The organism is Azospirillum sp. TSO5 (assembly GCF_003116065.1).
In the GTDB taxonomy this organism is placed as follows: Bacteria; Pseudomonadota; Alphaproteobacteria; order Azospirillales; family Azospirillaceae; genus Azospirillum.
Map to the genome: position 1 here is coordinate 1 of NZ_LGQY01000146.1, position 57,671 is coordinate 57,671.

General features: G+C 68.8%; 45 protein-coding genes (1 of these 45 running past the window's edge). 18 read left to right on the top strand and 27 right to left on the bottom strand.

The annotated features are described in order from the left end of the window. The first annotated feature begins 172 nt into the window (after nucleotides 1-172). A complete protein-coding gene (locus tag TSO5_RS29675; protein ID WP_109154978.1) occupies nucleotides 173-541 on the top strand; it encodes a response regulator in 369 nt (122 codons plus the stop codon). Here the strand turns inward: TSO5_RS29675 and TSO5_RS29680 are convergent. Further along, on the bottom strand, nucleotides 507-974 hold the full coding sequence (locus TSO5_RS29680) for a PAS domain-containing protein (RefSeq protein ID WP_109154979.1): 468 nt from the start codon (nucleotides 972-974) through the stop codon (nucleotides 507-509). The two genes, TSO5_RS29675 and TSO5_RS29680, sit on opposite strands and share 35 nt — an antisense overlap. A 322-nt stretch (nucleotides 975-1,296) precedes the next feature. Between TSO5_RS29680 and kdgT the strand changes: the two genes are divergently transcribed. Next, on the top strand, nucleotides 1,297-2,316 hold the full coding sequence (gene kdgT / locus TSO5_RS29685; RefSeq protein ID WP_109155029.1) for a 2-keto-3-deoxygluconate transporter: 1,020 nt from the start codon (nucleotides 1,297-1,299) through the stop codon (nucleotides 2,314-2,316). A gap of 65 nt (nucleotides 2,317-2,381) precedes the next feature. Here kdgT and TSO5_RS29690 read toward each other — a convergent pair whose 3' ends face one another. The 8 genes from TSO5_RS29690 to TSO5_RS29725 all read right to left on the bottom strand — a co-directional run bounded on the left by TSO5_RS29690 (nucleotide 2,382) and on the right by TSO5_RS29725 (nucleotide 9,349). Next, nucleotides 2,382-2,909, bottom strand: coding sequence for a copper chaperone PCu(A)C (locus TSO5_RS29690; RefSeq protein WP_109154980.1), 528 nt, complete (start codon nucleotides 2,907-2,909; stop codon nucleotides 2,382-2,384). Between the two features lie 181 nt (nucleotides 2,910-3,090). Next, nucleotides 3,091-3,480, bottom strand: coding sequence for a DUF2946 family protein (locus TSO5_RS29695; RefSeq protein ID WP_247871035.1), 390 nt, complete (start codon nucleotides 3,478-3,480; stop codon nucleotides 3,091-3,093). Nucleotides 3,481-3,643: 163 nt separating this feature from the next. Next, nucleotides 3,644-4,321, bottom strand: a complete 678-nt coding sequence (locus TSO5_RS29700) for an ABC transporter ATP-binding protein (RefSeq protein ID WP_247871031.1) — start codon at nucleotides 4,319-4,321, stop codon at nucleotides 3,644-3,646. Nucleotides 4,322-4,355: 34 nt separating this feature from the next. Then, nucleotides 4,356-5,108: an ABC transporter permease gene (locus TSO5_RS29705; RefSeq protein WP_247871032.1), complete on the bottom strand. Its 753-nt coding sequence runs from the start codon at nucleotides 5,106-5,108 to the stop codon at nucleotides 4,356-4,358. A gap of 18 nt (nucleotides 5,109-5,126) precedes the next feature. After that, nucleotides 5,127-6,134 carry an ABC transporter substrate-binding protein gene (locus TSO5_RS29710; protein WP_109154983.1) on the bottom strand — a complete coding sequence of 336 codons (1,008 nt, stop codon included), beginning with the start codon at nucleotides 6,132-6,134 and terminating at the stop codon, nucleotides 5,127-5,129. Nucleotides 6,135-6,243: 109 nt separating this feature from the next. Next, the gene (locus TSO5_RS29715; protein ID WP_109154984.1) at nucleotides 6,244-6,948 is read right to left on the bottom strand and encodes an ABC transporter ATP-binding protein; all 705 of its coding nucleotides are present in this window, start codon (nucleotides 6,946-6,948) and stop codon (nucleotides 6,244-6,246) included. Between the two features lie 42 nt (nucleotides 6,949-6,990). After that, nucleotides 6,991-7,728: a sulfite exporter TauE/SafE family protein gene (locus TSO5_RS29720; RefSeq protein ID WP_109154985.1), complete on the bottom strand. Its 738-nt coding sequence runs from the start codon at nucleotides 7,726-7,728 to the stop codon at nucleotides 6,991-6,993. Nucleotides 7,729-7,732: 4 nt separating this feature from the next. Then, nucleotides 7,733-9,349 carry an acyl-CoA synthetase gene (locus TSO5_RS29725; protein WP_109154986.1) on the bottom strand — a complete coding sequence of 539 codons (1,617 nt, stop codon included), beginning with the start codon at nucleotides 9,347-9,349 and terminating at the stop codon, nucleotides 7,733-7,735. A gap of 180 nt (nucleotides 9,350-9,529) precedes the next feature. Here TSO5_RS29725 and TSO5_RS29730 point away from each other — a divergent pair, with 180 nt between their 5' ends. Then, nucleotides 9,530-10,039: an RT0821/Lpp0805 family surface protein gene (locus TSO5_RS29730; RefSeq protein ID WP_109154987.1), complete on the top strand. Its 510-nt coding sequence runs from the start codon at nucleotides 9,530-9,532 to the stop codon at nucleotides 10,037-10,039. 12 nt (nucleotides 10,040-10,051) lie between these two features. Here TSO5_RS29730 and pseG read toward each other — a convergent pair whose 3' ends face one another. The 6 genes from pseG to TSO5_RS29760 all read right to left on the bottom strand — a co-directional run bounded on the left by pseG (nucleotide 10,052) and on the right by TSO5_RS29760 (nucleotide 22,329). After that, on the bottom strand, nucleotides 10,052-11,134 hold the full coding sequence (gene pseG / locus TSO5_RS29735) for a UDP-2,4-diacetamido-2,4,6-trideoxy-beta-L-altropyranose hydrolase (protein WP_109154988.1): 1,083 nt from the start codon (nucleotides 11,132-11,134) through the stop codon (nucleotides 10,052-10,054). A gap of 172 nt (nucleotides 11,135-11,306) precedes the next feature. Then, nucleotides 11,307-12,032 (bottom strand): nucleotidyltransferase family protein, encoded by a 726-nt coding sequence (locus TSO5_RS29740; RefSeq protein ID WP_109154989.1) that lies wholly within the window; start codon nucleotides 12,030-12,032, stop codon nucleotides 11,307-11,309. 205 nt (nucleotides 12,033-12,237) lie between these two features. Next, on the bottom strand, nucleotides 12,238-16,263 hold the full coding sequence (locus TSO5_RS29745; RefSeq protein ID WP_109154990.1) for a tetratricopeptide repeat protein: 4,026 nt from the start codon (nucleotides 16,261-16,263) through the stop codon (nucleotides 12,238-12,240). Next, entirely contained in the window at nucleotides 16,260-18,263 is a 2,004-nt protein-coding gene (locus TSO5_RS29750; RefSeq protein ID WP_109154991.1) for a tetratricopeptide repeat protein, read from the bottom strand. The genes TSO5_RS29745 and TSO5_RS29750 overlap by 4 nt, the downstream gene beginning before the upstream one ends. Nucleotides 18,264-18,463: 200 nt before the next feature. Continuing rightward, a complete protein-coding gene (locus TSO5_RS29755; protein WP_109154992.1) occupies nucleotides 18,464-20,773 on the bottom strand; it encodes an NADP-dependent malic enzyme in 2,310 nt (769 codons plus the stop codon). Between the two features lie 239 nt (nucleotides 20,774-21,012). Next, nucleotides 21,013-22,329: a dicarboxylate/amino acid:cation symporter gene (locus tag TSO5_RS29760; protein ID WP_109154993.1), complete on the bottom strand. Its 1,317-nt coding sequence runs from the start codon at nucleotides 22,327-22,329 to the stop codon at nucleotides 21,013-21,015. A gap of 271 nt (nucleotides 22,330-22,600) precedes the next feature. Between TSO5_RS29760 and TSO5_RS33745 the strand changes: the two genes are divergently transcribed. The 5 genes from TSO5_RS33745 to treY all read left to right on the top strand — a co-directional run bounded on the left by TSO5_RS33745 (nucleotide 22,601) and on the right by treY (nucleotide 34,896). Continuing rightward, nucleotides 22,601-24,436, top strand: coding sequence for an ATP-binding protein (locus TSO5_RS33745; RefSeq protein ID WP_282183544.1), 1,836 nt, complete (start codon nucleotides 22,601-22,603; stop codon nucleotides 24,434-24,436). Beyond that, the gene (locus tag TSO5_RS29770; protein ID WP_109154994.1) at nucleotides 24,433-25,788 is read left to right on the top strand and encodes a sigma-54 dependent transcriptional regulator; all 1,356 of its coding nucleotides are present in this window, start codon (nucleotides 24,433-24,435) and stop codon (nucleotides 25,786-25,788) included. Before TSO5_RS33745 ends, TSO5_RS29770 begins: the two co-directional genes overlap by 4 nt. A gap of 252 nt (nucleotides 25,789-26,040) precedes the next feature. Next, nucleotides 26,041-26,349: a hypothetical protein gene (locus tag TSO5_RS29775; RefSeq protein ID WP_085083633.1), complete on the top strand. Its 309-nt coding sequence runs from the start codon at nucleotides 26,041-26,043 to the stop codon at nucleotides 26,347-26,349. Nucleotides 26,350-26,469: 120 nt separating this feature from the next. Continuing rightward, nucleotides 26,470-32,076, top strand: coding sequence for a malto-oligosyltrehalose trehalohydrolase (gene treZ / locus TSO5_RS29780; RefSeq protein WP_109154995.1), 5,607 nt, complete (start codon nucleotides 26,470-26,472; stop codon nucleotides 32,074-32,076). A 39-nt stretch (nucleotides 32,077-32,115) separates the two neighbouring features. Then, nucleotides 32,116-34,896, top strand: a complete 2,781-nt coding sequence (gene treY, locus TSO5_RS29785; RefSeq protein WP_109154996.1) for a malto-oligosyltrehalose synthase — start codon at nucleotides 32,116-32,118, stop codon at nucleotides 34,894-34,896. 68 nt (nucleotides 34,897-34,964) lie between these two features. On the opposite strand, the gene TSO5_RS33750 is transcribed toward treY, so the two are convergent. Together TSO5_RS33750 and TSO5_RS29795 are read right to left on the bottom strand one after the other, a co-directional pair. Beyond that, entirely contained in the window at nucleotides 34,965-35,390 is a 426-nt protein-coding gene (locus tag TSO5_RS33750) for a hypothetical protein (RefSeq protein WP_109154997.1), read from the bottom strand. A gap of 291 nt (nucleotides 35,391-35,681) precedes the next feature. Then, nucleotides 35,682-36,143 carry a response regulator gene (locus TSO5_RS29795; RefSeq protein WP_109154998.1) on the bottom strand — a complete coding sequence of 154 codons (462 nt, stop codon included), beginning with the start codon at nucleotides 36,141-36,143 and terminating at the stop codon, nucleotides 35,682-35,684. A gap of 228 nt (nucleotides 36,144-36,371) precedes the next feature. Here TSO5_RS29795 and TSO5_RS29800 point away from each other — a divergent pair, with 228 nt between their 5' ends. Next, complete coding sequence (locus tag TSO5_RS29800) at nucleotides 36,372-36,590, top strand: hypothetical protein (RefSeq protein WP_109154999.1); 219 nt, start codon at nucleotides 36,372-36,374, stop codon at nucleotides 36,588-36,590. Nucleotides 36,591-36,598: 8 nt separating this feature from the next. Here TSO5_RS29800 and TSO5_RS29805 read toward each other — a convergent pair whose 3' ends face one another. From TSO5_RS29805 to TSO5_RS29845, 9 genes are all read right to left on the bottom strand, one after another. Next, nucleotides 36,599-37,381 (bottom strand): enoyl-CoA hydratase family protein, encoded by a 783-nt coding sequence (locus TSO5_RS29805; RefSeq protein WP_109155000.1) that lies wholly within the window; start codon nucleotides 37,379-37,381, stop codon nucleotides 36,599-36,601. Beyond that, nucleotides 37,378-37,824: a PaaI family thioesterase gene (locus TSO5_RS29810; RefSeq protein WP_247871033.1), complete on the bottom strand. Its 447-nt coding sequence runs from the start codon at nucleotides 37,822-37,824 to the stop codon at nucleotides 37,378-37,380. The genes TSO5_RS29805 and TSO5_RS29810 overlap by 4 nt, the downstream gene beginning before the upstream one ends. Before the next feature lie 11 nt (nucleotides 37,825-37,835). Further along, nucleotides 37,836-38,558 (bottom strand): ABC transporter ATP-binding protein, encoded by a 723-nt coding sequence (locus TSO5_RS29815; protein ID WP_109155001.1) that lies wholly within the window; start codon nucleotides 38,556-38,558, stop codon nucleotides 37,836-37,838. Further along, entirely contained in the window at nucleotides 38,555-39,280 is a 726-nt protein-coding gene (locus TSO5_RS29820) for an ABC transporter ATP-binding protein (protein ID WP_085083614.1), read from the bottom strand. Before TSO5_RS29820 ends, TSO5_RS29815 begins: the two co-directional genes overlap by 4 nt. Beyond that, a complete protein-coding gene (locus TSO5_RS29825) occupies nucleotides 39,267-40,238 on the bottom strand; it encodes a branched-chain amino acid ABC transporter permease (protein WP_109155002.1) in 972 nt (323 codons plus the stop codon). The genes TSO5_RS29820 and TSO5_RS29825 overlap by 14 nt, the downstream gene beginning before the upstream one ends. Then, entirely contained in the window at nucleotides 40,235-41,113 is an 879-nt protein-coding gene (locus tag TSO5_RS29830) for a branched-chain amino acid ABC transporter permease (protein ID WP_109155003.1), read from the bottom strand. Before TSO5_RS29830 ends, TSO5_RS29825 begins: the two co-directional genes overlap by 4 nt. 187 nt (nucleotides 41,114-41,300) lie before the next feature. After that, nucleotides 41,301-42,479 carry an ABC transporter substrate-binding protein gene (locus tag TSO5_RS29835; protein ID WP_109155004.1) on the bottom strand — a complete coding sequence of 393 codons (1,179 nt, stop codon included), beginning with the start codon at nucleotides 42,477-42,479 and terminating at the stop codon, nucleotides 41,301-41,303. A gap of 49 nt (nucleotides 42,480-42,528) precedes the next feature. Next, the gene (locus tag TSO5_RS29840) at nucleotides 42,529-44,097 is read right to left on the bottom strand and encodes an AMP-binding protein (RefSeq protein WP_109155005.1); all 1,569 of its coding nucleotides are present in this window, start codon (nucleotides 44,095-44,097) and stop codon (nucleotides 42,529-42,531) included. Then, nucleotides 44,094-45,245 carry an acyl-CoA dehydrogenase family protein gene (locus TSO5_RS29845; protein ID WP_109155006.1) on the bottom strand — a complete coding sequence of 384 codons (1,152 nt, stop codon included), beginning with the start codon at nucleotides 45,243-45,245 and terminating at the stop codon, nucleotides 44,094-44,096. The genes TSO5_RS29840 and TSO5_RS29845 overlap by 4 nt, the downstream gene beginning before the upstream one ends. A gap of 272 nt (nucleotides 45,246-45,517) precedes the next feature. Between TSO5_RS29845 and TSO5_RS29850 the strand changes: the two genes are divergently transcribed. The 8 genes from TSO5_RS29850 to TSO5_RS29885 all read left to right on the top strand — a co-directional run bounded on the left by TSO5_RS29850 (nucleotide 45,518) and on the right by TSO5_RS29885 (nucleotide 56,145). After that, complete coding sequence (locus TSO5_RS29850; RefSeq protein ID WP_109155007.1) at nucleotides 45,518-46,225, top strand: glutathione binding-like protein; 708 nt, start codon at nucleotides 45,518-45,520, stop codon at nucleotides 46,223-46,225. Nucleotides 46,226-46,404: 179 nt separating this feature from the next. Next, nucleotides 46,405-47,646 carry a GNAT family N-acetyltransferase gene (locus TSO5_RS29855; RefSeq protein ID WP_109155008.1) on the top strand — a complete coding sequence of 414 codons (1,242 nt, stop codon included), beginning with the start codon at nucleotides 46,405-46,407 and terminating at the stop codon, nucleotides 47,644-47,646. An 18-nt stretch (nucleotides 47,647-47,664) separates the two neighbouring features. Further along, entirely contained in the window at nucleotides 47,665-48,867 is a 1,203-nt protein-coding gene (locus TSO5_RS29860) for an ATP-grasp domain-containing protein (protein WP_109155009.1), read from the top strand. Continuing rightward, nucleotides 48,864-49,697 (top strand): metallophosphoesterase family protein, encoded by an 834-nt coding sequence (locus TSO5_RS29865; RefSeq protein WP_109155010.1) that lies wholly within the window; start codon nucleotides 48,864-48,866, stop codon nucleotides 49,695-49,697. The genes TSO5_RS29860 and TSO5_RS29865 overlap by 4 nt, the downstream gene beginning before the upstream one ends. An 81-nt stretch (nucleotides 49,698-49,778) precedes the next feature. Further along, the gene (locus TSO5_RS29870; protein WP_109155011.1) at nucleotides 49,779-51,413 is read left to right on the top strand and encodes a 5'-nucleotidase C-terminal domain-containing protein; all 1,635 of its coding nucleotides are present in this window, start codon (nucleotides 49,779-49,781) and stop codon (nucleotides 51,411-51,413) included. After that, complete coding sequence (locus TSO5_RS29875) at nucleotides 51,413-53,902, top strand: ATP-binding protein (RefSeq protein WP_109155012.1); 2,490 nt, start codon at nucleotides 51,413-51,415, stop codon at nucleotides 53,900-53,902. The genes TSO5_RS29870 and TSO5_RS29875 overlap by 1 nt, the downstream gene beginning before the upstream one ends. 190 nt (nucleotides 53,903-54,092) lie before the next feature. Next, on the top strand, nucleotides 54,093-55,703 hold the full coding sequence (locus TSO5_RS29880; RefSeq protein ID WP_109155013.1) for a tyrosinase family protein: 1,611 nt from the start codon (nucleotides 54,093-54,095) through the stop codon (nucleotides 55,701-55,703). Between the two features lie 115 nt (nucleotides 55,704-55,818). Beyond that, nucleotides 55,819-56,145: a hypothetical protein gene (locus TSO5_RS29885; protein WP_146203860.1), complete on the top strand. Its 327-nt coding sequence runs from the start codon at nucleotides 55,819-55,821 to the stop codon at nucleotides 56,143-56,145. Nucleotides 56,146-56,153: 8 nt separating this feature from the next. Here the strand turns inward: TSO5_RS29885 and TSO5_RS29890 are convergent, their stop codons facing one another. Continuing rightward, nucleotides 56,154-56,492 (bottom strand): DUF1491 family protein, encoded by a 339-nt coding sequence (locus TSO5_RS29890; RefSeq protein ID WP_109155015.1) that lies wholly within the window; start codon nucleotides 56,490-56,492, stop codon nucleotides 56,154-56,156. Nucleotides 56,493-56,574: 82 nt separating this feature from the next. On the opposite strand from TSO5_RS29890, the gene TSO5_RS29895 reads away from it, so the two are divergent. Then, nucleotides 56,575-57,671 carry the 5' portion of a tetratricopeptide repeat protein gene (locus TSO5_RS29895; RefSeq protein WP_109155016.1) on the top strand. The gene runs 391 nt beyond the window's last position, so 1,097 of the gene's 1,488 nt are visible here — the first part of the coding sequence; its start codon is at nucleotides 56,575-56,577; the stop codon falls past the right edge of the window.

Consider the following 57,671-nt stretch of genomic DNA (forward strand, 5'->3'; position numbering starts at 1 on the left):
GGGGGGAGGGGGGGGGGCCGCCGGTGGTGCCGCCGACCCGTCGCGGATTCGGCTCCCGCCTGATCGAGCGCGGTCTGGCGCATGAGTTGGAAGGCGATGTTGCCCTTGCCTTCGACCCCGCCGGCGTGCGATGCCGGCTGGTAATCCCATTGTCGTCGCGAGTGAGCCCGCAGTGACCGACGCGAACCTGTCGAACCTGACCGTCCTGATCGTCGAAGACGAACCGTTGATCGCCATGAGCCTGGAGGATGCCCTGCTCGACCAGGGCGTCACCTGTATCGGTCCGGCCGGTTCGGTTTCGGCGGCCTTGGAAATAATCGAGGCGGGCGGCTTCGACATCGCGCTGCTGGACGTTAACCTGCGTGGCGAGCGGGTCGACGCGGTGGCCGACCGTCTGGCCGCCGCCGGCATCCCCTTCATCTTCACCACCGGCCATGGGGCGGAGGGGCTGCCGGATGCCCACCGTGAGCGGCCGGTGATCGGAAAGCCGTTCCGCGACCTCGACATCACCGACGCACTGGCCCGCCACCGCCCGCGCTGAGCGTCGAACCGCACGGGCCGGCCGCCGGAAGGGTTGGCCTGAGCGGTTCCAATACGACGAGCCAGTGGGTCTGGCACGTATCCGCATCGACATAGCGGATGCCCGTTACCGCGAAGCGGTGATAGCTGCCGTCATGCCGCCGGTAGCTCAATTGCAGGTCATAAGCGGCCTCGTCATAGACCGCCTTCAGCCAGGCGTCGGCCGCGGCCATCTGTTCGTCCGGATGGACTGCCGACACCCAGCCGCATCCCAGCATCTGGTTTGCCGATGGTCCGAAATACCGTCGCGTCGTTTCGCTGAGCGCCAGATTGCTGCCATCGGGGCCGCACAGCACCAGCAGCGCCTCTCCGGACACCCCCATCCGCGAAAGCTGATCCCGGAGAGGCTGATTCCGCGTGATGCTGCGGCTGATCGGATCAAGTGACTCTGGCATGGGCTCGCCCGTGGTGCACTCTCCTGCCCTCAATGGCCGAAAGCGTCGATATCGGAGCATTTTATGTCGAAGGTGAAGGAAATCGAGTCCTAATCCTCCGCGGCCCCGCCCCTGTCTTTGCATCTCCGTCTTCATTTCCCTTCGGCGCGACAACGTGTCGCGTCGGACAATCCGCCGCTTTGACAATAATCGGGCAACTTGTATACTAGTATGCACAAGGCGGCACATGGCTGCCGTCCTGACAAAATTGATGGCCGCTGAATTATGCCCGATGGCGAAGGGCCGCGGCGGCGACGGGATGAAATTCAAAGGAGTGTCTTCCATGAACATCAAGTCCCGGATCGACCGCATCCCCGGCGGGATGATGATCGTCCCCCTGTTCCTCGGCGCCTGCCTGAACACGTTGGCTCCCAACACGGGCAAATTCTTTGGGTCCTTCACCAACGGGCTGATCACCGGCACGCTGCCGATCCTGTCGGTGTGGTTCTTCTGCATTGGCGCCAGCATCAGCCTGAAGGCAACGCCGCTGGTCCTGCGCAAGAGCGGCGTGCTGGTGTCGGTCAAGATCCTCACCGCCGCCATGGCGGGCATCATCGCCTCGTGGTTCATCCCGGCGGAAGGCATCACGTCCGGCTTCTTCTCCGGCCTGTCTGTTCTGGCGATCATCGCGGTGATGAACGACACCAACGGCGGCATGTACATGGCGCTGATGCAGCAGTACGGCACCAAGGAGGAGGCCGGTGCCTTCTGCCTGATGTGCCTGGAATCGGGACCCTTCATGACCATGGTGACGCTGGGCATCGCCGGGCTGGCGGCCTTCCCCTGGCAGACGATGGTCGGCGCCCTGCTGCCCTTCCTGATCGGCTTCGCGCTGGGCAATCTGGACAAGGACCTGCGGGCCTTCTTCACCCAGGGTGTCTCGGTGATGGTGCCGTTCTTCGCCTTCGCGCTGGGCAACAACCTGAACTTCTCGACGATCCTCAACACCGGACTGCTGGGCATCGTGCTGGGCCTGACTGTGATCGTCGTCACCGGTATCATGCTGGTGCTGGCCGACATCCTGCTGGCGAAGGGCAACGGTACGGCCGGCATCGGTGCCGCCTCCACCGCCGGTGCGGCTGTGACGGTGCCGCCGATCATCGCTTCGATCGAGCCGACCTTCGCGCCGGTCGCCCCGTCGGCCACGGCACTGATCGCCACCAGCGTTGTGGTCACCGCCCTGCTGACGCCGCCGCTGACGGCATGGTGGGCGCGTCGTTTCGGCGTGCTGTCGCACCGCTATCAGGCCGCGGAAGCCGCCAAGCTCTCCCCCCAGCCGGTGGGCGTCGCTCCGGCCGAGTGACCGGGACGAGCGTATTTCTCTGAAAGGAGGCCGCCGGCGGTTCCCCTGCCGGCGGCCTTCCGTATTTACTGCTTCTTGGCCGGTTCGGCGTTGTGGCCGTGGCCGGCGCCGCCCATGGCGCCCATATGCCCTTCGGCCTGGGGCGCGCTCTGTCCGGCCGCCTCGACTGAGATCTCGACGTCGACGGTGCCGGCCTTTTCGAAGTGCAGGGTCATGGGGAAGCGGGCGCCCTTCTCCAGCGGCTTCTTGAGCCCCAGCAGCATGATGTGCAGGCCGCCGGGCGCCAGCTTCACCTCCTCGCCCGGCGCCACCGGAATGGCCGGAACTTCCCGCATCTTCATCACGCCGTTCTCGTTCAGATGGGTGTGCAACTCCGCCTTGTCGGCGGCCGGGGTGGAGGCGGATACCAGACGGTCCTCCGTGCTGCCGGTGTTGGTCAGCGACAGATAAGCGCCGCCGTTCGGGGCCGACGGCGCAGTGGCGCGCGCCCAGGGATGGCCGATCTCGATCGGGCCGGCCTTGTAGCTGTGGGCCAGGGCGGGGACGGCACCGAACAGGGCCAGGGCGGCGGCGATGCCGAGAATGCGCTTCATGGACTCTTCTCCTGGAATGCGGATGTGAACAGCAGGGGAGCCGCCGCGGCGCGCTATGCCGCGGGGCGTGAATTGGAAGGTTGCGCGTTGGAATGCGTGGATAGACCGCCAAGCGCACCGATCCGGACGGAGAGCGGGCGTGGCGATGCGCGCGGCGGCTATGGCTGAGCGGCCGCGAGAATCAGACGAGCGACGGCGGAGCGCGGGCCTGAAGGGTCGACAGGAACCAGCCGGCGGCGATCCGTTCCCCTGGCAGCAGGCGGGAGTCGCTGGCCATGGCAAGGGCCGGGCCGACGGTCAATGGCGGCGGCGGCAAGGCCAATCCGGCCACCAGCGGGCAGAGCGGGCAATGGCCGGTGCCTGACGGCGCGTGATCCGGCGATTTTTCAGGGTCGCCGTCGTCGGAAGCGAGCCCGAACTCACCGATTCCATAAACGGCGGCATCGACCTGGATGGTGGTCAGGCCGCCGGAGGAACAGATCGGCAGCGAGGCGGTCTCTCCGGCCCGGGCAGTTCCCGGAACCATCGGCATCCAGCCCCAGGCGATGACCTGCAGCAACAGCGCGGCCATCCCGGCCACCAGGCCGAGCCTCCGCACCCGCCGCACTGTCGATCGACCGAAGGACATTCGGTTCCGCCGCCTTTGCAATCGCCGGACGTACCCGGCAGCGGAGCAGGATACCGCAGCATTCGTAAACGGACGAGCGGCAAATGAACGCACAAATCGAGAAGGGTCAGGCCAGAAGGCGAAAGGCCGGTTCCGGCCGGGACAGCAGGTCGTGGCGCAGCGCCTCGATGGTGGCGTCGTCGCGGGCGGCGCGGGGGACGGTCACCGGCACCTCCGCCACCACCCGGCCGGGCGACGGCGCCAGCAGAAGCAGCCGGTCGGCCAGCGCCAGGGCTTCGCGCAGATTGTGGGTGACCAGCAGGACGGTGGCCGGCCGCCGGTCCAGCAACTGCGACAGCAGGGTACGCAGCCGGAGCGCCGTCGGCTCGTCCAGCGAGACGAAGGGTTCGTCCATCAGCAGCAGGTCCGGCTCCACCAGGAAGGCGCGGGCCAGCGCCACCCGCCGCGCCATGCCAAGCGACAGCTGGGTCGGAAAACGGTCGGCGAAGGGCGACAGCTCCAGCGCATCGAGCATGGCGTCGACCGCCGGACCGCGGCGCTGCGGACGCGGCAGGACCAGCGCCAGATTCTGCCGCACGGTGCGCCAAGGCAGCAGGCGCGGCTCCTGGAAGACATAGCCGAGCCGGGCCGGCCCGCCGTCCGGCCGCGCCCCGACCTCCACCACGCCGTCGAAGGCGCGGTCTAGCCCGGCGACGATGCCGAGCGCGGTCGTCTTGCCGCAGCCGCTGGGGCCGACCAGCGCCACGACCTCCCCCGCCGCGGCGGACAGGGTCAGGCCGCGCACCGCCTCCACCGCGCCGAAACGCTTGGAGCGGATCTCAAGCTTCAGCGGGCATCCGCCGCCAGCGCTGGCAGTGGCGCTCGACCGGTTGCAGGACGCCGTATTCCAAAAGCTGGACCACGGCCACGAACGCGATGGTGTAAGCCAGGATTCCTGCGACATCGAAGGTCTGAAATAGGAGGTTGATCTGGAATCCGACACCGTCGCTGCGGCCCAGCAGTTCGACCACGAGCACGATCTTCCAGATCAGCGCCAGGCCGGACCGCGCAGCCGCGGCGATGGTGGGGGTGAGTTGCGGCAGCAGCACATGGCGAAGCCGGTCCGCGGGCGACAGGCGGTAAACGCGGGACATGTCGATCAGCCCCTCGTCGATGGCGCGGGCACCGGCCCGCACCAGAACCACCGTGTTGGGAATCTTGTTGACGGCGACGGCGCCGATGGCCGCCGCCTCGGTCAAGCCGAACCAGACATAGGCCAGCACGATGACCACCAGCGCCGGCAGGTTCAGGAAGAAGACCAGCCAGGGGCCGAACAGCCGGTCGATGAAGGGCGACCGCCCCATCGGCAGGCCCAGCCCGACCCCGATCGACATGGCGAGTGCGAAGGCCGCCAGCACGCGCAGCAGCGTGACGCCCATGTGATGGAACAGCGCCCCGCTCTCCGCCTCGCGCAGCAAGGCCTCGGCCACCACGACCGGCCCCGGCAGCAGGCGCCCGCCGACCGTCAGCGCCGCCGCCTGCCAAACGGCCAGCAGCAGCAGGATCGACGCAACAGGCATCAGGGCGGGCATCAGGGCGCGCCGCACCGGTCAGGCCCCGCCGGTCCAGAAGGTGCCGGGGGCGATGGTGGGCGCGTCGCCGACCAGCTCCCGCCCGCCCAGCCGCGCCAGCAGCGCGTAGAGCTTCGCGGCCCCTGCCCGCTCCTCCTCGGTCCAGCGGCGCGGGATGCCGTCGCGGTAGCGGTCGCGCAGGGTGCGGAAGGTGGCGTCATCCTCCGCCTGCATCAGCGGGGCGAGCCGGTCCCACGCGGCGTCGGATTGGGCCAGCAGGGTCTTCGCCTTGTTCGTCGCCGCCTGGAATCCGGCGATGGCGGCCGGGTTGGCGCGCGCCCACTCCTCGCGGAAGACATAGCCGATGGAGGGCACCGTCGCCGGCTGGCCCAGCGCCTCCAGCATGTCGGACACCGTCATCGTCACGCGCATGCCCTTCGCCTCCAGCCGGGCGGCGAAGGGCCAGAAGGTCAACACGGCGTCCAGGTCGCCGCTGGCGATCTTGCTGTTCAGCAGGGGCGGCGCCGCGAAGAAGGGTTGCGCATCGCGGTCGAGCGACAGCCCATAACGGTCGGTGGCCAGAGCCTTCAGCAGGAGCCAACTCTTGTCGAGCGGGCTGCCGGCGACCCCGATGCGCTTGCCGCGCAGGTCGCCGATTTCGGCGATGGCGGACTTGGCCGGAACCACCAGCGCGCCGACGGCGGTCGAGTAGGGGATGAAGGATAGCGCCTCCCCCTTGCTGCGCATCCGCGACACCCACAGCCAGTCGGAAACGATGACCTCGACTCCGCCCGCCTGGAGCGCCACCTGGGTGGCGGGGTTGCCGGCCAGCTCCACCAGCTGCAGGTCGATGCCGGCTTGGCGGTCGAAGCCGTTGGCGCGAACGGTGTCCAGTTCCCAGCTGACCGTGCCGAACTTCAGCACCCCGGCGCGGACGACCGGCCGAGTGGGGGTAGGATCGGCGGCAGCCGCGTGCCGGAGCGTCGCCGACGCCAGCAGCGCGGCGGCCGCCAGCAATGTCGTCCGTCTGGTGCAGCCTGCCGCCATGGTCCCCGTCCGGTAATTCTTGGACTGCCAGCTTAGGGGGACTGTAGATGGTTCGTATATTCAACGATAGGAGGATAAGGGAGGTATCGCCGGTGGAGGCGTGTCGGATTCACAGCCCGAGATAGGCCTGCTTCACCGCCGGGTCGGCCAGCAGCGCCTCCCCCGTACCCGACAGCACCACCCGGCCGTTCTCCAGCACGTAAGCCGTCTGGGCGATGCGCAGGGAGGCGGCGACATTCTGTTCGACCAGGATGATCGTCATGCCCTCCGCCGCCAGTGTCCGGATGATGCGGAACAGCTCCTGCACCAGGGCGGGCGACAGGCCGAGCGAGGGCTCGTCGAACATGATGAGGTCCGGCTTGCCCATCAGGCAACGGCCGATGGCCAGCATCTGCTGCTCGCCGCCGGACAGGGTGCCGGCCGCCTGGTCCAGCCGTTCACGCAGGCGGGGGAACAGGTCCAGCACCCGGTCGTAGGTCTGGCGCGCGTTGGACCGGGCGCGTGGGATGACGGCGCCCATTTCCAGATTCTCCCGCACGCTCAGCGTCGGGAAGATCTGCCGTCCCTCCGCCACCTGCCCGATGCCGAGGTCGCAGACGACATGGCTGGGCAGTCCGGCGATCTCGCGTTCCTTGAAGCGGATGCTGCCGCGCGCCGGTTTCAGGATGCCGGAGATGGCGCGGATCAGCGAGGTTTTGCCGGCCCCGTTGGCGCCGACGATGGCGGTGGTCTGCCCCGCCGCCACCTGCAGCGTGACACCGTCGAGCGCCTGGGCGTCGCCATAGTACAGGTCGAGATCGGATACGGTCAGCATGGCGGCAGGTCCAAAAGGCGGGGAGCGCCCTCTATAGCGCGATCATTTCAGGAAGAACACCGCACTCATCACCAGACCGACGGCGATGATGCCGGTGCGCAGGATCGGTTTGGGGATCTTCCGTCCCAGCCGGGCGCCGACATAGCCGCCGGCGACCGCCGCCACCACCATCAGCAGCGCCTTCGGCCATTCCACCGCCCCGCCCGCGGCGTAGGCCACCACGGCGATGGCGGTCAGCACGGCGGAGAACAGGTTCTTCAGCCCGTTCATGGCGTTGAGGTCGGTCATGCCGAACAGGCTCAACTGCGCCAGCAGGAGGATGCCGAGCCCGCCGTTGAAATAGCCGCCATAGACCGAGACGGCGAACAGCGTGCCCAGCATCGCCCCGTTGCCGTGCAGACCCAGGTTGCGCAGCCGCTGCGCCAGCATGTTGCCGAAGGCGAACAGCCCGGTCGCCAGCAGCAGGAGCCAGGGCACGATCCCGCGGAACACCGAATCCGGCGTCACCAGCAGCAGCCCGGCCCCGACCAGCCCGCCGACCAGACTGACCGCCGACAGCAGCGGCAGGCTGAGCGTGCCGACCGGCGTCAGGTCCTGACGGTAGCCGTAGACGCCGCTGGCATAGCCGGGCAGCAGCGCGACCGTGCCGGTGGCATTGGCGGCGACCGGCGGCACCCCGGCGTAGATCAGTGCCGGCAGGGTCAGGAAACTTCCCCCGCCGGCAACGGCATTCATTGCTCCGGCCAGAAAGGCTGCGGCCAATAAAATCAATTCGATCATGATATTACGAGCGGTTCCTCAACTCCCGGCGAATGATCTTGCCGGTGGTGGTCATGGGAAGGCTTTCCATGAATTCGATCGAACGCGGATATTCGTGGGCGGCCAGCCGGGTCTTCACATGCTCCTGGATCGAGGCCACCAGCGCGTCGTCCGGCGTCACCCCCTCGTGCAACACGACGAACGCCTTGACGATCTCCGTGCGCAGCGGGTCGGGCACGCCGACCACCGCCGCCATGCGGACGGCGGGATGGCCGATCAGGCAATCCTCGATCTCGCCGGGGCCGATGCGGTAACCGGCAGACGTGATGACGTCGTCGTCCCGCCCGACGAAGCGGATGTAACCGTCCTCGTCCAACTCCCCCTGGTCGCCGGTGACCAGCCAATCCCCAATGAACTTCGCCGCGGTGGCGTCGGGGTTGTTCCAATAGCCGAGGAACATCACCGGATCCGGCCGATGCACCGCGATCAGGCCGAGTTGCCCCGGCGGCAGCCGGTTGCCTTGCCCGTCGATCACCGCCACGTCATGGCCGGGAACCGGACGTCCCATGATGCCGGGCTTCGGCGCCATCAGCGTCGCGGCCGACGACACGATCATGTTGCATTCAGTCTGGCCGTAGAACTCGTTGATCGTCACGCCGAAGGTCTCGCGCCCCCAATCGAGCAGCCCGGCACCCAGCGTCTCGCCGCCGCTGGCGACGGAGCGCATGTCGATGCGATGGCGCGCCCGCGGGTTCTTCACCGCCCGCATCATCTTCAGCGCCGTCGGCGGCAGGAAGGCGTTGCGGACCTGGAATTCGGCCAGCAGGGCGAAGGCGGCCTCCGCATCGAACTTCTCGAAGCGGTGGGAGACCACCGTCACCCCGTGGTGCCAGGCCGGCAGCAGCACGTCGAGCAGCCCGCCGATCCACGCCCAGTCGGCCGGCGTCCAGATGCGGTCGCCCGGCTGCGGGAACAGGTCGTGCGACATCTCCACGCCCGGCAGATGGCCCAGCAGCACCCGGTGCGCATGCAGCGCGCCCTTGGGCTGGCCGGTGGTGCCGGAGGTGTAGATGATCAGCGCCGGATCGTCCGGGCCGGTGTCGGCCGGGATGAAGCTGTCGGACGCCGCGTCGCACAGCCCATGCCAGTCCAGGCAGCCGGGACCGGACCCGTCGACGCGGAAGACGGCGCGCAGTTCCGGCAGCCGGTCGCGGATCTGGGCGATTTTGGCGGCCCCGGCGGCGTCGGTGACCACGGCACGGGCGCCGCAGTTGGCCAGCCGGTATTCCAGCGCTTCCACCCCGAACAGCGAGAACAGCGGCACGGCGATGCCGCCCAGCTTGTAGACCGCGACATGGCTGATCGCGGTTTCCGGCGCCTGGGGCAGCAGAATCCCAACCCGGTCGCCGCGCGTGACACCTTGCGCCGCCAGCGCATTGGCGAAGCGGTTGGACAGGGCGCGAATGTCGGAGAAGCGGTATTCCTCGGTCCCGCCGTCGCGCCGCTTGTGGATCAGGGCGATGCGGCCGGGGTCCGTTTCCGCCCAGCGGTCGCAGACGTCGACGCCGATGTTGTAGCGGTCGGGCACGCGCCAGGCGAAGGCGCGGGACACCCCTTCATAGCTGTCCGCGTTGGGCAGCATGTTCGTTCCCTCCCAAGGGCTTGTTGTCGATTCCTTCGTGGAACCGTTGGCACGATCATAGGGGCAAGCGAGGCACCGCGTCACGCATCGGGAATAAGATGCGGGTCAGCCATGTTGATGGCGTCAGGAACGAACGGTTTCGTGCCGATCCAAACAGGACCCAACAGGACGAGAGCCACCATGAAAGCCAGCCCCTTCCTCGCCGCCGCGCTGTCCGCCAGCCTGCTCGCGGCCCCGCTTGCCGGCTGCGCACAGCCCGGCTACGGCGATTCCTATGGCGGCGTCAGCGCCAACAAGCAAACGGCCGGCACCGTTCTCGGCGGCGTGGTCGGTGGCTTGGCCGGCTCGCGCTTCGGCGGTGGCAGCGGCAAGCTGGTGGCGGTGGGTGTCGGCACGCTGCTGGGTGCGGCGCTGGGCAATGCCGCCGGCGCCTCGCTCGACCGTGCCGACCAGAACTATGCCCAGCAGGCGGCGGTCAACGCCTACAGCGCCCCGACCGGCAGCACCGTGCGCTGGAACAATCCGGACACCGGCAATTACGGCAGCTACACGCCTGTGCGCGAAGGCACCGGGCCGCAGGGCCAGCTCTGCCGCGAATATCAGACCACCATCGTGGTCCAGGGCCGCACCCAGCAGGGCTTCGGCACCGCCTGCCAGCAGCCGGACGGCACGTGGCGCGTGGTCAGCTGACCGGAACTGCCATCAGGCAAGCGCCGTCCGCCGCCGGGCGGCGCTGCCGGATTTGGGCGGCGGGCCGGTGAGGGCGCTGGCGATGCGCACCGCCCCGTCGCCGTCAAGCGGCAGTGCCGTCGCGGCATCCTGCATCCGCTGCCGCTGCCCGGCGTCGGCCCACAGGGCGAGTGCCCGTCCGGCGATCACCGCCGCCGCCTTGGCGGGATCGCAGCCACGGGCGTCCACGGCCGTGCACCAGCCCAGTTCGGCGGCGTCGCCGCTCGCCATCGCCTGATTGTCGGCGGTGACCACCAGCAGGGTCGGCACCGCGAGCGCGGCAAGTTCCCCCATGGTGCCTCCGCCGGCCGAAACCGCCAGACCGCTGTCGGCCATCAGCGCGCCCATGCGCGGGCAATCGATCTCCACGGAAACGCCATCGGTGGCGAGCGCCGCCAGCTCGTTTGCTCGTGGGTTGCTGCCGCCGACGACGGCGACGATCCGGCAGCCGTCGGGCCGCTCCGTCGCCAGTGCCTGCAGAACCGGTCCGGTCAGGCCGAGCGGGTCGGAGCCGCCGAAGGTCACCAGCAGCACCGGCCGATCGGTGATGGTCCGCCGCGGCGCCTGAGCCGCCAGCCGCACCTCCCGCCGCAACGGGGCGTAGCCGGGGCCGAGCAGCAGGACGGCGCCGGGCGCCATCGCTTCATAGGGAAGGGCCGCCGCCTGCGGTGCGGCGTTGACGACGAGGTCGGCGTGCAGCGGCATGCCGTCGCCCAGATCGTCCCAGGCCAGCACCCGTGCACCGGCGGCCTGCAGCCCGACGCGGTAGGCCTCGCCGAAGCGGTAGCCGTCGAGCATCACCGCCGTGCCATGCTCCCGCCGCAGGAGCGAGCGGGTGGCGGCCAGATCCGCCGCCTGTCCCACCGGACCGGCGATGGAAACATGGCGGAAGCCGTCCGCCGACAGCCGGCGGTCGATGGCGGGGGTGGATTCGACTGCGGCGAACAGCGCCTCGTGACCCTGGTCGCGCAAGGCTTCGGCCACGGCGAGGCAGCGCATGACATGGCCGGTGCCGATGGTCGGCGACGCGTCGGCGCGGATGAGGATAACGGCCATGGCACTGGTCCGGAGAAATCGGCGTGGCGGCCCGGCCCCGGCGCAAGCACCCACTGCGCATGGTGTCGAGTCGGTGCGCATCTTGGCCCGGCACATTGCGCGAGTCCAGTGGCAGACGGTCGCGTGCGCGGAGGTAAATTGCGGCCGCCGGGGCTCCCGACCGGCCTCCCTGTCAGGTCTCGCGGCCGGCGATGACGCTGGCGGCGGTGGCCAGGCTTTCCGGCGTGCCGATGTCGAGGAAGCGGGCCTTGGCGACATGGGCGTTCAGCGTGCCCGACGGCAGCTTTTCCAGCACGTCGCGTTCCAGCGATACCGCGCCCGCCGCGATGAAGCGGTCGAGGAAGGCGGAGGAGAACAGGTAGACGCCGGCATTGATGGTGCCCGCCCCCGGCACCTTGTCCACGAAACGGCGGACGCGGCTGTCCGGTCCGATCTCCACCCGCACGAAGCGGGAGGCATCCTCCACCGTCACGCACAGGACCGATGCCTCCGCCCCCGACAGCCGGTGCGAGGCGATGAAGGCGCGCAGATCGGCGTCGAGAAAGGTGTCGCCGTTCACCACCAGGATGGTGCTGCTGCGTAGTTCCTTGCGGACATAGCCGAGCGCCCCCGCGGTGCCGAGCGGGCGCGGTTCGATCTGGCAGACCACGTCGATGGTGCCGGCGGAATCGCCGCGGGCGAGCCATGCGGTCACCCGGTCGGCCAGATGGCCCAGGCACAGCACCACCCGGCGCGATCCGTAGGTCGACAGGTAATCCAGGAGATGGCCGAGGAAGGCACGGCCCGCGATCGGGGCCAGGACCTTCGGCGTGTCACCCAGAACGCCCCGGATGCGTGTGCCCAGCCCGCCGGCAAGCACCGCGACGTCTATGTTGGCAAGAGCGTCCTCAGACCGCACCGACCGTCCTTTCCCTTAAACCGCGCCCCGAAACCCTGTCCTGAACCCATCTGTCGCCGTCCGGCAGGAAGCAGCTTACGACGGCGCGGGCGCCGGGTCATCCACCCTGCGTGGCGCCCGGCGGCCATAGTCGATAAAGGGGGCGCTCCGGAATCGCAATGCGGAATTGCGTGGGCCTCCCTCCTCCGATGGTCATGGGCGATGGTCATGGGCCCCCTTCGGCGAGACGCCGCAGGCGTTGCGCGACCGCCGCCAGGGTCACGCCGTGGTCGCCGGCATGGCCGGTCAGCGCCATTGATGGGAACCAGGGCCGCACCGCAGTCCCCAGGGCCGACCAGTCGCCGGCCCCCGCGATCCGCCAGACCGGGATCCCGAGAGCCGCGGCCAACTCTCCCACCGCAGTCGGGGCGGAGATCACGAGGTCGAGGCCGGACATGAGCGCCGCCACCCTCTCCAGATCCCGGCGCTGATCCAGATCGGGCCAATGGTGCAGCACGGTGCCGAAGCGGTGCAGGGCGTCCTCCCGCTCCGCCTCGTGCCCGTCATATTGCAGGCTGACGAAGGTCACGCCCGGCACGGCGAGGATCGGTCCCCACTGGTCGATCCGGCTGTATGCGCCGGCCCGGTCGGCCGTCATGCGGCTGCTTCGCCAGCAGATGCCGACCCGCAAGCCGGGACCGAGGGCCGCCAGCCTGTTGCGCCATTCCGCCGCCAGCCGTGGATCGGCGGTGAAGAGTGGACCGGTCGAGGGGAAATGCCGCAGGGCAGGCCGCAGCTGTGCTGCGATGTTGCCCATCGGCGCATGGCAATCGGCATCGCGCGGATTCATCGTGGGCGCCCGCACCTCCGCACCCGGCAGGGCGCGGGCGAACAGGCCGGTCAGGCGCGGGTCGCATTCGACGATCAATCCGCCGGATTGGCGGAGCAGGTCGGGCAGCGCCGTGCCGAACATGATCTCGTCGCCCAGTCCCTGTTCGCCCCATACCAGCATGCGGCGACCGGCCAGTGGCTCGCCCCTCCATTCCGGGATGGGGAAACGGCGGGGTACGGCATCGCCGGTGGCGAAGCGATGGGCGTAGTCGTTCCAGCCGCCGGTCAGGTCGCCCTCGGCCAAGCGCAGCAGGGCGCGGTTCATCCGGGCGTCCGCCCTGCCCGGCGTCAGCCGCAGGCACCGTTCGGTCCAGTCGCGGGCGAGCCGACGCTCTCCCCGCAACAGCAGCCCGTGGCCATGGTTGACCAGCACCTCCGGCAGGTCGGGAGCGAGCGCCGATGCGCGTTGGTGGGCGATTAGAGCGTCGTTCCAGCGACCAAGGCCGGCCATGGCCATGCCCAGGTTCGACCAGCCCTTGGCCGAAGTGGGCGTGACGCGCAGGGACCGGCTAGACTGGCGAGCGGCCTCGGCGAAGCGCCCCTGCCCCTTTGATGCCGCGGCGGCCGTGATCAGCACCCCGGCAAGGCTCGGCGCCAGGACTGCCGCACGGATGCAAGCGTTTTCCGCCTCGGTAAAGCGTCGGGCGGCGAGCAGGGCGGCGGCGAGGTTGCCCCAGCTTTCCGCCTGCAACGGGCGCAGACGCACGGCATGGCGGTGCAGCGTCGCTGCCTCTGCCGCGGACGCACCGGTCTGGAGCGCCACGCCGAGGTTGCTTAGCGCTTCGGGAAAGGCCGGGTTCAGCGCCACCGCCCTCCGATGCCATTGGATGGCGGCGTCGACGCGGCCAAGCCGGAGCAGGGTGAGACCACCGTTGGTCCAGGTGGCCGGGTGGGCCGGAGCCGCAGCCACGGCCTCGCGGTGGAGGGCTTCGGCTTTGGAATATTGGCCCTGCCTGTGGAGAGCGACCGCCTGCGTCGCCACCGCCTCTCCCACCGCGGGTACCCTCTCCCCCCCGGGGAGAGGGCTGGGTGAGGGGGTCGCATGGCGTGACGTGGCCGATAATCGAGAGAGGGAACGCAATGCGCCAGCCATATCGGCCATCGTCGCCGACAGCGGTTCGCCCGGCCGGGGCTGGAAGAGGCGCATCGACGGATACCAGGGGCGGACCCCGGCCCCCAGCTGCGTCCAGTCGCGGGTGCCGAAGCGCCAGACCGGGGTGCCGAGCGCGCCGGCCAGCTCGCCCACCGACATGGCCGGCGAAATGACGAGGTCCAGCCCGGCGATCAGGGCAGCGACGCCGTCGAAATCGTCCTTGCGGTCGAGGTCGTCCCAGCGGTGCAACTGGATGCCGAAGCGCTGTTCGGCCTGCCGGATCTCCTCTTCCACCTCGCCATATTGCAGCACCACCCACTGGATGCCGGGCAGTGCGAACAGCGGTGCCCAGGCGTCCAGCGGCAGATAGGCGATGCTGCGCTCCGCCGTCATTATCTGGCTGCGCCAGCCGATGCCGATGCGCAATCCGGGGCCGAGCACCGCCAGACGTTCGCGCCAATGCTCCACCAACCCGGCATCGGGCACCAGCCAGGAGAGGCGCGGCGGGAATTCGCCCAGCCGGCGGCGCAGGACGCGGGGCAAGGAGCCCATCGGCACGTGGCGGTCATAGTCCGGGATCGCCATCGCCTCCCGCCCCTGCGCGTCCAGCGCCTCCGCCCGCACCCGAAGGTCCGGAAAGGAGCGGGCGAACAGCGGCACCAGCCGGCGGTCGACCTCCAGGATGGTGGAAACGGCGCGTCCGGCCAGTTCCGGGCAAAGGGCGGAGAACAGGATGGTGTCGCCCACCCCCTGCTCGCCCCAGATCATCAGGCGGCGGCCGGTCAGGTCCTCCCCACGCCAAGGCTGGGCGCGCGGTTGACGCCCCTGCCCGACCTGCCCCGAGCCGAAGCGCCAGGCGTAACCGGGCCAGCCGCGGTCGAGATCGCCGGCCTCCAGCCGCAGCAGGCCCTTGTTGAAGTGCGACAATGACAGGTCGGGTCGCAGCGTCAGCGCCCGGTCATAGCAGCGCTCCGCCCCCGCACCGTCGCCCAACCGCTGGCGGGCCAGCCCCAGGTTGCTCCAGGCCTCGCCATAGGCGGGGTCCAGCGCCAGGGCGCTGCGATAGCAGTCGGCGGCGCCGGCATGGTCGTGCCGGCCTTGGCGCAGGTGGCCCAGATTGTTGCGGGCAGGCGCCTCCAGCGGGGCAAGCCGGATGGCGCGACGTTGCGACCGCTCGGCTTCGGCGAAACGCTCGGCGCCGCGCAGGGCGTTGCCCAGGTTGGTGTGGGTTTCCGGCAGGGTGGGATCGAGCGTCAATGCAACATGCCATGCCGTCCAGGCATCGGACGTACGGCCGGCGGCGTGGCGGGCATTGCCGAGATTGTTCCAGGCGCCGGCGAAGTCGGGCCGGTGGCGGATCGCCTCCCGGTGCAGGGCCTCCGCCTCGGCATGGCGGCCCTGGGCGTTGCGGATGCTGCCGAGATTGTCCAGCGCATCGGCATGGTCGGGCTGGATGGCGATGGCCGCATCGAAGCAGGTGGCCGCATCATCCAGTTGACCAAGCGCCTTAAGACAGAGCCCTAGACCGTTGAGAGAAAACGCATCACGCGGTTCGAGGCGCAAGGCGTCGGCGTAACGCTCCGCCGCATCCTCTATGCGCCCGGCGGCATGGAGCGCGGCGGCGAGAGCGGACAGGGCCGTGGGGTCGGAAGTTCCACCGCCTAGCGTCGCCGCCATTTGCAATGCGTCGGCAGCCTCCCTTTTGCGGCCGAGTTGCTGAAGGCTGACCGCCCGGTTGGTCCAGGGGCGCGGATCGCCGGGAAGCAGTTCCGCCGCGCGGGCATGTGCCGCCAATGCTTCTTCCGCCCGCCCGATCCCCTGTAGGGCGGCGCCGAGGTTCAGGTGGGCGTCGGCCAAATTGGGAGACAGCCGGGTGGCTTCGGCATAATGGGCGGCGGCCTCCTCCAACCGATCGAGCGCGGCCAGCACCAGCCCCAGATTGAAATGGGCGCCGACATGGGTGGGGGTGCGGTGGAGTGCGCGACGTTGCGCCGCTTCGGCTTCCTCCAGCCGGCCAAGCCGCTGCAGAACGATGCCCTGGTTGGCGTGGTAATCCGCCACCTCCGGCGCAAGTTCGACTGCTTTACTAATTAGGTCAATGGCTTGAACGTTGTCGTTGCGCTGGTGGTTCAGAACGCCCAGCAGATGCAGGGCATCGGCGTGACGCGGTTGGGCATCCAAGACGCGTCGGTACAGGGGTTCGGCGGCGTCCAGAGCGCCGGCCTGATGATGGCGAAGCGCCTCGGCGAACCAATCTGAAACGCTCACAGATCACCTGCGGAAAGTCTGCTAAGCATCTGTACTGCCTTGGGAATGGTGCCGCCGATGCCGGCTGCCCCATCGGGATGAATGCAGCGCATGGTCGGGAACCAGGGACGCACCGCTGTGCCGAGCTGCGTCCAGTCGCGTCGTCCCAACCGCCAGACCGGCACGCCCAGCGCTGCCGCCATTTCCCCGGCGGAGGACGCGACGGTGATCGCCAGATCGAGGTTCGCCATCAGGGCGGCGGTGCCTTCCAGATCAGCGATCTGGTCAAGGTCGGGCCAGCGGTGGATGCGCAGGCCGAAGCGCTCCTCGACGGCAGCGATCTCTTCCTCGCGTCCGTCATATTGAAGGCTGACGGTATGAATGCCGGGCAGGCGCAACAGGGAGGTCCACTCCTCCAGGTCGGTATAGGACTGGCGCCGTTCGGTGGTGATGCGCCGGCTGGTCCAGGCGATGCCGACCGTCAGGCCGGGGCCGAGCGCATCCAACCGCGACCGCCATGCCGCCACCCGCTCCAGATCCGGCTTCAGCCAGCCGGCGGGCGGAGGTGGGACCGGTACGGTCCGCCACAGCAGGCGCGGCAGCGAGCCGAAGGGGAGATGGCAGTTGGCATCGGTCGGCCGCCGCGTCGGCGCGCGCACCGTGGTGCCGGGAAAGGAGCGCTGGAACAGCGAGACCAGCCGCGGTTCGCACTCGACGATGGCGTCGGGGAAACGCGACAGGGCTTCCGGTAGAAGGGAGCCGAACATGAACTCGTCGCCCAACCCTTGTTCCGCCCACAGCAGCAGGCGGCGCCCGGCAAGCTCGTCCCCCTCCCATTCCGGGATGTTGAAGGGACGTCTCGGCCGCAGGCGTCCGGAGTCGAAGCGGACGGCGTAATCCTCCCACCCCTCGGCCAACCGGCCCTGCCGCAGGCGCAGGATAGCGCGGTTAAAGCGGGCGAGCGACTGCGCCGGGTCGGCGTCCAGGGCGTTGGTGAATTCGCGCTCCGCGCCGGCATCGTCGCTCAGATCCTGAAGGGCGAGCGCCAGATTCGTATGGGCGGCGGCATAGCCGGGGCGCAGGTCCAACGCGCGGCGTTGCAACTCGACGGAGTCCACGGCCAGTCCCTGCAGGCGACGGACGGTGCCCAGATTGGTCATCGCCTCCGCCATCTTCGGGTCGAGCCGTAGGGCGCGGGCGAAGGCATCGGCGGCGGGCTCGATGCGGTCGGCACCTTGCTGGGCGAGGCCGTAGGCGTTCCAGCCCTCGGCATCCGCCGGCTCCAGCGTCAGGTAAAGGCGGTAGGCCGGTTCCGCGTCATCGCAGCGGCGTTGCCGCGATCCGGCCAATGCCAGGGCTGCCGCGGCATGGTCCGGCCGGCGGGCCAGCACGGCCTGCAACGCCGCCTCCCCTTCGTCGGCTTTCCCAAGGTCGAGCAGGGCAAAGCCCAAAGCGGCACGCGCTTCCGTCAGGGAGGGGTTGGCGGCGAGCGCGTGGCGCAGCAGCGGTTCCGCCTCCGCCGAGCGGCCAAGGCTGCGAAGCACCGCGCCCAGGTTGCCCTCCGCCTCCGCATAGTCGGGGCGGGCGCGCAGGGCGGCACGGTAGGCGTCGGCGGCCTCGCCGGCCTTGCCTTGCGCATTGAGGGCGTTGCCCAGCGTATTGGCGGCCTCCGGGAAGGGTCGGCGAAGGCGCAGGGCGTTGCGGGCGGCGCGTTCCGCCTCGGCGGAGCGGCCGAGCGCCTGGAGGGCGTAGGCGAGATTGGCGTGATAATCGGGAACGTCGCGTTTGGCCGCCACCGCCTGCCCGATCAGGTCGGCGGCCTCGGCAAAGCGGCCGGTCTGGCAGGCGATCATGCCGAGCAGGTGAAGGGCGTCCGGCTGGCGCGGCTGGGCGGCGAGCGCTTGGCGGTAGAGCGCTTCGGCCTCGGTCAGGCGGCCGGACTGGTGCAACGGGACGGCCTGACCGACCAGCGCCGCGGCGGTGGCGGCAGCGGCGTTGCCGGTTTTGCGCTGGTTGCTCATGCCCCGTGCCGTTCCTGTTGGCTACGGGTAAGGGATAGCACGAATTGGGTGTGGTGGAAGGGGCATGGCACTACGCTTGCCCCCTCCCTAACCCTCCCCCGCTTCGCGGGAGAGGGAACTCCGCCGCTATCGCGCTTACTCCCTCTCCCGCGAAGCGGGGGAGGGTCGGGGAGGGGGGCAAGCGCAATCTGGACCCGACCTTACGCCACGCCCACCGGCGGAGTCGGGGCGGCGTTGACCGGGTCGGCCAACTGGGCGTCGACCACGGCGACGGCGGTCATGTTGACCAGACCGCGGGTGGTGACCGACGGGGTGACGATGTGGACCGGCCGTTGGACGCCCAGCAGGATCGGGCCGACATTCTGCGCCTCGCCCAGGATCTTCATCATGTTGAAGGCGATGTTGGCGGCGTCCAGCGTCGGCATCACCAGCAGGTTCGCCTCGCCCTTCAGGCGGCTGTCGGGCAGCAGCTCCTTGCGGATGGCCGGAGCCAGAGCGGCGTCGGCGTGCATCTCGCCGTCGATCTCGACATCCGGCATCTGCTCGGACGCCAGCTCCACCGCCGCACGCATCTTGCGGGCGGACGGGGTGTCGGCGCTGCCGAAGTTGGAGTGCGACAGCAGGGCCACCTTCGGCTCGATGCCGAAGCGCTTCACCTCGTCCGCCGCCAGCCGGGCGATCTCGGCCACCTGCTCGGCGGTCGGGTCGGGGTTGACGTAGGTGTCGGTGATGAAGTGAACACCCTTCTGCGAGATCAGCGCGTTCATCGTCGCGGCGACCTTCACGCCGTCGCGCAGGCCGATCAGGCCGCAGATGTGCGCCCAATGCTCGTTGAAGCGGCCGGTGGTGCCGCAGACCAGCGCGTCGGCCTCGCCGCGGCGGACCATCAGGGCGCCGAAGACGGTGGGCTGGGTCCGCACCACGTTGGCGGCATGGCTGGGCGACACGCCGCGGCGGCCCATCAGCTTGCGGTAATGTTCGCTGAAGTTGTGATAGCGCGGATCGCGGATGATCTCGATGACCTCCACGTCCTGGCCGATCTTCAGGCGCAGGCCCATCTCGCCGATCACCCGCTCGATCACCTCGCGGCGGCCGATCAGCACTGGATGGGCGATGCCGTCATCGACCACCACCTGGGCGCAGCGGATCACGCGCGGATCCTCGCCCTCGGCATAGACGACGCGCTTGGGCGCAGTCTTGGCCTTGGTGATGACCGGCTTCATGAACAGGCCGGAGCGGATGACGTACTGGTTCAACTGGTCCTGATAGGCGCGGAAATCGGCGATCGGCCGGGTGGCGACGCCGCTGTCCATGGCCGCCTTGGCGACCGCCGACGACACCTCGACGATCAGGCGCGGGTCGAAGGGCTTGGGCAGGATGTAGTCCGGGCCGAAGCGCAGCGATTCACCGACATAGGCCGCCGCCACCACGTCCGACGGTTCGGCGCGGGCGAGGTTGGCCATGGCGTGGGTCGCCGCGATCTTCATCTCCTCGTTCACCGTGGTGGCGCCGACGTCCAGCGCGCCGCGGAAGATGAAGGGGAAGCACAGGACGTTGTTGACCTGATTGGGGAAGTCGGAACGGCCGGTGGCGATGATGGCGTCCGGACGGGCTTCACGGGCCAGATCCGGCATGATCTCCGGCTCCGGGTTGGCGAGCGCCAGGATCAGCGGCTTGTCGGCCATGCGGGCCAGCAGCTCGGGCTTCAGCACCTTGGCGCCGGACAGGCCGAGGAAGATGTCGGCGCCGTCGATGACGTCGGAGAGCGCGCGCGCCTCGGTGTCGTGCGCGTAGGCCTCCTTGTATTCGTTCATCTCCTCGTTGCGGCCCTTGTGGACCACGCCGATGCGGTCGACCAGCCAGACATTCTCGCGGCGGACACCCAGCGACAGCATCAGGTCGAGGCAGGCGATGCCGGCCGCGCCGCCGCCGGTGGAGACCACCTTGACCTTCGAGATGTCCTTGCCGACCAGCGCCAGACCGTTCAGCACGGCCGCACCCACCACGATGGCGGTGCCGTGCTGGTCGTCGTGGAACACCGGGATCTTCATGCGCTCGCGGCAGCGGCGCTCGATCTCGAAGCAGGCGGGGGCGGCGATGTCTTCCAGGTTGATGGCGCCGAAGGTCGGCTCCAGCCGGATGATGGTGTCGACCAGCGCATCGACGTCATGCTCGTTCAGCTCGATGTCGAAGCAGTCGATGCCGGCGAACTTCTTGAAGAGGACGGCCTTGCCTTCCATCACCGGCTTGGCGGCATAGGGACCGATGTTGCCAAGGCCCAGCACGGCGGTGCCGTTGGTGACGACCGCCACCAGATTGGCCCGCGCCGTCAGCTCCGCCGTCTTCGACGGATCCTCGGCAATGGCGGTGCAGGCATAAGCGACGCCCGGCGAATATGCCAGCGCCAGATCGCGCTGGTTGGCCATGGGCTTGGTCGCGACTACTGCCAGCTTACCGGGCCGCGGGTTGCGGTGATACTCAAGCGCCATCGCCTCAAAATCGCCGGACATCGGGTCTCTTCCTCCGGTTAACGTGATTTCAGTTAATTCTTTGTGTTCGCTTTACCTGATTGGCGGTTATAGCCCATTCAGGCTGCTGCGCCAACCGCCCCGCGAAACGGAAAGGGGACGATTCGAACCAAATCGAAGCGTCCCCCTTACCTTACAGGATCCTCATGGAGGCCGGATGGATCATCTTTGGAATTTCCAAATCCGGTCCTGCATGTGTGCCGCGCGTTCTTTGCGGATCATCAGATCCGGGCGAGCGCCGGCTCCTTGAAGTGCTGCTGGTATTCGGCGACCGCCTTGCTCTCGTCGAACTCGCCTTCCATCTTGGCGACGACGACGGTGGCGACGCCGTTGCCGATCAGGTTGGTCAGCGCGCGGGCTTCCGACATGAAGCGGTCGACGCCCAGCAGCAGGGCCAGCCCTTCGATCGGCAGGACGCCGGTGGCCGACAGGGTGGCGGCCAGCGTCACGAAGCCGCCGCCGGTGACCGCCGCCGCACCCTTGGAGGTCAGCATCAGGATGATGAGGATGTACAGCTGCTGCCAGATCGTCAGGTCGACGTTGAAAGCCTGGGCGATGAAGATCGCCGCCATCGACAGGTAGATCGAGGTGCCGTCGAGGTTGAAGGAATAGCCGGTGGGGATCACCAGACCGACGACATGCTTGGAGCAGCCGAACTTCTGCATCTTCTCCATCATGCGCGGCAGCACGGACTCCGAGGAGGAGGTGCCGAGCACGATCAGCAGTTCCTGGCGGATGTAGCGGATGAAGTTCCAGATGCTGAAGCCGTAGGCCTTGGCGATGCTGCCCAGCACGACGAAGATGAAGATCGCCATGGTGAGGTAGACCGACGCCATCAGCTGACCCAGCGCCGTCAGCGACGAGATGCCGTATTTGCCGATGGTGAAGGACATGGCGCCGAAGGCACCGACCGGGGCGACGCGCATCAGGATGCCGATCACGCCGAACAGGGCATGGCCGATCTTGTCGAAGATGTCCTCGACCAGCTTGCCCTTCTGGCCCATGGCGGACAGGGCGACGCCGAACACCACCGCGAAGAACAGGATTTGCAGCATGTCGCCCTGGACGAAGGCGCCGACCACATTGTCGGGCACGATGCCGACGACGAAGTCGATGAAGCCGTGCTCGTGGGCGGAGGTGGCGTATTTCTGAACCGCGTCGGCCTTCAACTGGCCCGGCTGGATGTTCATGCCGGCGCCGGGGCGGATGAGGTTGACGATCAGCAGCCCGATGCCGAGCGCGAAGGTCGTCACCACCTCGAAATACAGCAGGGCCTTGCCGCCGACCTTGCCGACCTTCTTCAGGTTGCCGATCGAGGAGATGCCGGTCACCACCGTCAGGAAGACGATCGGGCCGATCACCATCTTGACCATCTTGATGAACAGGTCGCCCAGCGGCTTCATCTGCACGGCGATGGCCGGGTAGAAGTGCCCCAGCAGGATGCCAAGGCTGATGGCGGTCAGAACCTGGAAGGTCAGGTTGGTGTAGAAGGGCTTCTTCACCGTGCCCGACCGGACGGCGGTCGCGTCTGCGCTCATGTTGCTCTCCTCGTGGCGTTCCTCAGAACGGCGTTCCTGGCGGGGTGCCCGTTCTTTCGTCCGGCATTTGCACCGGCTGGGCGGGCGGACCCCAACTGATTGCTCCTGAAAGCAAGCGGTGGGCCAATTGCTGAATCCAGCAACATCAAGCATTTGCCGAATGGCCGAGGGCGAGAATCCGCACGACAGGGGGTCCAGCGATGTGCGAAAATCCGCACACTTCACAGCGCTGCGGCATCAATGTTGCGGCGCAGCACGATCAGGGAAGACGTTGCTGAGCAATCCGACCGATCCGGCGACAGATTCGACCGCCCTTCCCTCCCCCGCCGCGACGCTATCGCCGGCGACGCAGCTGGTCGCCCGGGCGCTGGAACGGCCGCGCCGCCTGCTGATGGTGGCGTTGCTGCTCGGCGTCCCGGCGGCGGCGGCATTGGCGGCGGGCTGGGCCTCGTCCCTGGCGCTGGACGATCTGAAGGAGAGCGCGCGGGCGCAGCTGGCGCTCTACAACGCCAACCTGCGGGCGGAGCTGGAGCGTCATGCCGCCGTTCCCCTGGCGCTGGCGCAGGATGACGAGGTGCGGGCCCTGCTGGTCAACCCGACGCCGGCCGCTGTCGACCGGCTGAACCGCAAGCTGCAGGGCATTGCCCAGGCGCTCGATGCGTTGGCGCTTTACGTGATGGACGCCAAGGGAACGACGCTGGCGGCCAGCAACTGGAACAGCGCCGCCAGCTTCGTCGGCGAGAATTTCTCCTACCGTCCCTATTTCCGCATGGCGATGGACCAGGGGGAAGGGCACCATTTCGCGCTGGGCACCACCTCGCTGGTGCCGGGCTATTACACGGCGAACCGGGTGGTGGCGGAAAACCGCACAGTGGGGGCGGTGGTGCTGAAGCTGGGGTTCGACCGGCTGGAGCGGGGCTGGACGCCGGGGCAGGAAAAGCTGCTGGTGACCGACCGTGATGGGGTGGTGTTCATCACCAACATGCCGTCTTGGCGCTATCACGCCCTGCCCCGCCGTCTGCCGATCAGCCTGCCCATCGTGCCGGAGGGCACCAGCGAAGGGTTGGACGTGCTGCCCTGGGCCTTCGGCGGGGGAGCCGACCGCATCGCGCTGGAGGAGAAGGACGGGGAGCGGCGCTATCTGCTGACCTCCGTCGCCATGCCCGGCGGCGATTGGACCCTGCACAGCCTGACCAGCCTCGATCCGGTGACCGCCCGCGCCTGGGTCGCCGGGCTGCTGGCCGCCGCCGCGGTGGCGATGGCCGCGCTCACCGCCTATGCCGTGGCGCTGCGGCGGGTGGCGCTGGTCGAGCGGATCGCCCTGCAGGAGGAATCGCGGGCGGAGCTGGAGCGCCGGGTCGCCGCCGCCACCGCCGACCTGCGCGCCGCGGAGAACGAGCTGACCCAAGCGGCCAAGCTGGCGGCGCTGGGCCAGATGTCGGCGGGCATCGCACACGAGATCAACCAGCCGCTGGCCGCCATGCGCAGCTTCGCCGACAACGCCGTGGTCCTGCTGGAGCGCGGGCGGATGGACGCGGTGCGCGACAATCTGGCGGAGATCGCCGAGCTGACCGACCGCATGGCTGCGATTACCCGCCAGTTAAAGGGCTTTGCCCGCCGCGCCTCCGGCACGCTCGGGCCGGTGTCGGTGCAGGGCGCGGTGAGCCAGGCGCTGGCCCTGCTGGAATCCAAGCTGCGGCGCGAGGATATCTCGGTGGAGGTCGATCTGCCCGACCAGCCGGTCCGGGTGGTGGCGGAGGATGTGCGGCTGCAGCAGGTGCTGGTCAACCTGATCGGTAATGCGGCGGACGCCATGCGCGGCTGTCCGGTGCGCCGCCTGCGCATCGGGCTGGTCGCGGCGGAGGGCGAGGCGCTGCTGAGCGTCGCCGACACCGGCGGCGGCATCGCCGAGGCCGACCTGCCCCGGCTGTTCGTCCCCTTCTTCACCACCAAGGAAGCCGGCGAGGGGCTGGGGCTGGGGCTGTCGATCAGCCACGGCATCGTCGAGGATTTCGGCGGCAGCCTGACCGCAGCCAACCGCAACGGCAAACCGGGTCACGGCGCCGTCTTCACCCTGCGGCTCACCACCACGGAGCAGGCCACATGAGTCAGTCCATTCCCGAGGCCGCCGGCGCCGTGCTGTTCGTGGATGACGAGCGGGCGGTGCGGCTGGCCGGGCAGCAGGCGCTGGAACTGGCGGGATTCGAGGTGACGGCGTGCGACGGGGCGGAGCGGGCCTTGCGTCATCTCGGCCGCGACTGGCCCGGCTGCCTCGTCACCGACGTGCGCATGCCGCAGATGGACGGGCTGGCCCTGCTGGCACGGGTGCGGGAGATCGACCCCGACCTGCCGGTCATCCTGATCACCGGCCATGGCGACGTGCCGATGGCGGTGGAGGCGATGCGCAACGGCGCCTACGACTTCCTGGAAAAGCCCTTTCCGTCCGACCGGCTGACCGAGATCGCCCGGCGCGCGGTGGAGAAGCGGCGGCTGGTGCTGGAGAACCGCCGGCTGCGGGCGCAGATCGCCGGCGGGGCCGATCCGGCTGGGACCATCGTCGGCCGCACGCCGGGCATCGAGCGGCTGCGCGCCACCATCGCCGCGGTCGCCGACACCGACGCCGACGTTCTGGTTTTCGGCGAGACCGGCACCGGCAAGGAGATGGTGGCCCGCGCGCTGCACGCCGCCAGCGGCCGGCGCAAGAACCCCTTCGTCGCGCTGAATTGCGGCGCCATGCCGGAGACGATCGTCGAGAGCGAGCTGTTCGGGCACGAGGCCGGCGCCTTCACCGGAGCCGCCAAGCGCCGGGTCGGCCGGATCGAACATGCCGGCGGCGGCACCCTGTTCCTGGACGAGATCGAAAGCATGCCGCTGGCCCTGCAGGTCAAGCTGCTGCGGGTGATCCAGGAACGGGTGGTCGAACCGCTGGGATCAAACGAGCAGGTGCCGGTCGACCTTCGCGTGGTCGCCGCCACCAAGGCCGATTTGCGGCAGGCGGCGGATGAGGGGAAATTCCGTGCCGATCTCTATTACCGGCTGAATGTGGTGGTGCTGACCATCCCGCCGCTGCGCGAACGCCGCGACGACATCCCGCTGCTGTTCCAGCATTTCGTCGCCCAGGCCGCCGCCCGCTACAACCGCGAGCCGCGGACGCCGACCCGTGAGCAGATGCAGCGGCTGATGCGCCAGGATTGGCCCGGCAACGTCCGCGAACTGCGCAACGCCGCCGACCGCTTCGTGCTGGGGCTGGAGGATATGGCCCCGGCGCCGGTGTCGGCGCCGTCGACGCTGTCGCTGGCCGAGCAGGTGGACCTGTTTGAGAAGGGCCTGATCCAGTCCGAACTCGCCCGCCACCGCGGCAGCGTGAAGGCCGCCATCGAGGCGCTGAACATCCCGCGCAAGACCTTCTACGACAAGCTGAAGCGCTATGGGCTGAGCCGGGAGGATTTCATCGACTAGCCACTTCTTTAGGCAACTCCCCCCTCCCCCTCTTCCCCCATTCGTCCAGTTGACATCCGGTTCCGCTTGCCGGCCGCACGCCCGGCTCCCATGTGGCTTCAGGTGTCCGGCCGCCCTTTCCATGATTCGGGAAACCGGCCTTCGGACAGCTCAGCCGGGCGGACCTTTCCTTCGTTTCGGCTGTTGTACTGGAGACCACGCAGCACCGACGTCGAAGGGGACGGCCTTAGAATGTCACCGAGGATTAGCACCATGACCCCCCGTCTCCTTGCGGAGCTTCTGGAACCGATCCTGACCGCAGCGGAAGACGACGAAGAGGCCCTGTCCGAGGCCGTGAACCTGACCGCGGAGGCCATGGCGGCGCTGGGCGCCACCGTGCTCGATCCCGACGGGAAGCCGGCCCGCGGGGTGTCCGATGAACGGGCCGTCGTCGCCGCGCTGAACACCCATGCGCACAATCTGATGCGCGACGGCCGGCTGGACGACGTGGTCGAGGCCCTGCAGGTGGCCGAGCGGATCGGCCGCCTCGCCCATCTGCCGCACCACCCGCGGACCGTCTGACCACTCTTTCGGGAGAAGGGCGCGGTCGTTCGTGGAAGCGGCTTCGCGGGTGCGGGAATTTCTCCCCGCCGTGCTGTTTGAGCGACGTGCCACCCAGCGCTCAACAGGGGAGGAGCCCTCGTGCCCACCGCGCCGCAGCCACATGCCCAGCCGAATGTCTTAGCCAACCCGCTGGAAAGCGGGATTCTCTCCCACCTTCAGGACGACCTGCTGCCGGACCATCTCCTGACCCGCCGCTGGTATGCGGCGAAGGACGCCGGCCGGCCGGTCGTGCGCATTATAGACGCCCTGCCGCTGCCGCTCGCCGGCGGATCGCAGGCCCAGCTCTGCCTGTTGCGGGTGGAGCCGCCGGGACGGGATCCGCAGCTCTACCAGCTTCCCCTGATCCTCGACCGCGGCACCGGCGAGGACGCGTCGGTGATCGCCGGGTCGAAGGACCTGCCGGTTCCGGGGCGCCTGCGCGACGGCTATGCCGATGACGGCGTGGTCCGTGCGCTGCTGGGCGCCATTCTGAAGCGTGATCCCGAACCCAGCGAAACCGCGCTGTCCGCCGGCCTGACCGCTGGCCACACCCGTGCCTGCGAGGCGCTGGCCGAACGGTTGCACGCCGACGCCCCGCTGCACCGGATGACCGCGGAACAGTCGAACACCTCCATCCGCGTCGGCGACGCCGCCATCCTCAAGGGGCTGCGCAAGCTGGAACCCGGCATGCACCCCGAACTGGAGGTCAGCCGCTTCCTGACCGAGGTGGCGCAGTTCCCCAACACGCCGGCCCTGCTGGGTTGGGTCGAGCGGTCCAACAGCTCCGGCTCGACCACGCTGTGCGTGATGCAGGAGTTGGTGCCGGAGGCGAAGGACGCCTGGGGCCATGTCACCGGCCATCTGAACGACCGCGTCGCCCGCTTCGAAGATAGTGAGGCGGCGCAGGCCGCCGATGCCGACAGCGTCGCCTTTCTGCGCCTGCTGGGGCAGCGGACGGCGGAGCTTCACCGGGCGCTCGCCACCCCTGGCGGCGGTGACGCCTTCACGCCCGAGCCGGCGACGGCGGAGCGGTTGAAGGAGTGGGCCGGCGGCGTGCGAACCCTGGCGAAGCGCGTGCTGGAACGGCTGCGTGCCGCCGGGCAGACGCTGGACCCGGCGATTGCCGCGCAGGCCAAGGCGCTTGCCGCCAGCGAGCCGGCGGTGATGGCGCAGATCGATGCGTTGATACCCGTGAATGCCGACCTCAGCGCCATGCGGCTGCATGGCGACTATCACCTGGGGCAGGTTCTGGTGTCGCGCGGCGACGTGCAGATCGTCGATTTCGAAGGCGAGCCGATGCGTCCGCTGGCCGAACGGCGGGCCAAGCACTGCATACTGCGCGACGTTGCCGGCATGCTGCGCTCCATCGCCTATGCCGCCGCCATGGCACGCGACGCGATGCCGGCCGGCCTCGATGGTCTGTCGCGCGATGCCCGCACGGCCTGGCTGTCCTGGTGGGAGGGGGCGGCGTCGGCCGCCTTCCTCGACGGCTATCGCGGTGCCATCGGCGACTGCCCCGGTTTCCCGCGCGATCCGCATGCGGCCCCGGCCCTGCTGAAGCTGTTCCTGCTGGAAAAGGCGCTGTACGAGGTCGGGTACGAGCTGGCCAACCGGCCGGGCTGGGTGGGGATCCCGCTGGCCGGCGTCACCGCCATCATCCGCGCCGATGCCGGGCCGGAGATCGCCAGCCGCGACCGTGATCGCATCCCCCCGGTGGACGAGCGCCGCCGCAGCCATTCCATGCCCTTCGGGGCGGAGGTGCAGGCCGACGGGTCCGTCCGCTTCTCCCTGTGGGCGCCGACGACGGCGTCCGTCCTGCTGTCGCTCGACGATGGCGGGCCGCCGCTGGCGATGGAGGGGCAGGAGGACGGCTGGTTCAGCCTGATCACCGCGCGGGCGCAGGCGGGCAGCCGCTACCGCTTCGTCCTGCCGGACGGGCTGGCGGTGCCGGATCCGGCCTCCCGCTTCCAGCCGGACGACGTGCATGGCTCCTCGGAGGTGATCGACCCCGGCGTGCATGCCTGGACCGACGCCGCCTGGACCGGCCGCCCCTGGCACGAGACGGTGCTGTACGAGCTGCATGTCGGCACCTTCACGCCCGAAGGCACCTTCCTGTCGGCCATCGACCGGTTGGACGATCTGGTCGAGCTGGGCGTCACCGCGATCGAGCTGATGCCGGTGGCCGACTTCCCGGGCACGCGCAATTGGGGTTATGACGGCGTGCTGCCCTTCGCGCCCGACAGCGCCTATGGCCGGCCGGAGGATCTGAAGACGCTGGTGCAGGAGGCGCATGCCCGCGGACTGATGGTCTTCCTCGACGTCGTCTACAACCATTTCGGGCCGGAGGGGAATTACCTCCACGCCTTCGCCGACAGCTTCTTCACTGACCGTCACAAGACGCCTTGGGGCGCGGCGATCAATGTCGACGGCGAGCGCAGCGCGCCGGTGCGCGACTTCTTCGTCCACAACGCGCTCTACTGGCTGGAGGAATACCACCTCGATGGGCTGCGGCTGGACGCGGTCCACGCCATCATCGACGACAGCGACCGCCATGTGCTGGAGGAACTGGCCGCGCGGGTGCATGGCCATTTCCAGAATCAGCGCCATGTCCATCTTGTGCTGGAGAACGACGCCAACCAGGCGCGTTTCCTGACCCGCCACCGCGAGGGCGATCCGCGCTGGCACACCGCCCAGTGGAATGACGACCTGCACCACTGCCTGCACAGCGCGGCGACCGGCGAGGATGGCGGCTATTATGCCGACTACGCCCACGACCCGGCCAAGTGGAGCCGCGCGCTGGCGGAAGGCTTCGCCTTCCAGGGCGACCCGTCGGCCTACCGCGACGGCGAGTTGCGCGGGGAACCGTCGGCCCATCTGCCGCCGACCGCCTTCGTCACCTTCATCCAGAACCACGACCAGATCGGCAACCGGGCCTTCGGCGAGCGCATCACCCATATCGCCAAGGCCGAGGCGGTGCGCGCCGCCACCATCCTCTACCTGCTGGGTCCGGGCATCCCCATGCTGTTCATGGGCGAGGAATGGGCGTCGGCCAAGCCCTTCCCCTTCTTCTGCGACTTCGGCGAGGAACTGGCGGAAGCCGTGCGCAAGGGTCGGGCGGAGGAGTTCGTCAAGTTCCCCGAATTCCAGAATCCCGACGCCCGCGCCCGCATCCCGGATCCGACCGCGCCGGAAACCGCGGAGTCGGCGAAGCTGGACTGGGATGCCCGCGGACAGGCGGAGCATGCCGGCTGGCTCGACTGGTATCGCCGGGCGTTGGCAGTGCGCCGGGCGGAAATCGTGCCCCGTCTGGACGGGGTTCCCGGCGGTGCGTCGAACCATAGGACAGTCGGGCGGACTGGGCTGACCGTCTGCTGGAAGCTGGGCGACGGCAGCCGCCTGCATGCCTTCGCCAATCTGGGCGACACGCCGGCAGCCGGATTTCCCGAGGCGTCGGGCCGTGTGCTGTGGACCGAAGGGGACGGGCTGACGGGCGACAGGCTCGGCCCCTGGTCGGTGGTGCTGTGGCTGGAGGAGGCCTCGGCGCTCGACCGGCTGGCCGACCGCATGGGGGTGGAGCGCTCCTTCGACAATGCCGCCGGAGAGACGGTGACGGCCAGCGAGGAGACCATCCGCGCCCTGTTATCCGCGATGGGGGTGGAGGCGGGGGACCAGGCCGCCGCGCTGGCCCATCTCGATCGGCTGGACGAGGAGGAGTATGGCCGCGCCCTGCCGCCGGCGGTGGTCCGCCGCGCCGGGGCGGCAGTCACCGTGCCGGTCACCCTGCCCCACGGCACCCGAACCCTGCGCTATACCCTGACGCTGGAAAGCGGGGAGACGCAGAGCGGCGTCGTCGGCTTCGGCAGCCTGCCGCGCTGCCGCTGCATCACCGCCGGCGACGTGACCTATGCCGAGCGGCGCCTGCCGTTGGGCAAATTGGACAAGGCCGGTTACCACACGCTGCGGGTGGAGACCGAGCATGGCGTGGCGGAAACCCGCCTGATCCTGGCGCCCGCCCGCTGCCATCTGCCGACGCCGATGCTGGTGGGAGAGAAGCTGTGGGGCATGTCGGCGCAGCTCTACACCCTGCGTAGCGGGAAGGACTGGGGCATCGGCGATTTCGGCGATTTGCGGACGCTGGCCGACATCGCGGCGGCGCGTGGGGCGGCGGTGATCGGGCTGAACCCGCTGCACGCCATGTTCCTCGACAATCCCGAGCATGCCAGCCCCTACTCCCCGGCCAGCCGGCTGTTCCTGAACCCGCTCTACATCGATGTCACCGCCGTGCCGGAGTTCCTTGACGATGCCGACATGCGCCGCCAAGTGGCCTCGCCCGAGTTCCGGCAGGCGCTGGAGGCGGCGCGCTCCACCTCCCATGTCAATTACACCGCGGTCGCCAAGCTGAAACTGCCGATCCTGGAAAAGCTCTTCGCCGATTTCCAGACATCGGCTAAGCCGGAACGCCGCGCCGCCTTCGACGCCTTCTGGATCGACGGCGGCATCGGGCTGGAGCGGTTCGCCACCTTCCAGGCGTTGCGTGAACGCTTCGCTGCGGACGGCAAGGCCGACTGGCACCAATGGCCAGCGGACTACCACGACGCCACCGCGCCGGCGGTGGAGCGGTTCGCCAAGGAGCATTCCGACCGCGTCGCCTATTACGCCTGGTTGCAATGGCTGGCCGACGACCAACTGCGCGTGGCGGCGGAGCGGGCCACCGAACTCGGCATGACCATCGGCTTCTACCGCGACCTTGCGGTCGGGGCCGACGCCAGCGGGGCGGAGACCTGGATGACGCCGCAGGCTGTGGTCGACGCCGCCCATGTCGGCGCTCCGCCCGACCTGTTCAACCCGGCCGGCCAGGATTGGGGGCTGCCGCCCTTCCATCCGCAGGCGTTGCGCGCGGCCGGCTATCAGCCCTTCATCGATCTGGTCCGCGCCAACATGCGGCATGCCGGTGCGTTGCGCATCGACCACGCCATGGCATTGCAGCATGTCTACTGGATCCCCGATGGCCACCCGCCGGGCGAGGGCGCCTATGTCGCCTATCCGATGGAGGATCTGCTGGGCATCCTGGCGCTGGAAAGCCAGCGGCACCGCTGTTTGGTGGTCGGCGAGGATCTTGGCACCGTGCCGGAGGGCTTCCGCGAGCGGATGACCGAGGCCGGGGTGCTGAGCTACCGCGTCGTCTTCTTCGAATGGACCGAGGATGGCGCCTTCAAGGGGCCGGACGAGTATCCCGAACTGGCGCTCGCCACCGTCGGCAGCCACGACCTCGCCACGCTTCGCGGCTGGTGGGAGGGCGACGACATCGTGCTGAAGGCCGAGACGGGCCTCTATCCGGCGGAGGACGAGGCGGAGAAGCAGCAGGCCCGCCGCTCCGCCGACCGCAACGCCCTGGTCGATGCCCTGCGCGCCGCCGACATCGCCCTGCCCGCCGGCTTCGGACCCGACAGCCCCTATGACGAGGCGCTGGACCATGCGGTGCATGCCTTCCTCGCCCGCACCAATGCGGCGCTGGCGGTGGCGCAGCTGGACGACCTGACCCGCGAGCGCGATCAGGTCAATCTGCCAGGCACCACCGACCAATACCCCAACTGGCGCCGCAAGCTGTCGATGACGCTGGAGGAACTGGCCGATGCGCCGGAGCCGGCGGCGGTCGCCGACATCCTGGCTGCGGCCCGCCCGTCCTCCTCCCCCGTCCGCCGCTAACAAAAAAACGCCCTTCCCTACTCCGAGGAGCACACACCCATGGCCCCCGCCGCCGGCAAGCCCATCCCTCGTGCGACGTACCGGGTCCAACTGAATGGCGAGTTCGGCTTCGACCGCACCGCCGCCATCGCCGATTACATCGCCCGCCTGGGCGTCAGCCATCTCTATGCCTCCCCCTACATGAAGGCGCGGCCGGGCAGCACCCACGGCTATGACATCGTCAATCACAATGAGCTGAACCCGGAGGTCGGCGACCAGAACGACTTCCGCGATCTGGTGGAGGCGCTGAAGCGCAACAACCTGGGCCAGATCCTGGACTTCGTCCCCAACCACATGGGTGTCGGCGGCAGCGACAACGAATGGTGGTTGAACGTCCTGGAGTGGGGACCGGATAGCCCGTATGCCGGGTATTTCGACATCGAATGGGAATCCGACTACCGCTATCTGCAGGGCAAGGTCTTAGTGCCGTTCCTGGGCGACCAGTATGGCGCGGTGCTGGTGTCGGGTGGGCTGGAGCTTCGCTTTGACAACGAGACCGGCAGCTTTGCCGTCTGGGCCTATGGCAGCCACAAGCTGCCGGTGCGGCCGCAGGATTATGGCATCATCCTGGGCAGCGACCACCCGGATCTGGAGCGGATCGCCGACGCCTTCACCCATCTGTTGGATGCCCGTCCCCACCAGCTTCGCCGCGCCTCCGACCTGAAGGCGGAACTGGCGGGGCTGGTGGCGACCCGGCCCGACATGGCCGATGCGATCAACCAGCGGCTTGCGGCCTTCCGTGGCTATCAGGGGGAGATCGACACCTGGGGCCATCTGCATGAGCTGATCGCCGGGCAGAACTGGCGTGTCGCCTATTTCAAGGTGGCGGCCGACGACATCAACTATCGCCGCTTCTTCAACATCAACGAGTTGGCCGGCCTGCGCATGGACGAGCCGGAGCTGTTCGACGTCGCCCACCGCATGGTGCTGGGGATGGTGGCGGACGGCACGCTCGACGGCATCCGCATCGACCACATCGACGGGCTGATCGACCCCAGGGGCTATTGCGAGCGGCTGGTCGCGGCCTCCCCAAAGCCCTTCTATCTGGTGGTCGAGAAGATCCTCGCCCGGCATGAGCGGTTGCGCGAAGACTGGCCGATCGACGGCACCACCGGCTATGAATATGCCAATCTGATGGGTGGACTGTTCGTCGATCCGAAGGCGGAGGAGGCCTTCACCCGCCTCTACGCCGACTTCATCGGCCGGCGCGACGATTTCGACGAGGTGGTGCGGCAGTGCAAGATCCGCATCATGGAAAGCGAGATGGCGAGCGAGTTGAACGTGCTGTCGCGCAAGGCGTCGCGCATCGCCCGCTCCAACCCCGCCACCGCCGATTTCACCGCCAACATCCTGCATCAGGCGCTGAAGGAGACCATCGCGCGTTTCCCGGTCTATCGCACCTATGTCGATGGCGGTGTGCCGAGCGACCTCGACCGCCGCGACATCGACTGGGCGATCTCCCAGGCGCGGCGGGTGGAACAGGGGCCGGACGGCTCGGTCTATGATTTCCTGCAGCGGCTGCTGACCACCGATCTGGTGGCGGCGCCCAAGAGCGGCTACAGCCATCAGCAGGTCACGCGCTTCGCCATGCGGTTCCAGCAGTACAGCGGGCCGGTGATGGCGAAGGGTCTGGAGGACACCGCCTTCTACCGCTACAACCGGCTGGTGGCGCTGAACGAGGTGGGCGGCCATCCCGACCATTTCGGCGTCAGCATCTCCGCCTTCCACCGCGCCAACCAGGACCGCGCCCGCAACTGGCCGAACAACATGCTGGCCAGCACCACCCACGACACCAAGCGCGGCGAGGACACCCGCGCCCGGCTCTACGCCCTGTCGGAGATGCCGGAGGAGTGGGAATGGCAGGTCCAGACCTGGAGCCGTCTCCTGCGCGCCCGTCGCGGCGACGTGGAGGGCACCGCCCCGCCCGACCGCAACGACGAATACCTGTTTTATCAGTTGCTGCTCGGTGCGTGGTCGGCGGAGCTGACCGGTGCCTCGGTCGAGCAGATCGACCAGTCGGCGATGACCGCCTTCGCCGAGCGCATCGTCGGCGCCATGACCAAATCAATGCGCGAGGCCAAGCTGCATTCGACCTGGGCCGCGCCGAACGAGGCCTATGAAGGAGCGGTCGTCAGCTTCATCCACGATGCGCTGGACGTGACCCGCCGCAACGCCTTCCTGGAGGCCTTCCTGCCCTTCCAGGCGGCTCTGGCGCGGATCGGTATGGTCAACGGTCTGTCTCAGGCACTGCTGAAGCTGACCAGCCCCGGCGTGCCCGACATTTATCAGGGTTGCGAGCTGTGGAACCTCAGCCTCGTCGATCCGGACAATCGGCTGCCGGTGGATTACGACGCCCGCCGTAGGCTGCTGGACGAGATCGAAGAGGCGGTGGAGCGCGGCGCCGTGCCCGGTTTGCTGGAGCGCTGGACCGACGGTGCGGTGAAGCTGGCGGTGACCCGGCAGGCCCTGGCGGTCCGTGCGGAGATGCCGGAGGTCTTCAGCGCCGGCGATTATCTGCCGCTGGAGGCGACCGGCGACCGCGCCGACCATGTGGTGGCCTATGCCCGTCGCAGCGGCGACACTGCGGTGCTGGTGGCGGTGCCGCGGCTGGTCGGGCAGTTGGGCGACAGCCCGGACTGGGGAAACACCGCCATCCCGCTGCCGCGCGGCGCCCGCTGGCGCAACCGGCTGACCGGGGCGGAGGTGGAGGGCGGCGACGCGGTGATGGCGGCGACGCTGTTCGCCGATCTGCCGGTGGCCCTGCTGTCGCAGGAAGGCTGACGCCGGCACCGAGAGGAACGGGCGCGCGAGTGATCGCGCGCCCTTCCGTTTTTCCGGGATAGGAAAGGTCAGCGGGTCGTGCTGCCGGCGCCCGGGCGGGAACCGCCCGCCGAACCGCCCATGGAGCCTGACGGCTGCTGCGTGCCGACCGGCCCATCAGAGCCGGTGCCCATCGAGCCGCTGTTGCCCAGGCTGTTACCGCCCGTGCCGCTGGTCGAGCTGGAGGAGCCCGATCCGGTCATCGACCCGCTGCCCGTGGACGACCCGCTGGTGGATGACCCGCTGGTCGCGCCGCTGTTGCTGTCGACGCCGCCCATGCTGCCGCAACCCAGCTGGTTGTTGGAGGTGCAGGGCGGGTTGGTCTGGTTGGCGTTGGTGCTTGGACCGGCGCTGGTCGCGGCGGGGCTGCCGGAGATGGAACCGCTGCTGTCGGCGAAGGCCGGGGCGGCCATCAGGGCGAGAGCGGCGGCGGTGCCGATCATCAGGCTCTTCATGACGATTCCTTTCGCTGTGCATGCCCGTCGACGCCGGTCTGTCGGCGGCCGGGCTGCCGTGGTCCGGGGAGCATCGAAATCTTGCGCGGGGCCATCTTGCGCGGGGCCCAATCCGTCCCCGCTTTCCAGCCCACCAACAGCGGCGATCCGCAATGGTTGCGCCGTCATCTTCCGCGGCCTGCGATGCCCCGACGATGCCACACCGGACCGCCGGCATCGCGCGTGGCGCAAAAAAGAGAACGCCCGCCGAAGGGCGGGCGTTCTCAGGGGACGATGCGCCAGGGGGGCCGGTCAGGCCGTGCGTGCCTTCGACAAGTTGGCGGCGCTCAGGCTGGCGGTGGTGGCGACGGAGCCGTGGAAGATTTCCAGCGCGGCCGGCGTGGAAGACGGCCGCAGGCCACCCAGGATTTCACCCGCCGCGCCGACGGCCTGCACCAGCGCGTCCGGCATCACCGGCTTGCGCAGCAGGCCCATGGCGAATTCGCGGGCTTCGGCCGCGTGGTGGTCGAAACCGGTCATCAGCAACGACGGAACGCCGTTTTCCTCCCACAGCCGGCGGGCGAGCACCAGACCGTTCTCCCCACCGGCGAGATTGACGTCGACCAGCGCAAGGTCGGGACATTCGCGGGCACCGACCCGCGCGGCCTTCACGGCATCGCGCAGCGGTCCAACCACGGTGTAGCCCGCGTTCTCCAGAACGGCCTTCACGGCCGGACCGATCAGCGGATCGTCCTCGACGACAAGCAACTTCAAGACGGCATGCTCCCTTGATCGACGGTGCGGGCTTATAGCCCGTCCCGTCCGGTTTTCGAAGCGGGTTCGGCTTCGATCAACTGAACCGCCCATGTTTGTCGCGGTTCCGCTCCGTTCAAGAGGTCTAAGGGGTACTCCCTTGCGGGTATGCCGCCTCACTGAACGTCCGGGTTGGAAACATACACCATTGCAGCGTGTTTTACCCGGACGCGAGAGAGGAAAAATGCAATGACTTTCGTTGAACTGACCGATACGACCGGGGACTCCGTTCTGGTGAATCCAATCGCGGTCGCATATCTACGTGCGACCGCGGACGGCGGCACCGAACTCCATTTTGCCGGCCGGGCGGAGCCGCTGCGACTGCCGGGCGCGCCGTCCGACGTCGCCCGCACCCTGGAAAACGCCGCACCCACCCCGCCCGATCCTACCCTGTCGTTGCTGGCCTGAAGATAAGCTCAGCCTCTGGGATAGCTTGGCGCACGCTTCTCGAAGAAGGCGGTGATGCCCTCCGCCGCCTCCGCCCCGTGCAGGGCCTCGACAAAGAAAGCGGCCTCGCGGTCGAGCTGATCGTCGGGCGCGCCGAAGCCGCTCTCGATCAGTCGCTTGGCCCGGCCGATGGCGAGCGTCGGCCCCTCGGCCAGCCGCTCCGCCCAGGCCAGGGCTTCGGCCAGGGCGGTGCCGGGAGCCACCACCCGGTTGACGATGGCAAGCTGGGCCAGCCGCGCCGCGCCGATCTTGCCGCCCTCGAACATGATCTCGGCGGCGAGCTGCGGCGTCGCGGCACGGGCGAGGAAGGCCGACGCGCCGCCGTCCGGGTTCAGCCCGACCTTCACATAGGCCAGCGTGAACACCGCATCCTCCGCCGCGACGATCAGGTCGCAGCCGAGAGCAACCGAGAAGCCGGCTCCGGCGGCGGCCCCTTCGACGGCGGCGATCACCGGCTTGGGGCAGGCGCGCATGGCGCGGGTCCAACCATGGAAGCGCTCCAGGCTGGCGCGGGTCACCTCCGGGTCGGCCTTGGCGTTGCCGAGCAGCCGGCCAAGGTTGCCGCCGGAGCAGAAGCTGCCGTTGGCCCCGGTCAGGACGATGGCACCCACGCCCGGATCCTCGGCCGCCTGGGTCAGCGCGTCGCGGGCGGCGGCCATCATCTCCGGCCCCAGCGCGTTCTTGGTGGCGGCGTCGTCCATCGTCAGCACCATCACGCGGCCCTGGCGCGCGACGGTCAATTGTCCGCTCATAGCTCGGTCCCCTCCCGGTTTTCGCTGCCCGACCGGTATTTGAACATGCCTTCCGACGTGGCGATCAGGGCGCCGGTGTCGCCATGGCGGAGTTCCGCCGCCACCCCGACGATCTTGCGCCCGCCGCCGCGCAGCCGGCCGGTGGCGACCAGCGTACCGGTGCGCGCCTGCCCCAGGAAGCTGGTCGAGAGCGACAGCGTCACCACCCGCCGCACCCGGCCGGGGAAGGGACAGTATGTTGCCGAGAATCCGGAAACCGTGTCCAAAAGCGTCGTCATGACCCCGCCATGCACGACGCCGGCCCGGTTCAGGTGGCGCTCGTCGATGGTCATGGTGAGTTCCGCCGCTCCCTCCTCCCAGCGACTCAGGGTATAGCCCAGCAGGCGCTGGAAGCCGGATTCCGGCTCCCCGTTCAGCAGATCGTCCATACCCTGTTCGTCCATCCCCTGCCCCATCACGCGGCCGTTTCGTGTGCGAAGTAAAGCGCGTGCAGGCGCTCCAGGTCCACCCGGTCGCCGCGTTCGGACAGCACCACCTTGCCGGATTGCATCAGATAGACGTGGTCGGCGATCTTCAGCGCGCGGCTGGTGTTCTGCTCCACCAGCAGGATGGTCAAGCCCTCCGCCCGCAGCCGGGCCAGAATGCGGAAGATCTCGTCCACCACCACGGGGGCGAGGCCCAGCGACGGCTCGTCGATCAGGCAGACGCGCGGCTGTTCCATCAGGCCGCGGCCGATGGCGAGCATCTGCGCCTCTCCCCCCGACAGGGTGCCGGCGATCTGGCCGCGCCGTTCGGCCAGCCGGGGGAACATGTCCATGACCATCGCCTTGTTGCGCTTCCAGTCCTTGCGGCAGCCGCGCGGGAAGGCGCCCATCATCAGGTTGTCCTCCACCGTCATGTCGGGGAAGATCATCCGGCCTTCCGGGATCATCACCACCCCGTCGGCGACCCGGTCCCAGGTCTTCACCGCCTTGCGGCTCTGCCCGTCGACGCGGATGTCGCCCGAGGTGGCGGGCACCAGCCCCATGATGGCGCGCAGCAGCGTGGTCTTGCCGGCCCCGTTCGGGCCGACGATCACCGTGGTCTTGCCGGTCTCCACTGACAGCGAGACGTCCCACAGCACGTTGATCGCGCCATAGCCGGCCCGCAGCGTCAGGATGTCGAGTGCGTTGGTCATGACGCCTCCGCAAGTGTGGTTTCGCCGGTGTAGCTGCGGATCACCTCCGGGTCGCGGAACACCGCGTCGGGGGAGCCGTCGGCGATGATCTGGCCGAAATTCAGCACCAGCACCCGCGGGCAGAGCGCGGCAATGGTGGCGATGTCATGCTCGATGATGACCATGGCGAGACGGTAGCGGTCGCGCACCGCCGCCAGCCGTTCCATGAAGGCGCGCTTGCTGCTGGTCTCCAGCCCGGCCAGCACCTCGTCGAGCAGAAGCAGGCTGGGTTCGGTGGCCAGCGCCTTGCCGACCTCCAGCGCCTTGTGTTCGGTCAGCGCCAATTCGGTGGTGGCATCGCGGTCGGCCTTGTCGCGCAGGTTCAGGATGTCGAGGATCTCGTCGATCCGCTTCGGGTCCTTTTTCCCGGCGCCGAAGCGCTGGGCGACCAGCAGATTCTCCCGCACCGTGCAGTGGCCGAAAGGGCGCGGGATCTGGAAGCTGCGGCCGATGCCGAGCCGCGCCCGCTTCCATTCCGGCAGCTTCAGCAGCGAGGTGCCGCGGAAGTCGAGCCGGCCGGCGGTCGGCCGCACCACGCCGGAGATGACGTTGAACAGAGTGGTCTTGCCGGCGCCGTTCGGGCCGACCAGACCGATGCTCTCCCCCTCCGCGACGGAGAAGCTGGCGCTCTTCAGCGCCTGCACGCCGCCGAAATTGACCTGGACGCCTTCAAGCGTGAGCATGGCGGCTCTCCTTCACCGTGCGGCGGCGCAAGGCCGGCATCAACCCGCCGGGGCTGAACAGGATCATGGCGCAGAGCAGCACGCCGAGGATCATCTGGTGGCCGTGTGGCAGGATCGGCTTGAACAGCAGCTGGTCGACCAGATAGATCGCCAGCGCCCCGACCACCGGCCCCCACACCGTGCGGTAGCCGCCGAAGATCGCCGCCGCGATGGGCAACACGGTCCAGCCGCTGGAAAAGGCATAGTCGGGGTCGAGGAAGCTAATGAAATGGGCATTGAAGGCGCCGACCACCCCGGTGATGAAGGCCGACAGCACCAGCATCGCCGCCTTCAGATGCGTGCTAGGCACGCCGACGACGCGGGTCGCCACCTCGGTATCATGCATCGCCTTCAGCGCGAGGCCCCAGGTGCTGCGCCGGACGGCGTCATAGGCCAGCGCCGCCAGCACCACGATGGTCAGGATGATGAGATAGCCGCCCAGCTTCTCGCCGAATTCAAAACCAAAGACGGTGGGAAAGCGCGGGATCGACAGCAGTCCGCCGGCGCCGCCGGTGACCGATGTCATCTCGGTCGCCAGGATCTGGAAGATGTGGGCGTAGGCGAGGATGGCGAGCGCGAAATAGGGACCGCGCAGCCGCAGCGCCGGCAGCATGGCGATGGAGGACACCGCCGCCCCTACCCCGCCCAGCAGCACGGATGCTGCGACCGGCACCCCCAGCTTCATCGCCAGCACGGCGGAGGTGTAGGAGCCGACGCCGAAGAAGGCGGCGTGCCCGAAGCTGACCATGCCGCCGAGATTGCCCAGCAGCGCCCAGGCCACCGCCACCCCGGCGATGGTCAGCGCCGCGACGATCAGCCCAAGCACGTAAGCGTTGCCGCCGAACAGCAACGGCACGCCGAGATAGGCGAAGGCGAGTGCCGCGATCAGAAGAAGTCGGTTCGTCAGGGAGTTTTTCATCGCGCCAGTGCCCTCCCGCCGCCGAACAGGCCCGAGGGCGAGACGAACAGCACGACCAGGAACAGGATCATTCCCGCCAACTCCTGCAGCGAGGCCGACAGATAGGTGACCGTCAGCGATTCGATGACGCCGATCATGATGGCGCCGATCAGCACGCCAGGGATCGACCCCATCCCGGCCAGCACGGTGATGATGAAGGCCTTGACCGTCAGCACATGGCCCAAGGCCGGGAAGACGGTCTTGCCGGTGTAGATGGCGAAGCCGGCGAAGGTGGCGAGCAGGGCCGCGATCAGGAAGGACAGGATCTCGATCTTGCGCGGGTTGACGCCCATCAGCGTCGCCGCCGCCCGGTTCGACGACAGCGCCCGCACCGCCCGGCCCTGCCAGGAATGGTTCAGCCACCACCAGACGCCCGCCATCAGCACCAGCCCGCCGACGAAGGCCGCGACCTCCGCGTTCATCGCGAACAGCGTGTCGGCGATCACCATCGAATCCTGGAACCAGGGGTCGGAGGTCGAATGGATGTCGGCCGCCCAGATCGACAGGATGGCGTTGGTCAGGATGATTCCCAACCCGAAGGTGAGGATCAGCGAATTGATCTCGCGGTCCTGGTGAATGCGGCTGAGCAGCGCATAGACGATGGCCGACGCCGCCCCGACGATCACCAGCGCCACCGGGATCGCCATCACCGGGCTGACGCCATAGTTGGTTTCCGCCGCATAGGCGACATAGGCGGCCAGCAGCACCAGCTCGCCATGGGCGAGGTTGATGACCCGCATGGTGCCGAACACCAGAGCCAGACCGACCGCCACGGTCGCGTAATAGCCGCCGGCGAGCAGGCCCGAGAACAGTGCCTGGAGCGTCAGTTCAAGCATGGATTGCGCCCTGTTGGGGGTGGCGGGGTGGGTTGTTGCTCTGCCCCCTCCCCATCCCTCCCCCGCTTCGCGGGAGAGGGGGTAGAATGCTTGCGGGAGTATTTCAAACGGGCGGCGGCAGTCCCCTCTCCCGCGAAGCGGGGGAGGGTTAGGGAGGGGGCATTCGGAGCCAACACCTCCCCTCAACTCACCACGGCACGGCCGGGAAGTTCATCTTTCCGTTGGCGGCGTCCTTCGGCCAGACCAGGACCACCTTGCCGCCCTGGTGCTGGCCCATGCGGTGGGTGAAGTTCAGGTTGTCGCCGTTCTTGTCGAAGGTGACGCGGCCGATCAGGGTGTTGGCATCGGTCTTGCGCAGCTCTTCCGGCAGTCCGCCCTTGCCCAGCGTCCCGGCCTCGTCGGCGCGGACGACGGCGTCGATCAGCAGGCGGGTCTGGACGTAGCCGAACTGGCCGAGATAGTCGGGGTCCTTGTTGAACAGCTTCTTGTAGGTGGCGGCGAACTCCACCGCCTCCGGCTGGGTGAATTCCACCGGATAGGGCAGCATTGAGGTGCCGTAGACATTCTCCATCAGGTCGGGGAATTCCTTGGCCATCTGCGCGGTGGCGAGCGACCAGACGCCGACCATCGCCTTGACCTGCGGCTTCAGCACCTTGGATGCCCGCAGGATACCGACATAGTCGTTCTCGTAGCCGACCATGGCGATGACGTCGGGGCGGTCCTGCAGCTTCACCTTGTTCATCAGCGGTTTGAAGTCGCTGGTGGAGCCGTCGAACTCGTGCATGCCCACCGTGACGCCCTTGGCGGTCAGCGCGGTGTTGACCTGTTTGGCGAGGCTGCTGGTCGCGTCCTTGTTCAGATAGACGATGGAGACCTTCTTGGCGCCCATGTCCTGCAACAGACCGATCATGGCCAGCGCATAGCCGTCGGTGTTGTTGATGCGGAAGAAGGTGGGATAGCCGCGCTGGGTCAGTTCCGGCGAGACGCCGCCCGAGGTGATGTAGACCAGCCCGGCCTTCTGCGCCGCTTCCGACGCCGGGCCGATGATGTTGGAGCCGTAGCCGCCGGTGATTGCCACCACCCCTTCGCCCGCCAGCTTCTCCACCGCCGCGACCGCCTTGGCGGGGGAGGTCTCGTCGTCGATGGTCTCGACCTTGAAGCTGTGCTTGCCGGCATAGCTCTTGTTCGCCATGTCGATGGCGACGGCGATGCCCTCATGCATGCCCTGGCCGACGCGGGCGAGGCTGCCGGTCAGCGGCAGTTCGGAGCCCAGCAGGAACTCCTTGGCCTGCGCCGCCCCGGCGCCGAGCGCCACCGACAGGGCCAGTGCGGATACGGTTGCGAGTTTGGCGATCGTCCGGGTCATGCTTTCGTTCCCTCCCATGGGTTTTGTTGTTCGGGCTTTGTTGGTTGTGTCAGGCGGCCATCACCTCGGCGGCCAGGGCGCGGAGGCCGCTTTTCAGCAGCTTTCCGGTCGGGCTGGCCGGCAGGGCGTCCATGGCGACGATGCGCGACGGGCGCTTGTAGGGGGCGAGGCGCTCGGCGGCCCAGGCCTTCAACTCGTCCTCGCTGGCGCTGCGGCCGGGGACGAACTGGACAAAGGCCACCACCTCCTCGTTGCCGGCGACGGCGTGGCCGACGACCGCGGCCAGCGTCACCGCCGGGTGGCTGGTCAGCACGCCCTCCACCTCCTCCGGATAGACGTTGAAGCCGGAGCGGATGACGATCTCGCGGATACGGCCGACCACCGCGACGCAGCCGTCAGGCTCCAGCCGGGCGACGTCGCCGGTCTTCAGCCAGCCGTCGTCGGTGATGGCCTGGGACGTCAGTGCGGGTTCACGGTAGTAACCGAGCATCACGTTGGGGGCGCGGACCCACAGCTCTCCCGGCTCGCCGTCGGCAACGTCCTGGCCGGTGACATGGTCGACGAAGCGCATCTCCACCAGCGGCAGGGCCGGACCGATGGAGGTGTCGCTGCGCGGTGCGTCCAGCCGGGTCTGCGTCACCGTCGGCGAGCATTCGGTCAGGCCGTAGCCGTTGTGCAGCGGCAGGCCGAAGACCCGCTCCACCGCCTGCTTGAGGTCGAGGTCCAGCACCGACCCGCCCGAGGACAGGTAGCGCAGGGCCGGCGCCGACAGAGTACGGCCGGTGACGGTGGCGTGCTCCACCAGCTTGGCGTACATGGCTGGAACACCCTGGAACACGGTCACCCCATCCTGTTCCAACGCCTGCCACACGGCGGCGGGGGAGAAGCGGGGGACCGTGTGCAGGCAGCCGCCGGCATAGAGGGTGCCGAGGCAGGTGGAGGCGAGGCCGAAGACGTGGCTGACCGGCAGCACGCCATAGGTGCGGTCGCTGGGGCCGAGCCCGCGCATCCAGCCCGACACCGAGGCGACGAACAGCAGGCCCCGGTGGGACAGCATCACGCCCTTGGGCTTGCCGGTGGTGCCGGAGGTGTAGATCAAGGCGCCGACCTGCCGCTGGTTGCCGGCATGGACCGGCTCCGGATCGGCGTCCAGCAGCGGGCCGACCGCCATCGGCGGCAGGTCGGGGTCGCCCAGCGGCTCGGCGCCATGGCGGGCGGCATGGGCGGCGGCGTCGGGGGATACCGTATCGGTATAGAAGATGCGACGCGGTTGGCAGTGATCGCGGATGGTGTCGATCTCGCGATCCGACAGCCGGGCGTTCACGATGACCGGCCAAGCGTCGCACTCGCTGGCCGCCAGGATCAGGGTGACCGCAGCGAGGCTGTTCTCGCAGACGATCATCACCCGGTCGCCGCCGACCACCCCCAGCCGCCGGAGATGCGCGGCGGCGCTGCCGACCGCCTGGGCAAGGCGGCGGTAGCTCCATTCCTGCGTCCCGTCGAACAGGGCGGGGGCGTCCGGCGTCCGTTCCGCCCAGGCGAGCGCGGCGTGGCTGATGCGCGGCGGCAGCGCCGCCACCATCGCGGCGAAATCGGGAACCGGCCGCCCCACAGTCATGCCGCCTCCCGGATCATATTGCGGGCGATGACGAGCTGCTGGATCTGGGTGGTGCCCTCATAGATGCGGAACAGGCGGACGTCGCGATAGAAGCGCTCGATCCCGTAATCGGCGATGTAGCCGGCACCGCCATGGATCTGCACCGCCCGGTCGGCGACGCGGCCGACCATCTCGGTCGAGAACATCTTGCAGCAGGCGGCGTCGGTGTTGACGTTCTGCCCGGCATCACGGCGTCGCGCGGTTTCCACCACCATGCAGCGGGCGGCGTAGGCTTCGGCGCGGCTGTCGGCCAGCATCGCCTGGATCAGCTGGAATTCGGCGAGCGGCTGGCCGAACTGCTTGCGCTCCATGGCGTAGGACAGGCTGTCGCGGATCAGCCGCTCGGCAAGACCGACGCAGACGGCGCCGATGTGCAGGCGGCCGCGGTCCAGCACCTTCATCGCCGTCTTGAAGCCCTGCCCTTCCTTGCCGCCCAGGATGGCGCTGGCCGGGACGCGGCAGTCCTCGAAGATCACGTCGCAGGTGTGGGCGCCCTTCTGGCCCATCTTCTTGTCGATGGGGCCGAGCGACAGGCCGGGCGTCCCCGCCTCCACCAGGAAGGCCGACACGCCGCGGGCGTCGCGGCTGTCCAGATCAGTGCGGGCGAAAACGGTGAAGAGGCCGGCCTGCGGCGCGTTGGTGATGTAGCGCTTGGTGCCGTTCAGGATGAAATGGTCGCCGTCGCGCCGGGCGGTGGTGCGGAGCGAGCCGGCGTCGGAGCCCGATTCCGGTTCGGTCAGGGCGAAGGCGCCAACGATCTCGCCGGCGGCCAGACGCGGCAGATAGTTCTGCTTCTGCTCCTCCGTCCCGTCGATGACGATGCCCTGGGAGCCGATGCCGTTGTTGGTCCCGATCAGTGAGCGGAAGGCGGGAGAGGTCTGGCCCAGCTGGAAGGCGACCTGCACCTCGTCCGACATCGACAGGCCGAGCCCGCCATATTCCTCCGGGATCGACAGGCCGAACAGGCCCATCTCGCGCATCGCGGCGATCACCTCGGCGGGGATGGCGTCGTCTTCGGCAACCTTATGCTCAAGCGGGACCAGCTTTTCGCGGACGAAGCGCCCCAGCGTGTCCAGCAGTTGATCCAAAACGTCCTTGTCCAAGGCCATGCGTGCTCTCCGTCCGGGGAGAATGATTTCAGGGGAAACCAAGCATCAAAGGGAATTGAGGGGGCGCCGCCTCATCTGTTCGTTGGCCACGCTGACAGATGAGGCGGAGGCTGTCAACAAAATGAAATTGCATTCCGTTATACGAAATTATAGCGGTGGACCGAAGGGCTGCCGCGCGTCCGTGCGGGCTTGCCAGCCGGAGCGAAGCGGTTAACCTTTTCGGAAATCAGCGGCCCGGCATCACGGGCTGACAAATGACCGGAGGGTTTGGGATGATCGACCTCTATTTCTGGCCGACGCCGAATGGCCACAAGATCACGATCTTTCTCGAGGAAGCCGGACTGGACTACCAGTTCAAGCCGGTGAACATCTCCACCGGCGACCAGTTCAAGCCGGAATTCCTCGCCTTCTCGCCCAACAACCGCATGCCGGCAATCATCGACAATGCTCCGGCCGATGGCGGCGAGCCGATCAGTGTCTTCGAATCCGGCGCCATCCTGGTCTATCTGGCCGAGAAGACCGGCAAGTTCCTGCCCAGCGACGTGCGTGGCCGCAAGACGGTTCTCGAATGGCTGTTCTGGCAGGTCGGCGGCCTCGGCCCGATGGCGGGTCAGAACCACCATTTCGTGCAGTACGCGCCGGAACGCATCCCCTACGCCATGGAACGCTACGTCAAGGAGACGAGTCGTCTCTATGGCGTGATGGACAAGCGCCTTGCCGACAACGAGTTCCTGGGCGGGGCGGAGCTGTCCATCGCCGATATGGCGAGCTATCCCTGGATCGTCCCGCATGAACGCCAGCAGCAGGATCTGGACAACTTCCCCAACCTGAAGCGCTGGTTCAACGCGATCAAGGAGCGGCCGGCGGTGGTGCGCGCCTATGAAAAGGGGCAGGCGGTGAACCCCAACCGCACGCCCACGGTGAACGAGGAAAGCAAGAAGATCCTGTTCGGCCAGTCCGCCGATACGGTCAAGCGCTGAGAACCGCGATGGCCGGCCCGGCGCTCGATGCTGGGCCGGCGTATCGGTATAGAAACCGCTTCTTTCGCTTCATCCCTTTGCGCCGCTCAGACTTTTGGGGATCCCCGGCGTAGACGGGACCGTTCGCGGATCCAGGGTGTTGTTTTCGGTAGAGAATATCTTCCGGAGACGCCGCGCCGATGAGCATCTGGCCCCGCCCCGACTCCGCCCGCCCGACCTCCGACGGTCCCGCCATCGAAACGGCGATCGGTCCCGCCACATCTCCCGAAATACGGATTTCCCTGCACCCCCTGCCCACCATGCCGGAACTGGCGCAGGCATGGACGGACCTGGAGAGTCGCGCCGATTCCTCCTTCTTTCTCTCCTGGACCTGGATCGGCTCCTGGCTGGCGCAGATGCCGGATGCCATCGAGCCGAATGTGCTGGTGGCTCTGCGGGGCGACGAGCCGGTCGGTCTGGCCGTGCTCTGCCCGCGGGTGCGGCGACGGTTCGGGCTGCTGCCCAGCCGCTGCTGGATGCTGCACGAGACCGGCGACCGCAGCTATGACCGGCTGTTCATGGAGTATAACGGCATCCTCGCCGACCGCCGGGTCGCCGACGAGGTGACGGACGCCATGCTGCACTGGCTGGACGAGCGGCTTGCCGCCAACGACGAGCTGGTGCTGGGCGGGCTTACCCTGGCGGCGGAGCGGGCCGCCCGGCGGGTGGCGGCGCGAACCGGTCATACGCTGCAATTGCGCATCGCGGATTCGGCGCAGTGGGTCGACCTCGGCACGGTTCGGGCCGGCGGCGGCGATTTCCGCGGCGGCCTCGGCCGCAACACGCGGGCGGCGGTGAACCGGACGGAACGGCTTTACCGCGCCCGTGGCGCGCTGGAACACCGCGTCGCCGCGACGGTGGACGAGGCGATGGAGTATTTCGCCGGGATGGAGGTCCTGCATCAGGCCGGCTGGCAGGCGCGCGGACAGGTGGGCGCCTTCGCCAATCCGGCCTTCCGCCCCTTCCACGAAAGGCTGATCGCCGAGGGGATGCCGCGCGGCGCGGTGCGGCTGAGCCGGGTCAGCGCCGGCGGGCGGCCGATCGGTTATCTCTACAACTTCGTCCATCGCAACCGCGTCCTGAATTATCAGGGCGGCTTCGCCTTCGAGGCCGACAACCGGCTGAAGCCGGGGCTGCTGAGCCATGTGCTGGCCATCGAGGATGCGCTCGCCCGCGGCGAGGACTGCTACGACTTCATGTCGACGCCGGCCGGGCACAAGCCGCTGCTCTCCAACGCCGAACAGCCGATGAACTGGCTGACGCTCGGCCCCGACCGGCTCAGCCGGCGGATGGAGGCGCATTGCCGCCGGGCGCGCGGGGTGATGGTCGATGCCGTCAAACGGTCGCTGCGCGGCTGGATCGCGCCGGCAAAAGGGATCTGAGAAGGGAGAGCGTTCGCCATGGCAACGGGAGCGAAAGCCGGGCCGCTGGCCTGCGTGTTGGGCGACATGGATCTGGTGCGCCCGCTGGGGCTGGCCGGCATCCGCTGTGCCGTGGTCGGAGCACCGGGCGGGGCGACGGCCCATTCCCGCTTCACCGAGCGGCTGATCCCGTGGGAGGGCGGCAACGACGACGTGCTGGTCGACCGGCTGCTACGGTTCGGCGCCGCGCAAGCCGAAAAGCCGGTGCTCTATATGGAGGAGGACGCGCAACTTCTGATGGTGTCGCGCCACCGCGACCGGCTGGCTGCCGTGTTCCGCTTTGCCCTGGCCGAGGCCGATCTGGTGGAGACGCTGGTCGACAAGGGGCGGTTCCAGGCACTGGCGGAGCGGCTGGACCTGCCGGTTCCCCGCACCCGGCGCCTGAGCCCCCTGCCCGGCAGTGAGGCGCCGGATCTGGACCTGCGCTATCCGCTCATCGTCAAGCCGCTGACCCGCCGTCCGCCCTGGGACGAGATCGAGGGGCTGGGCAAGGCGATCCGCCTGGACGGGCCGGAGGAACTTCGAGCCCTGTGGCCGCGGCTGATCCCGGTCGGCATCGATCTGCTGGCGCAGGAGCTGATTCCCGGACCGGAGACGCGGATCGAAAGCCACCATGTCTATATCGATGCGGGCGGCGCCGTGGCCGGTGAGTTCACCGGCCGCAAGATCCGCACATATCCGGTCGATTACGGTCACAGCACGGCGCTGACCATCACCGACATCGACGGCGAAGGGGCCGATGTGGCGGCGCTCGGACGGGACATCGCGGCGCGCATCGGCCTGAAGGGCGTCGCCAAGTTTGATTTCAAGCGCGATCCCGACGGCCGCCTGCACCTGCTGGAGATCAACCCGCGCTTCAACCTGTGGCACCATCTGGGCGCGGTCGCCGGGGTGAATTTGCCGGCGATGGTGCAGGCCGACCTGACCGGCAGACCCCGCCCAGGCCCCCGTCCTGCCTCGGCCAAGGCCCGGCCCGGCGCCTGCTGGTGCCACATCAGCAAGGACCGGCTGGCGGCGCGGGAAAGCGGCGTACCGACGGCGCGATGGCTGGCCTGGGTGGCGGGCTGCGACGCGAAGGCGATCACCCCGGACGACCCGATGCCCTTCCTGCGGCCGAAGCTGGACCGGCTGCTGGCGCGCATTCCCGGCGTCGCCGGTCCCGCTCGGCTGGCGAAGCCATGAAGATCGCGCTCATCTCCGACATTCACGCCAATCTGGAGGCGTTGCAGGCGACGCTCGACGCCATCCGGGCGGAGGGGGCGGAGCGCATCGTCTGCCTGGGCGACATCGTCGGCTACAACACCGACGCCGCCGCCTGCATCTCCCTGCTGCGGCAGATCGGTGCCGTCTGCATCGCCGGCAATCATGACCGGGCGGTGACCGGCGCCATCGGAACCGACGGGTTCAGCGGGCCGGCGGCGCGCGCCGTCGCCTGGACGAAAGCGCGGCTGGACGAGGAAAGTCGTGCCTTCCTGTCCGCCCTGCCGCTGACGGCCGTGGTGGATGGTGCGCTGGTCGCCGTTCATGGCGCCCTGCATCCGGAGGTGGGCAAGGAACTGGTGCGGCTGGACGATGACGGCAAACGCCGCCTGAGCCTGCAGGCGCTTCTCGGGCATCCCTCCGGCGCGCGGGTCTGCGCCTTCGGCCACACCCACCGGGCGGGGCTGTGGGAATGGCGGGACGGGGCGGTGCAGGCGGTGCCGCTCGACGGCGGGGCGCAGTTGCGGCCCGACGGGCTGTATCTGCTGAACCCCGGCACGGTGGGGGAGCCGCGCGGGGCCGACACCCGCGCCTGCTTCGCCTGCTTCGACACCGCCAGCCGGCGGGTCACCCTGCACCGCGTCGCCTATGCCCGCCGGGCGGCGCTGGCGAAAACCCGGCGGGCCGGTCTGGCGCCGCGTTTTGCCGCAGTTCCGGCGCCGGTGAGGATGAAGTTGATCGAAATACTGAGGATTCTCGGTGTCTACGAATGGATAAAACGGGCTCTTCCACGCCGTGTGTCATCAATATGACAATCCCGTAACGCGGCTTTGCTTCAACAGTGGCGTGGAAATGAGCATAATCCGGCGCGGGGGCAAAGGTGACGCCGGGCTATGGACACTATCGGTATATTCAACGGCGCTGCCGGCGAGATGCAGACCCGGTTCGGCAGAACACTGTCGTGCCTGGCCGCATCGCTGGTGCTCGGCCTTGGTCTTGGCCTGCCTGCGGCGACCCTGCCGGCGCAGGCGCAGCAGCCTGACGCCACGGTCGTGGCCCGGGATGGAAAGGCCTCAGCGGATACCGGGCCGGTCCAACTGACGATCCTCTACACCCAGGGCACCACCGATCTGGACGAGACCGCCGGGCGCGGCGGCATGGCCCGGCTGGCCGGAACGATCCGCCAGGAGCGGGCCGCCCATCCCAACCTGCTGGTCCTGCATGGCGGCCAGACGCTGGCGCCGTCGGTGCTCGCCTTCTACGACCAGGGCGCGCACATCATCGACCTGCTGAACGGCATGACCATCGACGCGATGGCCGCGCTGAACCGCGAATTCCACCATGGCGACGACCGGCTGAGCGCCCGCGCCTTCGAGGCCGGCTTTCCCATCGTCACCACCAACACGGTGGACCGCGCCACCGGTCGCACGCCTGACGGGCTGGAGGACGCGGTGGTGCTGAGCGCCGGCCCCTTGCGCATCGGCGTGATGGCGGCGACGCCGGTGCTGACGCGGGAGACCACCCGCGCCCAGCGGACGGAGTTCCGCGATCCGGTTCCGGCGCTGACGGCGAAGGCCGCAGCATTGAGGGCCGACGGCGTCGATCTGGTGGTGGCGATGACCGGCTATGCCGGCGACACCCACCGCAGCGTACTGGCCGCCCGCCCCGCCGATATCGTGCTGTACCAGGACCGCAACCGCCCCTTCGCCGTCGATTACGACGGGCGTTTCCTGTCCGCCACCGTCGGGCCGCAGGCGGCCTGGGTGCTGGCACTGGACCTGACGGTGGAACGCAGGACCGGGCCGGACGGCAAGCCGCAAGTGAGTTGGACCCCGGCGCCCCGCCTGATCGACAGCGCGACGGTGCCGCCCGATCCCGCCACGCTGATCCAGGCCAAGGCTTATGCGGCGCGGCTCGACACCATGCTGCGGATGGAGGTGGGACGTCTCACCGCTCCGCTCGACACCCGCAAGGAGTCGTTGCGGACGGGCGAGAACGCCTTCGCCAATGCGGTGGTCGACACGCTGCGCGAGACGCTGGACGCCGACGTGGCGCTGATCAACGGCGGCGGCATCCGCGGCGACCGCCAATATCCGGCCGGCACCCTGCTGATCCGGCGTGACATTTACACAATCCTTCCCTTTCACGATGTCGGCGTCGTGCTGGACGTCACCGGGCAGCAGCTTTGGGAAGCGGTGGAAAGCGGCGTATCGGCGGTGGAGCAGTTGCAGGGCCGCTTTCCCCACCTGTCCAACGCCCGTGCGGAGATCGACCTGACCCGCCCGCCCGGCCAGCGGCTGCGCAGCCTGTCGGTCGGCGGCAAGCCGGTCGGCCGGTCCACCCGTTACCGCCTGGCGACCACCAGCTTCCTGGCGGCGGGCGGCGACGGGTACGGCGTGCTGGCGGGCGTGCCGAGGCTGGTCGAAGACCGCAACAGCGAGTTCATCTCCACCCAGATGATCGATCACATCGCCCGCAGCGGCGAGTTCGTTCCCCGGCTGGACGGCCGCATGACGGTGAGGCGGTAATGGACGGCCAGTTTTCCTCCGGCCTGTCTTCCACCATCGCCCGGAGCACGCCGCGGGTCGCCACGCTGCCTGCGCCGGCGACGGACACGACGCCAGGTCCGCAGACGCCGCCGCCGAACCGGAGGCGGCGGTTCGGCATCGCGGTGCGCATCACGCTGGGGCTGTCGGTGATGGCGCTGCTGGTGATGCTGATCGGCGGCGTGTCGATGTCGTCCTTCCGCCTGTTCCGGGCGGAAGTCACGGCCCTGTCGACCAACACGCTGCCGGAGGTCATCACCAGCGCCGAACTGCACGGATCGCTGCAGAAGCTGGTGGCGCAGTTGCCGCAGCTCGCCGCCGCGAATTCGACGCCGCAGCGCCGGTCCATCTATGACGGGCTGGTGACGGAGCTGGATTCGATGCAGCTTCTGGTCGCCCGTATGCGCGGCCTGATTAAGGAGAACAACGGGGACGGGAAGGAGCGCGACGGCAATGTCCGCCTGCTGGAGCAGACCCGCTCCACCCTGCTGATCCTGGCCGCCACCGTCGCCGACCTGAACGCCGAGGTCACCCGCCAGATCGAGTATGGCGACCGTCAGGCCGAAGCGGCCCGCGCGCTGAGCCGGTTGGCGGCGGCGATCGAAAGCATGCCCGACACCGGCGCCTGGGCCGCGCGCATCGGCGCGCTGATGGCGCGGGCGGCGGGGGCGACGCAGCTCGACCATCTCAGCCGGCTGAAGGGGGAGGCGCGGTCGGCCGAACGGACGCTGGCCGAACTGGCCCGCCTGACCGGCGGTGCCCCGGACCCGACCGGCCAGATGATGTCCACCGTGCAGGAGGAGCTGTTCTCGCTGCTGGTGGCGCCGGGCGGACTGTTCGAGAGCGCCATCGACCGGCTGCAGGCGCGCAACCGCGCCCAGGCGCTGACCGGCCAGGCCCAGGTGCTGGTGGAAACGGTCGAACGGTCCACCCGCGCGCTCTACGACTCCATCCGCAACCAGTCGGCCGAGCGCACCGATGCGCTGGCCGAGCTGATCGACGAACGCACCCGCACGGTCATGATGCTTGCCGGCGCGTCGATCCTGCTGGCGGTCGGCGTCTATTTCATCTTCCGCCGCTTCCTGTCGTCGCGGCTGGTGGCGATGAACCGGGCGGTGCTGGCCCGGCTGTCGGGAAACCGGCAGGCCGGCGGCGGAGCGGCCGGGATGGTTCCGGTCCCGGCCCCGGTCCCGGTGGACGGCGACGACGAGATCACCGACATCGGCGCCTCCATCCGCTATTTCATCGACGAGATCGACCGGCGCCAGCAGGCGCTGGCCGACAACGAGCGGCGATTCCGCGATCTGGTCGAGGGCTCGATCCAGGGCATCATCATCCATCGCGATTTCCACGCGCTCTACGCCAACGACAGCTTCGCCGCCATGCTCGGGCTGACGGTGGCGGAGGTGATGGCCCTGCCGTCGCTGCTGTCCGTCGTGGCGGTGGAGGCGCGGCAGTCGATGATCGACAATTACGACCAGCTGCTGGAGGGCGGGCAGTCCACGCCGCGCCGCCGGATCCGCGCCTGCCGACCCGACGGCGCCGAACTGTGGGTGGAACTGACCGGCCGCCGGGTCGACTGGAGGGACGGCCCGGCGATCCAGGCGGTGGTGGTCGACGTGACGCGGGAGGTCGAGGCGGAAAACGCCCTGCGCCAGTCGCGTGACGCCGCCGAACGGGCGCTCGGCGAACTGAAGGCGACGCAGGCCAGCCTGATCCAGGCGGAGAAGATGGCTTCGCTCGGCCAGCTGGTCGCCGGCGTGGCGCACGAGGTGAACACTCCCATCGGCATCACCATCACCGGCGCCTCGCAGTTGCAGGCGCTGATCGGCGAGCTGTCGGACCGTCATACGGCGAATGCGCTGAAGAAGTCGGACTTCCAGCGCTTTCTCAGCGACGGGATGGAGATGGCCAACCTGATCCTGTCCAACAGCACCCGTGCGGCCAATCTGGTGCAGAGTTTCAAGATGGTCGCCGTCGACCAGTCCAGCGACGAGCGACGCGCCTTCCTGCTGCGGGATTACATCGACGAGCTGCTGCGCAGCCTGCATCCGACCTACAAGGCGCGGGCGGCGCTGACCATCGACATCGATTGCCCGGCGGATCTGGAACTGGACGGCTATCCGGGGGCGCTGTCGCAGATCCTGACCAACCTGATCATGAACGCGCTGGTCCATGCGCTGGATCCGGAGCAGCCCGGCCGCATCGCCATCGCCGCCCGAGTGATGGACGGCGACATGGTGGAACTGTCGATCGGCGACGACGGCGCCGGCATCACGCCGGAGGTCCTGCCCAAGGTCTTCGACCCCTTCTTCACCACGCGGCGCGGGTCGGGCGGCAGCGGGCTGGGGCTGCATATCGTCTACAATCTGGTGACCGGCCGCCTGCACGGCACCATCGGGGTGGAGAGTCGCCCCGGCGAAGGCACCCGCTTCACCCTGCGTTTCCCCCGAGTCACGGCGCCGGCATAGATCGCTGCCGCGGTCGCCCGCCCGTTTCCCCGGCCGGCGGCATGCCTGTGCATGGACCGGACATATCTGGATATGCGGACGTTCGTCCGTTGTCCTTCGGCGTGGCAGCGGCGGTTGATTCCACGTGCAAACAGTCAGTTTCCTATACAGGCTTCCAGTGTTTTTATCGCTATGAGGGAGCTTGAGAGAAATGAATTTCAGCAGACGCGATTTTCTGGCATCTACCGCCGCCGTGGCGGGTGCCTCCATGCTGCCCTTCGGCCCGGCGCGGGCGGCGACGGCGAAATATATCCGGTACGGCGCGACCAGCGACGAAGGCAAGGCGATGCTGCGCAGCTACGCCACGGCCGTCCAGCGTATGGTGAACCTGCCGCCCGACCATCCGCACAACTGGTTCCGCAACGCCTTCGTCCATTTCATGGATTGCCCGCACGGCAATTGGTGGTTCTATGTCTGGCACCGCGGCTATCTCGGCTATTTCGAGGAGACGGTGCGCAAATACAGCGACAATCCAAATTTCGCCTTCCCCTATTGGGACTGGACGGTTCTGCCGCAGATCCCGAACGAGATGTTCGACGGCGCCCTGACTCCGGTCAGCGAGGCCTTCCAGCCCTATACCAAGGACCTGAAGACTTTCACCGCCTATATCAAGCCAGCGATGAAGAAGTATTGGGACACGCTGAATGCGGCCCAGCGCAAGCAGCTGGACATCCGCGGCTACAGCAGCTTCGACAAGCTGTGGGACGACGTCACCGGCTGCAGCCACGGCAAGTGCGATCCGGGCAACGAGGCCTTCGCCGCGACCGACCGTGCGCGCTATCTGAGCCGTGAGAACCCGAAGCTGGACGACAAGACGGCCAAGGCCTGCTCGCCCCAAACGGTGCTGACCGGCCTGCTGCCGGTGGATTACTACAACGCCGACGTGACGCGCAGCTTCACCAGCTCCAAGACGGCGTCGCACAACGTCATGCCGGGCGGCAACACCCAGTTCTCCGTTCTGGAAGGCCAGCCGCACAACCTCGTCCACAACTGCATCGGCGGCGTCGGCCCGTGGGATCCGGGTCCCTACGGCAACATGACCAACTTCCTGTCGCCGGTCGACCCCGTCTTCTTCCTGCACCATGCGAACATGGATCGGCTGTGGGACGTCTGGACGCGCAAGCAGCAGCGCCTGAGCCTGCCGATCCTGCCGACCGACAAGGAGGAGCTGTCGCAGCTGTCCCGCGAACCCTTCCTGTTCTTCGTCCGCGCCGACGGCAGCTATGTCCTCGACGGCCGCGCCGGTGACTATCTCAGCACCGAACGGTTTCAGTACGAGTACCGGCACGGCTTCGGCGACGCGGAATCGGCGCAGGTGGCGGCGGCCAATCCGTCGGCTCAGGTCAAGGCTCCGGTCAAGGGTACGGTGGCGAAGGGCGTGGGATCGGTCCAGCTGTCGGCGGCGCCGTCCAGCCCGGTGGTGATGGCGGTCAAGGTGAGCCGCCCTGCCGGCACCGGCGCCTCGCGGAATTTCGACCTGCTGATCAACGCGCCGGCCGGCGTGACGAAGGTGGCGGCGGACAGCCCCTATTACGGCGGCACCATCGGCTTCTTCGGCCCGGCCATGCACGGCATGGCGGACGACGCCACCTTCACGCTGCCGCTGCCCCAGGCCGCCCACACCGCCGCGCTGGCGCAGAGCCCGACAGCCAACGCGGCGGCGCCGGCGGCATCCGCAACGCTGGAGGTTCGCCTTGTCCCGACCAATGGCTCCCCCACCACCACCGCCGCCGTCAAGGCGGTCTCGCTTCAAGCCCTGTAAGGGTTGGCGAGGCGGCTTGCCGGCGGCCGCCCTGCTCGCGCTGCTGGTCCTGACGGGCCAGCCCGCGGGCGCGGAGCCGGCGACCCCGTCCGGGACGCCGGACGTCAATGGGGAGATGGTCCTCGCCCTGCCGCATCCGCCGCGGCAGGGCGAGGCCGCCATTCTTGCGGTCACCCTCGGCCCGCTCGCCCGCGGGCAGACGGTGGAGGTCGCCACGTCGGACGGCGTGCCCATCGGCGCCGCCGCTCCCTTCGGTCCCCAGCGTGGTCAGGGTGCCGGGACAGTGACCATTCCGGTGCCGGCCGGGGTTTGGCGGGACGGACGCCTCGCGCTCCGCCTGCGCATCACCACCCACGACGGCCGGTACCGTCCGCCGACGGCGGATGAGGTCAGGGAGATTCGGCTGTCCATCATCGGCCCGCCGCCCCGATCACAGCCGTAACCGCCCGGTCAGCGCACCGGCCCGTCGAACCAGTGGCGGCCTTGGCGGTCCTCCACCTCGACCACCCAGACGTCGGGGTCGTAGCGGAGCTGGCGGGCGATGTAGGCGTCGGCATCGGCCTCCGGCACCGGATCGGCGCCGGTGCCGCGCGCCCAGAACAGCCGCTCGCCATCCGCCTCGCGGGTCTGGACCAGCACGGAGAAGGTGCGGTCGAGCCGGTTGATCTTCAGGATCACCGTGCCGCGGCTGGGATCGCCCTTGCGGACCACGGTCATCGCCACGCCCTGGGCGTCGGCTGCGCGGATATGGGCGGAAACCCAGAGATGCGTCGGAAGGCGGTCGTCCATTGCCGTGACAGGCTCCTGATCGTGGGCTCTTGGTGATTTTCGATTCTCGCCCTGCCCGGCCGGCCGGTGTAGAGAAGAAGGTATGGCAACACTCCTGGACGCTCTGAACGCCGCCGTCAACCACCACATGGCCGGCCATGCCCAAGCGGCGGCCAACGCCTATCGCCACATTCTGACGGCGGAACCGGCGCAGCCGGACGCGCTGCACCTGTCGGGCGTGCTGCGGGCGCAAACTGGCGACGCGGCGGCGGCGGTGCGGTGGATCGGCCGTGCCGTTCGGGTCCGCCCGACGGCGGCAGCCCCCTGGGGCCATCTGGGTGCGGCGCTGCGGGCGGCGGAGATGCCGGAGCGGGCGGAACCGGTGCTGCGGCGCGCCCTGGCGCTCGACCCGGCTGATGGCGACGCGCTGGAGGCGTTGGGCGCCTCGCTGCACGCGCTGGCGCGCTACCCCGAGGCACGGCGCTGGCTGGACCGCGCGGCCCGGCTGCGGCCCGGCCATGCGGCGACCCTGCTGAATCTCGGAACCGTCCTGCGCGACCAGCGCCGCTTCGACGAGGCGGAGGCCTGCTTCGACGCCGTGCTGGCGCACAACCCCGCCGCCGGCGACGCCCATCTGGCGCGCGCGGTGGGGCGGCTGGTCCGCGGCGACCTGCGCGCGGGTTGGGAGGGGTTTGAGCATCGTTGGCACCGCTTCGCCAGCCCGCCCTGGGCCGGCCAGCCGCCGGGTGGTGCCACCATCCTGCTGCATATGGACCAGGGATATGGCGACGCCATCCAGTTCGTGCGCTATGCCCCGCTGGTGGCGCGGATCGCGGCGCAGGGCGGCGGCCGGGTGGTCCTGGAAACGCATCTGCTGCTCTACCGTCTGTTCAACCACTCCCTGGGGCGCTGCCTGGGATCGTCGATCCAGGTGCTGGTGCGCGGAGAGGACCCGCCGCCGCACGACATCCACTGTCCTTTGATGAGCCTGCCGCGGGCCTTCGGCACCGAACTGGGAACCATCCCCGGCGGCGTGCCCTATCTCGCCCCCGATCCCGGCGACGTCGAGCGCTGGCGCGGCCGGCTGGCCGGGGTGGACGGGGATGGGGCCGGCCTGCGGGTCGGGCTGGTCTGGGCCGGCAACCCGCAGCACCGCAACGACCGCAACCGCTCGATCCCGGCGGCGGCCTTGGCACCGCT

Bases quoted from the DNA above. Each gene is read 5' to 3' on its own strand.
- TSO5_RS29680 (WP_109154979.1), bottom strand. From the start codon at position 974: ATGCCAGAGTCACTTGATCCGATCAGCCGCAGCATCACGCGGAATCAG.
- kdgT (WP_109155029.1), top strand. From the start codon at position 1,297: ATGAACATCAAGTCCCGGATCGACCGCATCCCCGGCGGGATGATGATC.
- TSO5_RS29690 (WP_109154980.1), bottom strand. From the start codon at position 2,909: ATGAAGCGCATTCTCGGCATCGCCGCCGCCCTGGCCCTGTTCGGTGCC.
- TSO5_RS29695 (WP_247871035.1), bottom strand. From the start codon at position 3,480: ATGGCCGCGCTGTTGCTGCAGGTCATCGCCTGGGGCTGGATGCCGATG.
- TSO5_RS29705 (WP_247871032.1), bottom strand. From the start codon at position 5,108: ATGCCCGCCCTGATGCCTGTTGCGTCGATCCTGCTGCTGCTGGCCGTT.
- TSO5_RS29710 (WP_109154983.1), bottom strand. From the start codon at position 6,134: ATGGCGGCAGGCTGCACCAGACGGACGACATTGCTGGCGGCCGCCGCG.
- TSO5_RS29715 (WP_109154984.1), bottom strand. From the start codon at position 6,948: ATGCTGACCGTATCCGATCTCGACCTGTACTATGGCGACGCCCAGGCG.
- TSO5_RS29720 (WP_109154985.1), bottom strand. From the start codon at position 7,728: ATGATCGAATTGATTTTATTGGCCGCAGCCTTTCTGGCCGGAGCAATG.
- TSO5_RS29725 (WP_109154986.1), bottom strand. From the start codon at position 9,349: ATGCTGCCCAACGCGGACAGCTATGAAGGGGTGTCCCGCGCCTTCGCC.
- TSO5_RS29730 (WP_109154987.1), top strand. From the start codon at position 9,530: ATGAAAGCCAGCCCCTTCCTCGCCGCCGCGCTGTCCGCCAGCCTGCTC.
- pseG (WP_109154988.1), bottom strand. From the start codon at position 11,134: ATGGCCGTTATCCTCATCCGCGCCGACGCGTCGCCGACCATCGGCACC.
- TSO5_RS29750 (WP_109154991.1), bottom strand. From the start codon at position 18,263: ATGAGCAACCAGCGCAAAACCGGCAACGCCGCTGCCGCCACCGCCGCG.
- TSO5_RS29755 (WP_109154992.1), bottom strand. From the start codon at position 20,773: ATGTCCGGCGATTTTGAGGCGATGGCGCTTGAGTATCACCGCAACCCG.
- TSO5_RS29760 (WP_109154993.1), bottom strand. From the start codon at position 22,329: ATGAGCGCAGACGCGACCGCCGTCCGGTCGGGCACGGTGAAGAAGCCC.
- TSO5_RS29770 (WP_109154994.1), top strand. From the start codon at position 24,433: ATGAGTCAGTCCATTCCCGAGGCCGCCGGCGCCGTGCTGTTCGTGGAT.
- TSO5_RS29775 (WP_085083633.1), top strand. From the start codon at position 26,041: ATGACCCCCCGTCTCCTTGCGGAGCTTCTGGAACCGATCCTGACCGCA.
- treY (WP_109154996.1), top strand. From the start codon at position 32,116: ATGGCCCCCGCCGCCGGCAAGCCCATCCCTCGTGCGACGTACCGGGTC.
- TSO5_RS33750 (WP_109154997.1), bottom strand. From the start codon at position 35,390: ATGAAGAGCCTGATGATCGGCACCGCCGCCGCTCTCGCCCTGATGGCC.
- TSO5_RS29800 (WP_109154999.1), top strand. From the start codon at position 36,372: ATGACTTTCGTTGAACTGACCGATACGACCGGGGACTCCGTTCTGGTG.
- TSO5_RS29805 (WP_109155000.1), bottom strand. From the start codon at position 37,381: ATGAGCGGACAATTGACCGTCGCGCGCCAGGGCCGCGTGATGGTGCTG.
- TSO5_RS29810 (WP_247871033.1), bottom strand. From the start codon at position 37,824: ATGGACGAACAGGGTATGGACGATCTGCTGAACGGGGAGCCGGAATCC.
- TSO5_RS29815 (WP_109155001.1), bottom strand. From the start codon at position 38,558: ATGACCAACGCACTCGACATCCTGACGCTGCGGGCCGGCTATGGCGCG.
- TSO5_RS29820 (WP_085083614.1), bottom strand. From the start codon at position 39,280: ATGCTCACGCTTGAAGGCGTCCAGGTCAATTTCGGCGGCGTGCAGGCG.
- TSO5_RS29825 (WP_109155002.1), bottom strand. From the start codon at position 40,238: ATGAAAAACTCCCTGACGAACCGACTTCTTCTGATCGCGGCACTCGCC.
- TSO5_RS29830 (WP_109155003.1), bottom strand. From the start codon at position 41,113: ATGCTTGAACTGACGCTCCAGGCACTGTTCTCGGGCCTGCTCGCCGGC.
- TSO5_RS29835 (WP_109155004.1), bottom strand. From the start codon at position 42,479: ATGACCCGGACGATCGCCAAACTCGCAACCGTATCCGCACTGGCCCTG.
- TSO5_RS29840 (WP_109155005.1), bottom strand. From the start codon at position 44,097: ATGACTGTGGGGCGGCCGGTTCCCGATTTCGCCGCGATGGTGGCGGCG.
- TSO5_RS29845 (WP_109155006.1), bottom strand. From the start codon at position 45,245: ATGGCCTTGGACAAGGACGTTTTGGATCAACTGCTGGACACGCTGGGG.
- TSO5_RS29850 (WP_109155007.1), top strand. From the start codon at position 45,518: ATGATCGACCTCTATTTCTGGCCGACGCCGAATGGCCACAAGATCACG.
- TSO5_RS29855 (WP_109155008.1), top strand. From the start codon at position 46,405: ATGAGCATCTGGCCCCGCCCCGACTCCGCCCGCCCGACCTCCGACGGT.
- TSO5_RS29860 (WP_109155009.1), top strand. From the start codon at position 47,665: ATGGCAACGGGAGCGAAAGCCGGGCCGCTGGCCTGCGTGTTGGGCGAC.
- TSO5_RS29865 (WP_109155010.1), top strand. From the start codon at position 48,864: ATGAAGATCGCGCTCATCTCCGACATTCACGCCAATCTGGAGGCGTTG.
- TSO5_RS29870 (WP_109155011.1), top strand. From the start codon at position 49,779: ATGGACACTATCGGTATATTCAACGGCGCTGCCGGCGAGATGCAGACC.
- TSO5_RS29875 (WP_109155012.1), top strand. From the start codon at position 51,413: ATGGACGGCCAGTTTTCCTCCGGCCTGTCTTCCACCATCGCCCGGAGC.
- TSO5_RS29880 (WP_109155013.1), top strand. From the start codon at position 54,093: ATGAATTTCAGCAGACGCGATTTTCTGGCATCTACCGCCGCCGTGGCG.
- TSO5_RS29885 (WP_146203860.1), top strand. From the start codon at position 55,819: ATGGTCCTCGCCCTGCCGCATCCGCCGCGGCAGGGCGAGGCCGCCATT.
- TSO5_RS29890 (WP_109155015.1), bottom strand. From the start codon at position 56,492: ATGGACGACCGCCTTCCGACGCATCTCTGGGTTTCCGCCCATATCCGC.